Genomic DNA, 46,599 nt, shown 5'->3' on the forward strand with positions numbered 1-46,599 from the left:
CAGCCGCTCCTCCTTCGCCCGCTGCTCGGGCGTCTTCCGCTCGTCCTCCGAATCCTCGGAGTCCTCGTCCCGAACCTCCCGGGTCTCCTCCGTCTCCCGGGTCTCCTCCGTCTGGCGCGACTCCTCGGTCTGGCGCGACTCCTCCATCTGGTGCGGCTCCTCGGTCTCGTCGGCCCGGCGCTTACCCGCGCGCCTCTCCTCGGCCAGCCGCTCCTCCTTCGCCCGCTGCTCGGGCGTCTTCCGCTCGTCCTCCGAATCCTCGGAGTCCTCGTCCCGAACCTCCCGGGTCTCCTCCGTCTCGCGGGGCTCCTCGCTCTGGCGGGGCTCCTCGCTCTCGTCGGCCCTGCGCTTCCCCGCGACCGCCTCGCGTCGTCCCTGTTCTGCGTCCTCGTCGGCCTCGCGTCGTCCCTGTTCCGCGTCCTCGTCGGCCTCGCGTCGTCCCTGTTCCGCGTCCTCGTCGGCCTCGCGCCGTGCCTCGGTCTCCCGCCGGAGGCGCTCCTGCTCCTGCCGGCGCTCGGCGGCGACGACGGTCGAGTAACCCTCGCGCTCGTCGTGGTCGAGCCTGACGCGGCGACCGTTCTCCGGGCCGAACTCGGACACCGTCTCGTGGCCGTTCCGGACGTCCACGAGACCGACCCGCAGATCCAGTGCGGAGGCCGTGAGCACCGCGAAGGCGTCCCGTACGGAGAGCGGGTCGCTCACCGCGTCCCAGCCCTGTTCCCGCCAGGTGGCGATCTCCCGGTGCATGTCCTCCACGAAGACCGGCCAGTCCGCCACGTCGTTCCCCATGCGGCCGGCCCAGGCGGAGTAGAGCTCGTACGCCTCCCGCGCCAGCTCGGGGTTCTCCCGGAACCGCTCCTCGACCAGCCCGCGCAGCGCCCGCTCCGCGGCGGCCGGGTCGGCGGCCAACCGCCCGCCCTCGTCCTCTCCGAACAGCTGCCTCAGCAACTGCGGGTCGTCCTCGACGAGCGCGCGCAGCATCGGCGCGCCGGCCGGCTCGTCCTCCGGCCGTACGGCGTTCCGCGAGACGGGCGCGCCGTTGTCGGCCGGGGTGGAGTGCTGCCGGGAGCTCTCCTGGCCCGGCTCGCCCCGGACCTCGGCGATCAGGCCGCCCTCACGCCGGACGTGCACGGTGACGCCGCCCGCCGTGCCGTGCACGACGCCGTCGGCCGGCAGCGGCTGCCCGGCCCGCTGGGCGCGGTCGAGCACGACACCGGCCGCGTAGCGGATGTCGTCGGTCTGCCACTCACGCGGCAGACCGGGACCGCGCGGTTCCCTCCAGGCGTCCTCGGTGAAGCTCGGCCGGAGCGCGCGGACGTCGAACTGCGGGACGGTGGGCGGGAGCTGCTCGCCCGGCCGGAGCGGGCCGGGCTCGCGCAGCGCGTGGGGACCGCCGGTGGGCAGTACCCGGTCGGAGTAGGTGGTCACCGGCCCCGCCATGTCGAACAGCTGCCGCAGCGGGCTGCCGGGCTGGTTCCAGCCGAATCCGGGCAGCAGTTGGCCCACCAGCGTCGAGACGTTGGTCCCGGCGGCCTCGCGCGCCGTGAGGCTCCGGAAGGCGCCGGCGGGCTCGCCCACCGGCACGACGGTGACGTTGACCAGCAGCGGCTGCCGACCGCGGTTGCCCTGGGCCCAGACCTGCTGGACCTCCCGGTTCACCTGGTCGGTGAAGGCACGGATCTGCTGTTCCGTCACTCCGTCCTGCCGGCTCACGTGGAGCGGGACGACGACGTCGATGCCGTGCTGTCCCGAGTTGAAGAGCACCCGCTGGACCTGGAGCTGGCCGGTACCGACGGCGATCCGCCGGCCGGCACCGGTGGCGATCACCTGCTGCTGGTCCCAGCCCTCCGTGGTGGTGCCGGGCTGCAGGTCGGTGGGCCGGTAGGCGAGGTGCCGGCCGTCGCGGGTGAGGCCCTCGATGCGGACGCCGTTCGCCTCGCCGATCCAGCGGTAGGTCCGCTCGTCGATCCGGACGCGGTGGGACGCCGTGCCGTGCGCGGACTCGACGGCCTGGAGGACGCCCATGCGGCCCCACTCGCGCGGGAACATCGTCCGGACGGAGTTGTCCCGCGGCTCGAACCAGTGGTTGCGGAACTCCGAGAGCGGCGCGTCGGGGGCGACGGTCGCGTCGAGGAAGCGCACCCGGGCACGGTACGTGCCGTTGACGTGGGCGGCGCCGCGCTCGATCACCTCGACGCCGCGCAGGCGGTGCCAGGTCGCGGTGTCCACGTTCGAGCCCGGGGTGAACTCCTGGTGCAGTCCGGTGAAGAACTGCCGGTCGCCGTAGCGGGACACGTCCTGGGCCCGCTGCCCGTAGCGCAGGAGGCTCGCGGGCCGCGAGGGCGCGTAGTCGAGGTCCGGGTCGCGGGGCGGCAGCGGGCCCGGGTCGGACAGGCCGTTCCAGGGCGTGGCCGTCCGCCGGGGGCGGGTCGGCGGGGCCGGCGGGGCCGGTGACTCGTGCGGCTCCGGCTGGGTGTCGGCCGGCCGGAAGGACGAGAACCGGTCGCCGTGGATCTCGCCCTCGATCCGCACCCCGGCGTACGCGCCGGTCCAGCGGTAGCGGCTGCCGCCCGCCGGGACCACCGTGCCGTGGCGCAGCGCGTCGAGGTAGGACTGCTCGGCGGCGTAGACCGCCTCGTCCTCGGTCCAGTTCCGGGGGAACAGCCGCCGCCGTTCGGCGGTGTCGGTGGTGAGCAGGTCGCCGGCGGCGCTGTCGGTGCGGACGCCGACGGCGCGGCGCGAGCCGGCCGGTGCGGCCTCGTACTCGACGTGCAGCACGCCGTTCGCGTGCTGTTCGACGATCGCCGAGGGGCGTCGGCGGTCGGAGCCGGGCGTCGGCAGCAGGTGGCCGCCCTCGGTGCGGCGGTCGCCGTACAGCGAGGACTGCCGGGCGTCCAGGCCGAAGGAGGCGCGGGGCGGGAGCGGGTGGCCGTCGGGGGCGTGGTGGGTGGAGGTGAGCCGGGACGGCTGGGTGCCGAACGCCTCGTCGACGGCGGCGCCCAGCTCGCGCAGGTTGCGCGCGGCCAGGGTCACCGTGCCGTCGACCCGGCGCGGGCCGATGCCGGCGGGCTGGTCGGCGGAGATCCGGCCGTGCTCGACGTGGTCGGAGCCCATCATGCCGGCGTCGGTGTAGATGGTGTGCCGGTTCTGGGGGCGGCGGTACTCGTCGTCGAGGCCGAGCAGGTGGCCGATCTCGTGGGCCAGCGTGTCCGGGGTCGATTCGAGGGACCAGGTCTCGTTGTTCTCGTGGAGCTTCCGGGTGAACAGGTCGACGATGTGGATGTGGTGGTTGACGTCGGCCGAGTGGTCGACGAACTCGGGCCGGACCCGCAGCACGTCGCCGTTGGGCAGCCGGTGGCCGGTGTTGTACGCGTCGTTGACGCCGTCCCACACCCGGTCGATCACCTGTCCGATCTGGTCGTCGGTGAACTGCTCGACGGGGGCGTCGTAGCCGTAGCCCTCCTCGATGCCCGCCTCGGCCGGCTCGCGGCGGATGTGGATGCGCACCACGATCTCGGTGGCGGGGTCGCCGTTCTCCAGGAAGCCGCGCCGCACCTCGTAGCCGCGGAGGTAGGAGGCCGAGACGGACCGCCCGAAGGCGTCGAGGGGCGCCCGGACCTCGCGCGCCGCGAGGACCTGGGCCAGCGCGGTCTCGGCGGGGTCCACCAGCATGGTGAGGTCGTCGCCGTGGTCGGTCTGGGCCGGGGAGGACTCCCGCTCGGACTCAAGCTCGGACTCAGGCTCGGACTCCCGCTCGGACAGCATCTCGGTGTCGCGGTCCTGCGGGGCGTCCTCGCCGATCCTGACCACCGTCTCGCTGTCCTCCGGGCCGTACCGGGTGACGTTCCCGTGCCCGTCGGTCACCTCCAGCCGGACGTGCAGGGTGTGGGCGAGCAGCGGCGCGAGCGCGCCGCCGAGCCCGGCGTCGTGGGTGCCGTCCGAGGCTGCCAGGGCGTGCCGCAGGCCGTGGAGTTCCCGGGCGGTCTCCATGCTCGGGGGAAGGAGGGGGCGGAAGGCGGTCAGCGCCTCGACCGGGAGGTTCTCGGGCCGGGTCCGCTGGAGGTACTCGGCCACCTCGGTGGTCATCAGCCGGAGCACGTCCGGCCGTTCGGTGGTCGGCGGGAGGCCGTGGTGCCCCAGCAGGGCCTCGGTGAGCTCGGGCGACGCGTCCGCGACGGCGTCCAGCAGGGGGTGGCCGGCCGGCGGCGCGAGGTGCGGTACGGGGGCGGGGCCGGAGGTGTGGGACGGTCCGGAGTCCGCCGTGCGCGGCGGGACGTGCAGTTGCGGGAGGTCCCGCTGGTCGCCGATGCCCCGGTAGCGGTTGATCTGGCCGTCGACGACCTCGACCTCCAGGAGGACGCCGTGGAACTCGTCGTAGACGACGCCGGTCTCGGTCCGGCCGACCTGGTGCCGGTCGACGAGCTGGGTCACGGCCCAGCGCGCGTCGGAGGCGGTCCACTCGCGGGGCAGGCTCTGGTTCTCGGGCAGGCCGTGCGGGTCCAGCTCGATCCCCGTCCGGGTGAACCGGAAGTCCACGGCTCCCACGGCCCGCCGGCTCTGCCGGTCCGTGCCGGCGGTCACCGCAGGCCGGTGCTCGCCCGGCCGCAGCGGGCCGGGTTCGCGCAGGTCGGTGGGGACGTGCGGGGCGCCCTCCGCGGTGTGCAGGTCCGCCAGCACGTCCACGCGGGTGGGGGCGAGCTCCTCCAGACGGGAGACCGTCTCGTGGAACACGTCCCCGTGGTCCTGGTGGACCAGCGGGCCCAGGAGGAGCCGGAGGCTCTCCGCGGTGTCGACCACCGACAGGTCTGCGGGGTCCGGCAGGGAGTCGTGGTCGATGATCACCCGGGCGTAGGGGTCCTGGTGGTCGTCCCCGAAGTCGAGGCGGACGCTGACCAGCGTCTCCGGCGTCCCGTCCGCGTCCGCGGTCGCCCGCACCTGTTCCCGGACGTAGGCGTCCACCCTGCGCTGGAGTTCGCCCCTGGCGGCCTCCTGCTGCGGGCGCGTCAGACCGCCCTCGACGGACACGTCGACGGGGAGGGTGATCTCCACGCCCAGCTGCCCGGAGTCGAACAGGACACGGGAGACGGTCAGGGTGCGGCCGTCCAGGTCGACCTCGGTTCCCCGGAGGGTGTGCCGCGCACGGAGGTCGTCCCAGGCCCGCAGGGGGCTGGTGGGCTGGTCCTCGGTCGGGCGGTGGACCAGGTGGGCCCCGTCGCGCGAGAGTCCCTCGGTGCGGACCCCGTCGGCCTCCCCCACCCAGTAGTACGTCCGGCCGTCCTCCAGGTACACCCGGCGCTCGGCCGGGACGCCGTCGTGCGCGTCGTCGACGTGGTTCAGCAGGTCCGCGGACGACCAGGTCCGCGGGTACATGGTCCGCAGGCCGTCATCGTCGTCCCGGACCCGCCAGCGGGTCGGGAAGTCGGCGAGCGGGGAGTTCGGCGCGACGGTCGGGTCGAGGAAGGCCACCCGGGCCCGGTAGGTGCCGTTGTGGACCGGGGGCCGGGTCTCGACGACCTGGGCGCCGTGCGCCCGGAGCGCGTTCTCCCGACCGGGCAGCTGAAGGTCCAGTTCGTGGTGCAGGCCGGTGAGGTTCTGCCGGTCGCCGTAGCGGACGACGTCCTCGGCACGCTGGCCGAACGCCCCGAAGGCCCGGGCCGGGTCGTCGGGAGCGGGACGGTGCGGGGCGTTCAGCGGCGGATCCACGTCCGGCTGCACGTCCGCCGGACGGAACGACAGGAACTGCTCGCCCCGGACCTCGCCCCGGACCTCGCCCTCGATCCGCACCCCGGCGTACTCACCGGTCCAGCGGTGCCGGCTCCCACCGAGCGGGACGACGGCGTTGGTCCCCAGCGCGTGCAGGTACGCCTGCTCGGCCGCGTACACCGCGTCCTCGCTCGTCCAGTTGCGCGGGAACATCCGCCGGTGGGCGGGCCCGGTGGTCAGCAGGTCACCGGCCGCGGACAGCGTGTCCACCCGGCGGGCACGGGACGGACCGGCCGGGGGCTCCGCCGAGAAGTCGGCGACCACGACCCCGTTGCGCTCCACCCGGACCACCCGCTCGGGCGCCGTCCGGTCCGAGCCGACCGGCGGCAACAGGTGGCCGCCCGGACTGCGGGTGTCGCCGAACAGCGACGACTGCCGGGCGTCCAGGCCGAAGGCCGCCCGGCGCGGGAGCCCGTGGGCGGTCGGCCCGGCCGGCGCGGCGCCGAGCGCCTGCTCGATCACGGCGCCCAGCTCGCGCAGGTTCCGCGGGGCGAGCGCGAACCGGATGTCGGTGTCGTCCGTGATGATCCCGGCGTCCTGGTCGAAGCGGACCCGGTCGTTGCCCGCGTGGGTGCCGCCCATCAGCCCGGCGTCGGGGTACGAGGGCCGGGGGCGGATCTCGTGCTCGACGACCGTGCGGTCGCCGTTCACGTCGACGGTCTCCTCGTGGAGGCGTCGCTCCCGGTACTCGTCGGGCAGGCCGAGCAGGTGGCCGATCTCGTGGGCCAGGACGGTCCGGGTCGTGCCCAGGCCCCATGCCTCCTGGGTCTCACGGACCTCTCCCTCGAAGACCTCGACCCGGTGGTGCGCCCGGTCGGGGTCCGTGACGAACTCGGTCCGCACCACCAGGACGTCGCCGTCCGGCAGCCGGTGCCCGGTGTTGTAGTACTCGTCCACGCTCTGCCGGGCGCGGTTCCGCAGGTTCCGCAGGGCCGTGGTGTGGTCCTGACCGGCCGGCAGCCCCGAGGTGTCGAGGTGGATCCGCACCACGACCTCGACCGCCGGGGTGCCGTCCACGAGGACGGCACGGCCGGCCTGGAACCGCCGGTGACCGGTGGCGTCGCTGCTGTGCCGCGCCGGGTCGGCGGGCGCCTCGACCTCGACCGTCCTGAGGACCCGGGCGATCGTCAGGTCCGTCGCGGGTGCCTCGTACGCCGGGCGCACCGGGTGCGCCGCCCCGTCCCCGTCCGTGTCCGTGTCCGTGTCCGAGTCCATGTCCACGGAGCGGACGTCGGAGTCGGAGTCGGAGCCGTGGACCGACTCCATGTCGTCGTCGGAGGACAGGAAGTCGAGCGTGGAGTCGGTGGCGTAGTCCATCTCCTCGTCGGAGTCCCGGTACAGGTCCATGGCCTCGTCCTCGTCCCCGTCGGAGAGGAGACGGCCGTCCTGCGGACCGGGCCCGTGGTCGGAGCCCTCGTCCGAACGCGGGGGGTCCGGCGCGAACAGCTGCTCGACCGCGCCCGGGGCGGCCCGCCGGCCGGTGCCGCGCTCGGGCACCGGGATGGTGAGCTGGGGCGGCGGGGTGTGGCCGTCCGCGACCGCGAAGTCGACGATCCGGTACTCCGCGTCCCGCAGCACCGTGATCTCGACCTCGGCGAACCGCACCCGGACCTGGAACCCGTCCTCGACCAGCGTCTCCTCCTCGATCCGCCGGCCGTTGGCGGCCGCGAAGAGCCGCTCCTCCGGCGTCCACTCCCGCGGCAGGCCGCGGCCCGCCGCGGCGCTGAGGTCCGGGCTGACGTGGCCGGCGGGCACCGGGTTCAGGGACATCGCGACGACGGTGTCCGGGCGCCTGCCGGTACCGGAGGACCCCGGCTCGGCGAGCGGGGCGGAACGGGGCGCGTCCGCCGGCAGGCGCACACCGGGCTGCTCGTCCGCCGGACGGTGGATCAGGTGCCGACCGTCCCGGGTGATGCCCTCGATCCGGACACCGTCGTCGGTGACGCCGGTCCAGTGGACGGCGCCGTTCACGACGCGGTCGTCGGCCCGGTCCCGGCCGTGGTGGGCCTCCTCGACGGCGTCCAGGACGTGGTCGGCGTGCCAGTCCCGCGGGTAGAACATGTGGGACTGGTTGTCCGCGCGGGTGTGCCAGCGGGAGGGGAAGGCCTCCATCGGCGCCCTCGGGGCGACGACCGGGTCGAGGAACCAGACCTGGGCGCGGTAGGTCCCGTTGGGGTGGGCGGCGAAGGCCGTCCCGATCCGCACGCCCTTCCGCTGGCCGGCCTGGTCGACCCGGGGGCGGTCGCCGTCCCCGTACCCGATCCGCTCCGGCGGCTGGTGGTGGACGCCGGCGAGCGTCTGCCGGTCGCCGTAGCGCACGAGGTCCCCGACCCGCTGGTCGAAACCGGCCGGGAACGGGCGCCACGGCAGGTGCGAAGCCGCGCCCAGCCCGCTCTGGTCGTCGGACGGACGGAAGGAGACGATCTCCGGTACCTCGAACGGGCCGCCCGTCCGGCGCTCGATCCGGAGGACGACCCGGCCCTCGATCCGCACCCCGCCGTACTCACCGGTCCACGCCCAGGAGACCGGGCTGAGCTCGGTGAACGCCTCGTCGCCCCGGCGGAGCGCGTGCTGGTACGCCTGCTCCGCCGCGTAGACCGCGTCGTCGGACGTCCAGTGCTCCGGGAACATGGTGCGGCCGCGGTCCTGGACGGCCGGACCGGCCGCGAGGTCGCCGGCCAGCCGGTGGTGGCCGGTCGCCGCGCCGTCGGCCGGGCCGCCGAAGACCCGGAAGGTGCCGTTGCGGTTCTCCGAGCCCGGGATCCGGGTCGGCTCCGGCCGGTCGGAGCCGGGCTGCGGGAACAGGTGGCCGCCGCCGTCGCGCCCGCCGCTCGACACCCGCCGGCCGGTCCCGTTCAGGTCGCCGTACAGCGCGGTGCGCCGGGCGTCCTCGTTCACCCGGGGACGCGGCGGGTGGGTGCCGTCCGGCCCGGGCCCGCGGTCGGCGCCGAAGGCGAGGTCGATCACGGCGCCCAGCTGCCGCAGGTTGCGCGCGCGCAGCACGGGCCGCGCGTCGGGGACGCCCGGGGCGGCGGGCCGGTTGTTGGTGTCGGCCATGGGCCGGCCGAAGCGGTCACGGGTGTAGGAGCCCATCAGACCGCCGTCGAGGTGGACCGGCCGGCGGCGGTCCACGCGGGAGTGGCCCTCGCGGTACTCGTCCGGCAGCCCGAGCAGGTGGCCGACCTCGTGGACGAGGGTCGAGGCCGGGGTCTGGAGGTCCCAGTTCTCGTGGCTCGCCCGGATCGGGCCCGGGTGGACGGCCACGGTGCGGTGCGCGAGGGCGGGATCCTGGACGAACTCGACCCGCACCCGCAGCCGGTCGCCGCTGGGCAGCCGCTGGTCGCCGTTGTAGGTCTCCGCCAGCCCGGCGCGGGCCCGGCCGGCCAGGTCGTTGAGCAGGCGCACGGCGTGCGGGTCCGCCAGGTTCAGCCGGCTGACGTCCAGGTGCAGCCTGACGCTCACCAGCGACTCGGTGTCACCGTCGGCGAGCCTGATCCGGCTCACCGAGAACGCCTGGAGCTCGCGGGCCTCCAGGCTGCGGTCGAAGGGGTCCGTCGGTGGACGGACCTCGTGGGTGCCGAGCACCTGGTGCTGCTCGGGCCCGGGCCGGGTCAGCTGGTGCGGCACGCGCTGGTCCGGCTGGCCCCAGAAGTCGGTGATGCGGTCGTTCTCGATCCGCACCGTCAGCCGCACCCCGGCGAAGGTGCCGTGGACCTGCTCGGGCGCGGTCGTGCCCCCGCGCGGCACGGGGCCGGCCGGGACGCGGTGCGTCGAGCCCGCGACCACGCTCGCGGCGTACCGGGCCTCGTCGGCCGTCCACTCGCGCGGCAGGTTGCGGCCCTCGGTCGGGCGGTCCCACGCGGACGCCGCGAAGTACCGTCGCCGGCCGTCGAGCATCGACTCGCCGGACACGCTGCGCGGTGCCGGCGGCGCCTGCGGCTGGTCCTCCGAGGCCAGGACCTCGGCCAGCCGGTTCGCGCCCGCCGCCTCGTGCAGCCGCGGCAGGGCCTGCTCGATGGTGGGGTCCTGCCCGGGTTCGAGCCGGACCTCGGTGGCGTCGGCGTCCCCGGTGAACTCCAGCCGGAGGTCCATCGGGGTGTCGCTGCCGTCCCGGTGCCCGTCGACGTACGTCTCGGCGGCCTGCAGCAACGTCCCCTCGGCCTGCCGGAGGTCGGCCCCGGTGGTGTGCTCGCCGCCCACCAGCCTGACCCGGGCGGTGATCCGGACGACCTCCGAGCCGTCGAACATGAGGTCGCGGCGGACCCGGACCGGCCCGAGGCCGGTCAGCTGCACCTCGGTGCCCTGGCGGGCCGTCGTCGAGGCGGGGCCGCGGTAGTCGGGGTTGTCGAGCGTCTGGTGCGGGGACGGACGGTGGAAGTAGAGGGTGCCGTCCGGACCGAACCGGCCCTCGATCCACACGCCGTCCGCCCGGCCGACCACGAGACGGGAGCCGTCGTCCTCCTGGCGGGTGAGGAGCGGGTGGTCGAGCGCGGCGGTGACGTGCGCGGTGAGCTGGGGCCCGCTCCAGTGCTCCGGGTAGTACACCGTCCCGGGATCGAGCGCCGACCGGTGCCAGCGCGAGGGGAACTGCGTGGCCGGGGCGCCCTGGCCGACCGCCGGGTCCAGGTGCACCCCGACGACCCGGGTCGTGCCGTTGGGCAGGGTCACCCTCGTCTGGTCGCCCACCAGGGCGGGCGCGCGGCGCGGGGTCCCCGTCACCGTGCCGTCCAGGTCGACGGGTTGCCAGGCGGAGGCCGCGGACCGCTGCGTCGCGGAGACGAGGGTGGGAGCGGGCTGCGCCTCGGCGTCCGGCGGAATCGGCGAGCCGTGCAGTTGCGGAAGGTCCCGCTGGTCACCGACGCCGTTGACGCCGACGATCTGCCCGTCCTCCACGTGGACCTGGATCCGGACGTCGCCGATCCGGCCCTCGACGACCTCGGTCACGGTCGAGCCGTGCACGCTCTCCTGCTGGTTGAGGAGCTGGACCGCCGCCCAGCGCGTGTCGCGGGCGGTCCACTCGCGGGGCAGGCTCCGGTCGACGGGAAGGTCGCGCGGGTCGGCGACCGCGGCCGCGTGGCTGAACCGCGCGTCCAGGTCACGCAGCTGCCGCACGGTCTGCTGGTCCCACCCGGCCAGCACGGCGGGCGCGTGCTCGCCCGGCCGCAGCGGGCCGGGTTCGCGCAGGTCGGCGGGGACGCGGGGGGCGCCCTGCTGGGCGACCAGGTCCGCGAACGGGGTCGTGAAGTCGCTCAGTGCGGCGGTGATCCCGTTGAACACGTGGTCCTGGCCCTGGACGGCCAGCGGGCCGAGGACGCTCGACACGCCCGACATCCCGTCGGGGCGCACGACCATCTCGGAGAAGACGTCCGGACGTCCGGGGGCGAAGTCGAGGACGACGGCGACCAGCCTCGGCGGCACCCCGTTCGTGCCCGCGGTCTCCAGCGCCCGCTCCTGGACGTAGTCGTTCACCCTGCGCTGGATCTCGTCCTCGGCGAACGCGCGCAGCTCCGGCGTCACGGGGCCCTCGACGACCGTGCGCACGGGGACGGTGATCCGCAGGCCCTCCTGCCCGGAGTCGAACAGGACCCGGGCCGTGGAGAACGGTCGGTCGCCCATCCAGGTCCCGGTGGCGGGCGAGGTGCGGAGCACCCGCCGCTGGTCCCACGCCGTCATGGGCTGCGTGTCGGTCGGACGGTGGGCCAGGTGCGCCCCGTCGCGCGAGAGTCCCTCGATGCGGACCCCGTCGGCCTCCCCCACCCAGTAGTACGTCCGGCCGTCCTCCAGGTACACCCGCTGATCGTCCGGGACGCCGTCGTGCGCGTCGTCGACGACGGCCAGCAGGTCCTCGGCCACCCAGTCCCGCGGGTACATGGTGCGCCCGCTCCCGCCGTCGGCGTTGCCGCGGAACCGCCAGCGGGTCGCGAAGCGGGCGAGCGGGGAGGTCGGCGCGACGGTCGGGTCGAGGAAGGCCGCCCGGGTCCGGTACGTGCCGTTGTGGATCGGGGGGGTGGTCTCGACGATCCTGACGCCGTGCGCCCGGAGCGTGTTCGCCGGGTTCGCCACGTGCGCCGGGTTCAGCTCGTGGTGCAGGCCGGTGAGGTTCTGCCGGTCGCCGTAGCGGACGACGTCCTCGGCGCGCTGGCCGAACGCCCCGAAGGCCCGGGCCGGGTCGTCGGGAGCGGGACGGTGCGGGGCGTTCAGCGGCGGATCCACGTCCGGCTGCACGTCCGCCGGACGGAACGACAGGAACTGCTCGCCCCGGACCTCGCCCCGGACCTCGCCCTCGATCCGCACCCCGGCGTACTCGCCGGTCCAGCGGTGCCGGCTCCCCCCGAGCGGGACGACGGCGTTGGTCCCCAGCGCGTGCAGGTACGCCTGCTCGGCCGCGTACACCGCGTCCTCGCTCGTCCAGTTGCGCGGGAACATCCGCCGGTGGGCGGGCCCGGTGGTCAGCAGGTCACCGGCCGCGGACAGGGTGTCCACCCGGCGGGCACGGGACGGACCCGCGGGGGGCTCCACCGAGAAGTCGGCGACCACGACCCCGTTGCGCTCCACCCGGACCACCCGCTCGGGCGCCGTCCGGTCCGAGCCGATCGGCGGCAGCAGGTGGCCGCCCGGACTGCGGGTGTCGCCGAACAGCGACGACTGCCGGGCGTCCAGGCCGAAGGCCGCCCGGCGCGGGAGGTCGTGGCCGGTGGTGGGCAGGGTGTGCGTGGCGCCGAGGGCGTGCTCGATCGCCTGGCCCAGCTCGCGCAGGTTACGCGGGGCGAGCGTGAACCGCATCGGGGTGTCGTCCGCGTTGACCGCGGCGTCCATGTCGACCCGGGGGCGGCCGTGGCCGGCGAGGGTGCCGGCCATCAGGCCCGCGTCGGTGTGGACGGTCCGGGGGTGGACCTCCAGCGAGACGACCGCGGGGTTGCCGTTCTGGTCGGTCCCCTCCTCGTAGAGGCGCCGCTCCCGGTACTCGTCGGGCAGGCCGAACAGGTGGCCGATCTCGTGGCCCAGGATGGCCCGGCCCGTGTGCAGACCCCAGATGTCGGAGTGCTCGCGCACCTCCCCGTCCAGGACCCGCACCCGGTGGTGCGCCTGGCCCGCGTCCTCGACGAACTCGGTCCGCACCACCAGGACGTCGCCGTCCGGCAGCCGGTGCCCGGTGTTGTAGTACTCGTCCACGCTCTGCCGGGCGCGCTCCCGCAGGTTCCGCAGGGCCGTGGTGTGGTCCTGACCGGCCGGCAGCCCCGAAGTGTCGAGGTGGATCCGCACGACGGCCTCGACCGCCGGACTGCCGTCCAGCAGGAGGCCGCGGGCGGCCTGGAACCGCCGGAGACGGGTGGAGACGCTGCCGTGCAGCGCCGTGTTCGCGGGTGCGGTGACCTCGACCGGATCGAGGACCATGGCGAACCTCAGGTCCGGCGCGGGCGCCTCGTGCGCCGGCCGGACCCGGTTCGGCTGCTGCAGCGGTGCCTCGTCCAGGTCCATGTGCAGGTCCGAGTGCAGGTCCGACTCCGAGTCCCGGTCCTCGGAGCTGCGGTCGGAACCGGCGTCGGAACCGCCCTCCCACTCCATGCCCTCGTCGTCGGAGGACAGCATGAGGTCCAGCGAGTCCGCCTCGGACCTGTCGTCGACGTCCGAGTACTGGTCCATGGCCTCGTCCTGAGAGGAGTCCCAGGACGACTCGCTGCCCGCGTCCGAGTGGAGGTCCGTGTCCCCGTCCGCGTCCGGGCGCGAACTCGAAGAGGACGCCTCCGCCCTGCTGGTGGAATGCGGAAGGAGCGGCTCTGCTTCGGGGCCCGTCTGCCCGGGGTTCCGCTCGGGGACGATCTTGCGGCCCTGGGGGGCGAAAGCCTGGTCCGGGGAGCCGTAGATGTCGATGATGCGGTACGAGTCCCAGTCCCGGACGACCGTGATCCGGATCCCTTGGTGCTCGACCTCACCGGTCTCGGTCCGCAGGCCCGTGGCGGGGTCCACGCCCGTGCGGTCCGAGCCGATCCGCGAGCCCTGCACCGCCGCGTACCTGGCCTCCGCCAGGGTCCACTCGGGCGGCAGGTTCCGGCCCGGCCGGGGGGTGCCGGCGCCCCCGCCGGGAGGGTCGCCCGACCCGTCCCAGGCCGCGAGCCCGGCGGAGAAGGCGTCTCCGGAACCCATCCCCTCGTCCACCGCCCGGCTGACGGTCGCGGGACGCTCGCCGGTGCCCGGGGTCCCGGGCACGACCAGCGGCCCGTGCGGCGAGGCACCGGCCGGCGCGCCCGGCTGATCGGCCGTCGGACGGTGGATCAGGTGCCGTCCGTCCCGGGTGACGCCCTCGATCCGGACGCCGTCCGCCTCCCCGGTCCAGTGGACGGTGCCGTCGTTGCGGGTGTCTCCCCCGGTTCGGTTCGTGTAGGCACGGTCCACCGCGGAGAGCAGCTGCCCGGGCGTCCAGCCCGCCGGGTAGAAGGTCTGCGTCGGGCTGTCCTCGCGGCGGTGCCAGCGGGAGGGGAACTCCGACAGCGGCGTGCCCGGAGTGACACCGGGCTCCAGGAACCAGACGGCCGCGCGGTAGGTCCCGTTGGGGTTGGCCTCCGCCGCCGGTCCGACGGCGATCCCGCGCCGACGGCCGGCCTCCTCGGTCGGCCGGTGGTGCCCGCCCGACAGGGTGAGCCGGTCGCCGTAGCGGACGAGGTCCTCGACCCGGTGGTCGAGGGACCCGTCGGTACGGCGCCACGGCAGGTACGCCGGTGCGTCCAGGCCGCCCTGGTCGTCGGAGGGCCGGAAGTAGGTGATCTGCCCCGCCTCGGTCCGGCCCTCGACCCGGACGCCGCCGTACTCGCCGGTCCACCGGTACGAGGTCGGCCCGGTCTCCGTGGTCGCGCCGGTGCGCCGGGCGTGCTGGTACGCCTGCTCCGCGGCGTACACCGCGTCGTCCGCCGTCCAGTGCTCGGGGAACATCGTCCGGCTGCGCCTCGGCGCAGCCAGGTCGCCCGCCGGGGTGCCGGTCCGCGTCGCCGTCGCGTCGGCCGCTCCTTCGGACACCACCCTGAAGGTGCCGTTGCGGTTCTCGGAGCCGGCCGGCCTCGGCGGCCTCGGCCGCTCCGATCCCGCCGGCGGGTAGAGGTGGCCGCTCCCGTCCCGGCCGCCGTACAGCGCGATGCGGCGCGTGTCCTCCGTCACCAGGGGCCTCGCCGGGGCGCCGCCCGGCTCCGGGCCGCGGTCCCTGCCGAAGGCGATGTCGACCACCGCGCCCAGCTGGCGCAGGTTCCGCGTCGCGAGTGCCCGCGAGGGGTCGATGACGTTCGGCCCGATGGCCATGTGGTCCTGGTCCACCGGGTAGCGGCCGAAGCTGTCGACGTGGCGGCCGCCCATCAGGCCGCCGTCCACGTACACCGGCCGTGCGCCCCTGGACGCCTCCCGGTACTCGTCGGGCAGGCCCAGGAGGTGACCCACCTCGTGCGCGACCACCCCGCCGGTGGTGTCCAGACTCCACGTCCGGTGGTTCTCCCGGTCCGTCTCCGGGAGGACATTGACGGTGTGGTGGCTCTCCGCCTCGGTCTCGACGAACCGGAGCTCGACGCGCAGCCGGTCGCCGCTGGGCAGCCGCTGGCCGACGTCGTAGATCTCCCTGACACCCTCCCTGGCCGAGTCCCGCAGCGCGTCCAGTGCCCGGACGGTGGCGGGGTCGGCCAGGTCCAGCGTCGAGGTCTCCAGTCGCACCCGCACCGTCAGCACGGTCTCGGTGTCGCCGTCCGCCAGCCTGATGCGGGTGGCCTCGAAGCGCTGGACCACGCGGACGTCCAGGCTCCGGTCGAACGCGTTGCCCGGCGGGACGACCTCGTGGGTGCCGATCACCCGGTGCGGCTCGGGCTGCGGCGCGGTCAGCTGCGGGCCGAACCGCTGGTGCGGCTCGCCCCAGACGTCGGTGATGACCCCGTGCTCCACCCGCACGTTCACCCGCACACCGGCGAAGGTGCCCCGGTGGACCACCGGCGCGGGCGTGCCCGGGCCGGCGACGGCGGCCGGCCTGGTCCGCATGATCTCGCGCGCGGCGTACCTGGCCTCGTCCGCGGTCCACTCCCGGGGGAGGCCGCGACCCGGCCGGTCCCAGGCCTCGGCCGTGAAGTGCGGCCGGAGCCCGGTCGCCCAGTGGTGGCCGCCGTGCGCCTCCACCGGGTCCGGGATTCCGTCGAGGTGCCGCTCCAGGACGAACAGCAGGTCGTGCGCACCCGCCCCCTCGTACAGGCGGGGCAGGGCGGCCCGGAGGGTCGGCGCGTCGCCGAGACCGACCACGGTCGCCGGGACGTCCGGGTCGTCGGTGAACTCCAGCCGCAGGTCCAGCCGCCGCGAACCGTCCCGGTGACTCTCCAGGTACGGCTCGACCTGCGCCCGCAGGGCGTCCTGCGCGCGGTGCAGCTCGGTCTCACCGGCCAGGGCGCCCGGGGTCAGCCGGATCCTGGCGGTGACCTGGACGCCGGAGTCGGCGCCGTCCGCACCGTCGTCGTCGAAGCGCACCTTCCGGATCTCCACCGGCCCGAGGTCCGGAAGCGGGTGCGGCTCCCCGACAGCCGCCACCCCCGCCACGGGCCAGGGGTGGTCCCCGTGCTGGGGAGCCGGCTGCCAGTCGTACGGGCGGTGGAAGAGGAAGTCGCCGTTCGGACCGAACAGCCCGACGATCGAGACGCCGCCGGAGTCGCCGACGACCAGCGAGTGGCCGCCGTCCGCCGGGCCGCCGTACCAGGCGTTCGCCATCGCCTCCTGGACGTGGTGCGCGGTGACCGCCGCCGTCCAGCCCTCCGGGTAGTGCGCCTGCCCGGGCGCGCCCACCGGGCGCCTCCAGCGGGACGGGAACGCGGCGATCGGGGCGTCCGCGGCGATGCCGTCCGCGAGGTGCCAGGTGTCGTACGTCCGGACCACGCCGTTCGGCTCGGTCACCGGCTGCGGTCCGGACGCCGTCCGCTCCGCCCGCGGCGGGGGCGTGACCGCCCCGTCGGACGTGAACGTCTGCCAGCCGGGGTTCCGCAGGGCGGCCGGCAGCGCGTCCTGCGGGCCGACGGGCGCGGTCCCGGCAGGCGCGGTCTCGGGCGCGGTCCCGGCAGACGCGGTCTCGGGCGCGGTCTGCTGCCCCTCCGCTCCCTCGGTCGGTGCGGGCCCGGATCCGGGCTCGTCGGAGGCCCGGACGGTGTGCGGTATCTCGCCGAGGGTGCGCTCCGGCCGGGAGAGCTGGGACGGGAAGGTCTGGCCCGGGGCCCCGAAGAAGTCGACGATCAGGTCGTTCTCGGTCCGGACCCTGATCCGGATCCCGCCGACCGTCACCTCGTCGGCCGGAGCCGCCGGGGCGGGCCGCTCGTCCATCGCCTTCTGCACGGCGTGCATGGCGTCCAGGCGGGTCCATGCGGACGGCAGGCCGACGTTGACGCCGTCCTTGACCCCCGGGGCGAACCTCGGCCAGCCGTTCGGCGTGTCCGCTCCCAGCTGGGGCAGGGTCGCCGGACGCTCGCCCGTTCCGGGCGTGCCGGGCGCACGCAGCGGCGGCACCTCGGGGCGCGGGTCGCCGTGGGGCGTCCAGTCCGAATCCCCGGCGTGCCAGCCGGCCAGGCCGAGGAGCTCGGAGAGCGGCATCCGGTCCGGGTCGGCGAGGTCCGGCAGGTAGGTGCGCAGGTCGAGGTCCCGGGTGCCGGCGTCTGCAGCGAGGGGGACGCTCAGCCCGTCCCTGGCCGCGACCTTCGTGAACTCGATCTCGAACCGGGCCGGCGGATCGCCCTCGCCCGAGTGCAGGCGGACGTACGCCTCCGCGGCGTTGCGCACCGCCATCTGGTGGCGCACGACCGTGATCTGCGGCGTCCCGGGCGGGAAGTCCAGGTGCACCTTGGCGGTGAGGAGCAGGCCGGTCTGGCCGGCGGCGAAGCGGACGTGCTGGACGACCGCCCGGCGGCTCCCGAAACTCATCGAACCGGGGGAGGACTTCGCGGTCACCTCCTTCCAGTCCCACCGGGTGATCGGCTGCTCGGCCGTCGGGCGGTGGACGAGGTGGAGCCCGTCCCGGGTGATCCCCTCGATCCGGACGCCGCGCGCCTCGCCCACCCAGTGCTCGTCACCGTCGCCCCGGGGGCGGGGGTCGCGCCGGGCCGCGTACGCCGCCTCCACGGCGGAGAGGACCTCGTGCGGCGTCCAGCCCTTGGGGTACATCGTGTGCGGCGCCTCGTCCGCGCTGCGGTGCCAGCGGGTGTCGAAGGTCGACAGCGGCGATCCGGGGGCGACCTTCGGGTCGAGGAACCACGCGGTCGCCCGATACGTGCCGTTCTCGTTCTCGCGCTGCGGAGGGCCGATCATGAGGCCCTTGGCCATGGCGGCCGCCACGGGCGGCGCGTGGTGCGCACCGGTGAGGGTCTGCCGGTCGCCGTAGCGGGCGTGGTCCTCCGCGCCCAGCGCGAAGGTGCGCTCCACCGGGCGCATCGGCTGGAAACTCGGGGTCGCCAGGGCGCCCTGGTCCTCGGACGGCCGGAAGGAGGTGAACTCCCCGCCCGTCACCCGGCCCTCGATCCGCACCCCGCCGTACTCGCCCACCCAGCGGTACGAGCCGGGCCCCTGCTCGGTGACCAGCCCGGTGCGACGGGCGCTGTGGTAGGCCTGCTCGGCCGCGTACACGGCGTCGTCGGACGTCCAGTGCGCGGGGAACATGGTCCGCGTCCGACGGGGCGGCTCCTCGCCGTCCGGCTCCGGGCGGCGCGCGGGCACCGCGAGGTCGCCGGCCAGTCCGTGGCTGCGCACCCGCTCGGGGCCGGGATCGCGGTCGGCGACCTTGAACGTGCCGTTGCGGTGCTCCGAGTCCTGGATCCGTTCCGGCCGGGGGCGGTCGGAACCGGGCGCGGGGTACAGGTGTCCCCCGCTGCCGTCCGACGGGCCGTACAGGGCCGCACGGCGGACGTCCTCGCCGAAGGCCACCCTGGACGGCGGGCCGCCGCGGTCGGCCGGGCCGCCGGGGAGGTCGAACAGCGGGCCCACGACGGCACCGAGTTCCCGCAGGTAGCGGACCGGGAGCCCCGGGGCGGCCAGCTCGGCCGCGGCGGCCCCCCGGTGGTCCTGGTCGACGAGGGGCAGGCCGGACCGGTCCAGGTACGGGGTGCCCATGAGCGCGTTGTCCTGGTAGACGGGCCGCGGGCCGCCGGTCGCCTCGCGGTACTCGTCGGGGAGGCCGAGGGCGTGCCCGAGCTCGTGGGCGAGCACCCGCTCGGTGGTGCCGACGCTCCACTCCGTCAGGCTCTCCCGGGCGAGGACCGGGTGGACCGTGACGGTGTGGTGGGCGTCCTCCCGTCGGTCGGTGAACTCCACCTCGACCCGCAGCAGGTCCCCGCCGGGAAGCCGCTGCCCCCGGTTGAACTGCTCGTCGACACCGCGCCGGGCCCGGTCGCGCAGGCCGTCCAGCCGGGGGTCGTCCTGACCCGACGCGCCGAGCGGCGAGGTGTCGAGGTGCACCCGCAGCTTCAGCACCGTCTGGGTGTCGCCGTCGGCCAGCCGGATCCGGCCGGCCTCGAACGACTGCAGGGAGCGCTCCCCGACCCTCGCCAGGAACGCGTCGGAGGGCGGCCGAACCTCCGCCGTGGCGAGGACCTGGTGCGGCCGGTTCTCCCGGCCCGACGGCCGGAGCCCGTGGTCGCCGGGGACGCCCTCGATACTGCTGATCAACCCGTCCGTGATCCGGACCGCGATGCCGGCGCCGGCGAACTTGCCCTTCAGGCGCACCGCCCCCTTCGGGGGGAGGCCCCCGTCCGTCCTCGCCTCCGCCTGCCTGCGGACCTGGTCGGCCGCGAACAGCACGTCGTCGGCGGTCCAGTGCGACGGCAACCCGCGGTGCGGCCGGGTCCAGGCCTCGTCGGTGAAGTGCCCGCGCAGCGATTCCCGTTCCTGCCCCATCCGGTCCACGGTCCGGGGCGGCTGCTCGTCGGGGCGGGGCGGACCGGGCTCGCGCAGGCTGCCGGGCACGGGCTTCGGCAGGCTCTCCGCGCGGACCGGGTCCAGCACGGAGGCCGGCGCGTGCCGCTCCAGCAGGCCGCGCAGGCCGTCCGGCCCCGCCGCGTCCAGCAGCGGGCCCAGGTGCCGCGCCAGGTCGTGGTCCGTGTCGTCGTCGATCCTCGCGCTGCTGAACGCATCGTCCGGGTCGTCGGTGAACCGGAGCCGCAGGTCCAGGACCGTCCCGTCGCCGGCCTGCCGGGAGACGTACTGCTGGGCGAGGACCCGGAGGCGCTCGTGCGCGTAGTCCAGCTGCACGAACGACAGCGGCTCCGTCGGCTCCAGGTGGAGCCGGGCGGTGACCTGAAGGCCCTCCTGGCCGTTGTCGAACAGCACCCGCCGGACGGTGACCGGGCGGGTCCCGCCGTCCAGCGGGAGGGCGACCGGCTCGGAGCGCGTGGTGACGGCCGCGTCGTCCCAGCGGCGGTACCCGGTGTGCGGCTGAAGGTCGGCCGGCCGGTGGGTCAGGATCGCGCCGTCCCGACTGAGCCCCTCGATCCGGACGCCGTGCGCCTCGCCGATCCAGTGCTCCGTCCCGTCCTCGCCCACCGGCGTGCTACGGCGGACCGGGCTGTCGTAAGCCGTCCGCGCCGCCCGGTCCGCCCGGTCGGGCGACCACTTCCTCGGGTAGAGCACCGTCTCCGGCGCGTCCGCCGACGTGCGCCAGCGGCTCGGCAGGGCCGCCTCCGAGGAGCCCGGCAGCAGGTTCGGGTCCAGGAACCAGACCTTCGCCCGGCTGGTGCCGTTCGGGTGGTCGGAGCCCTTGACCGGCACGACCTGGATGCCGGAGGCCCTCTGCTCGGCCGTACCGAGCCGGTGGTGGACCCCGGTCAGCGCCCGTCGGTCGCCGGGCGCCACGGGCTTGCCGAGCGCGGCCGCGTGGTCGGGCACGGGCCGGTTCGGGGCGTAGGGCGGCGGGTTCAGCCCGCTCTGGTCGTCGGAGGGGCGGAACGAGGTGATCGCGCCGCCGGTCGCGTCCCCCTCGATCCGCACGCCGGCGTACTCGCCCGTCCAGTGGACGGGGCCCGGGCCCTCGAGCCCGGCTGTCAGATACGCCTGCTCGGCCGCGTACACGGCCTCGTCCGCGTTCCAGTGCGGAGGGAAGAGGGTGCGGGCGGCGGTACCGCCGCCCGACGGCGGCACCATGCGCAGTGATCCGTTGGGGTTCTCCTGGTACTTCGCGCCCGGGTGGGCCCGGTCGAAGCCCGGCGTCAGCAGGTGGCCGTCGTCGCCGCCCGGCCGTCCGTACAACGCGGCGTCGCGGACCTGCGGTCCGACCGCGGGACGCGGCGGAAGGCCCGTGGCGGCCCGGCTCTCGGGCCGGTGCTCGCCGGGCTGCCCGTCCCGGTCGCGGTCCGGGGTGAACGCGCCCTCGACGGCGGTGCCCACGGCGCGCAGGCCGTCCGGGAGCGGCCCCCGCGCGGCCCGGTCCGTGCCGGTCCCCTGGTAGACCTCCCGGTTGCCGTCGCGCAGACCGAGCACCCGTCCGATGTCGTGGCTGACCACCTCCCGGCTGACCCGCGTCCCCCAGTTGCCCTCGTCCTGACGGACGGTGCCGTCGTGCAGCCGCACCGTGTGGTGGGCGGTGCCGGGTGAGTCGACGAACTCGACCCGCACCCGCAGCACGCTGCCGTCGGGCAGCCGGTGGCCGTTGTTGTAGGCGTCGGCGACGCCGTCCAGGGCGCGGCGCTGCAGGGCGGCGACCCGCTCCGTCGGCTGCCGCAGGCTCGTGCTGTCAAGGTGCAGCCGCAGGACGAGTTCGGTGGCCCGCTCCCCGGTGGGCAGCGTGCCGCGCCGGGCCTCGTAGGGCCGCAGCGGGGAAGCCGCCTCGGTGGTGGGCCGGGGGCCGGCGGGCGGGTTGACCTGCGTCGCGGCGTAGCCCGGCCGGAGGTCCGAGCCGGCGACGGGCGGCGGCACGGGCGCCGTCACCTGCTGACCGGAGTCGGTCACCGGCTCGGCCTGGGGCTGGGCCTGGGGCTGGGGCTCGGGCTGGGACTGGGACTGGGTGTGGGTCTGGCTCTGACTCTGGGTCTGGGCCGTCTGGTCCTGCTGGGCGGTGTGCTCCTGCGGGAGTGACGCGAGCGACGCGTTCCGCTCCTGCGGATTCGGCTGGACGGACGCCCCGTCGAGACCGACGGAGGAGGTCGACGAGGTGACGACGCGGTCCCCGGCCAGACCGGCGGTCTGCTGCTCGACCGACGGCCCGCCCGGTGACAGGGGCGGCCCCTGGTGCGCGGCGGCGGACGCCGTGGCCGGGGCGGACGTCTCGGCCGGGGCGGTCGCCGCGATCGGGGCGGACCTCTCGGGCGCGGTGGACGTCGTGGACGCGGCGGACGGGGCCGCCGTCTCGGACGTCGTACGGACCGGCGCGGCCGGGGCGACCTCGCCGGCCCCCGGGTTCTGCGCCCCCGGCCCCTGGCTGACGGTCGGGCGGTTCGGGGACTGGCCCTGACCCGGGGTCTGGTTCGCGGCCTGGTTCGGAGTCTGGGTCTGGTTCTGCGAGGGGTTCGGGGACTGGTTCTGGCCCTGGGTCTGGGTCTGCCCCTGGGTCTGGGTCTGCCCCTGCGCCTGGCCCTGCTGCGGCCGGGCGGTCTCCCCGGTCCTCCCGGGCGCGTTCGGTGCGTCGCCCTGGTGCGACACGGTGGCGACCGGCGCGGGCGCCGGCATCCAGTCGTCGAAGACCTCCTCCAGCCGGGCGTGCCCGAACGCCTCCCGGAACAGTGCCGCGTACTCCTCCTGGGCGGACGTGTCGCTGTACGTGTCCTCGATCTGGCCCCGGCCGAAGGCCTCCCGGATCAGCGCCCGGTTGGCGTCGGCGTCGTTCCCGAAGATGTCCTCCAACTCGGCGTCGCCGTAGGCACGCCGGAAGGCCGAGGCGACGTCGCCGTCCGCCTCGCCGTGGGCGCCGCGCGAGAAGCCGAGCAGGTGCTCGCCCGCCCCTGACGACCCCTCTCCGCCCGAGCCGAGCTGCGGTCCGAGCCGGGGCACCAGGAGCGGGGCCGGGTTGCCGGAAAGGTTGCTCAGCACCGCCAGGATGGTCAGCGGGTGGTAGGGCGGGAAGTACTTGGACTGGCCTTCGCCGATCGCCTTGAACTGGGTGTCCTGCACCCAGGTCATGTACCGCTGCATCATCGGCGCCGCGGCGTGGTGCAGACCACGGGCCATCAGGCCCATCGCCATGCCCGAGCCGAAGGTGGCGAGCGTGGTGGTGAACTCGTGCTTGTCGGTGAAGAGCAGGTTGTAGAAGCCCTCGGTGAGGTTGCCCTGGACGCCCTCCTTGAGCTGCTCGCCGACCGCGTAGCCGAGGTGGAACATCCGGTTGCCCTGCGTCATGTGCTCGCCGACGTCCACCAGTCGGTCCGCGAGCGCGCCGACGCCGCGTTCGGCGAGGTTGTGGCCGCTCTTCTCCATGACCTCGCGCAGGCCCGCGCTCAGCGCGGCGTGGTCGACGCCGTTCTTGCCCCAGCCCTTGACGAAGGTCTCGCCGAACTCCTTGCCCAGGTTCCGGGCGGCGGTCTCGCCGATCTTCTCCTTGAGGTGCTTCTCGAAGGACTGGGTCATCCGCTCGACGAACTTGTCGGCCGCGGCCTTGCCGAAGCCGTGGCGCAGGAGGTTGTCCGAGGACTCCAGCAGCGTGCCGAGGTCGCGGGCGAAGGCCCGGGACGCCGACTTCTCCAGCCAGCTGCCGGTGCCCTCGGCCGCCGCCTTCTTCGCCGTGACGCCGGCGAGGTTCTCCAGTGTGCCGGTCCCGCTCTTGGCCGCTCCCTTGAGGCCGGCCTTCAGCGCCTCGTTCAGCGCGGCCCGGTCGCCGTGGATCATGAAGTCGGACAGCTTGTCGGCCGCCACCCGGCCGCCGGTCTTGCCGAGCAGCCGGCCGAGTAGCTTGCCGAGGCCCATCCCGATCAGGTTGAGCGGACCGGAGATCACACCGCCGATGACGCCGAACAGGACGGCCTGCTTGAGGGCGTCCTTGTCGATCTCCTTGCGGTTCCCCTGGCCGATCTGGATGCCCTGGATGATCAGGTCCATGGTCAGGCCGCTCATGATCCCCGCGAAGGTGTGCAGCAGGATCGTCTTGAACAGGAACTTCATCAACGTCGTCAGCACCGCGCGGGTGAAGATCGTCTTCAGGGTGATCCCGGCGAGGCTGGCGCCGAAGGTGAACGGCGCCCAGAGGATGGCCAGCGCGATCTCCAGCAGCAGCTGGACGAGCTGGGCGATGGCCATCCACTTGGTGTACTCGGCGGCCGTGGCCACGTCGTCGGCGCACTTCGCGAGCGCCGTGGCGGTCTTGGTCGCCGTGGCGATGTAGTCCGCCGCGCCCTTCTCGCCGATGAACTGGCTCATCTGCTCGGAGAACTCCCGGGCGGCCTGGCCCTCGAACTGCTGCCGCGCCTTGACCGCGACCTCGGCGATCAGCCGCCGCAGCTCCGGCAGGTCCCTCGCGAGCTTCTGGTAGGCGTCCCGGACCTCGCGCAGATCGCCTTCCCGGATCTCCGGCCAGGGCATGCCGGTGACCTTGGAGAAGAAGTCCGCCGTCGTCTTGTCGACGACGATCGACGAGTAGGGCACGTGGATCAGCCTGCCGTTTCCGGTCGTTCCAGGGGTGGTGCGAAGCCTGCCGGTACCTGACGGCTAGCCGTGGTTGGCGATCTCGGTGGCGAGGTCGTCGGCGCGGTCGAGCTTGTCGGCGAGCTTCTCGCCGTTCTCGCCGACCGTGCCGACCACCTCACGGACCTTCTTGATCAGCTCGGTCAGGTTGGTGGTCGGGTCGTCGATCTGCTCGTGGTACTGCTTGCCGATCTCGTCGCTGCCGCCGACCGTCTTGTTGACCCGGTTGATGATCTCGACCTCGGCCTCGATCTCCTTCAGGAGGTTCTTGAGCTCGGTGAACTCGGCGAAGGCCTTCTTCATGTACTCGGTCTTCGCGAGCACGTTGGCGTCAGCCACCGAATTCCTCCTGCTTGCGGGTCTTCTTCTTCTCGACGTCGTCCGCGTAGCCGGGGCGCATCGCCCACAGCGGCTCCAGCAGGTCGTCCAGGTCGCTGCCGCCGGTCATCGACAGGCGCAGGGTGTCGCCGATGCCCTCGAACTCCCGGATCCGGGCGGCGACCTGCTCCCCCACCTTGGCGCGGGCCTCGTTGAGGAGGTCGGTGAGCAGCGCGCCGAGTTCGGCCGGGGCCTTGTCCCGGTAGCCGGTGGTGTGGAAGGTCAGCGCGAGGACCTGGCCCTGGGGGCCGACCTTCACCGTCACCAGGCGGTCCTTGGAGGTGACGGAGGCGGTGAGCTTCTCCAGCTCCGCCTGCGTCTCCTCGGCCTTGGCGAGCTGGTCGCGCATCGCCTCCATGGTCTGGGCGATCTGGTCCGCGAAGGGATTGCTCATGTGTCGTGCTTCCTCGTCGTTTCGTTCCGGTCGGGGTGGTGCGCCGGCCCTGTCGGACCGGCGCACCGGCGTCGGTGGCCCCGGTCTCAGCGGCCGATGACGCCCTCGACGGCTCCGCTCTCGGTGCCCCAGACCTCTTCGTCCTCGGCCAGCCAGGTGGTGCGCTGGCGGTCCTTCTCGTTGCCGCCCGCACCGGCGCCGCCGCCCATGCCGGGCGGCATCATCGGCGGCATGGCGCCGCCGGAGCTGGTGGCCACCTGGCGGCCGGTCAGCGCCGCCTGTTCGGCCGCCGCGGCGCGGGCCGCGCGCTCGGCCGCCATGCGCTCGGTGGCCGCCTCGGCCGCGGCCTTCAGTCCGCTCGGGTCACCGCCGGCGGCGAGGCCCCGCGCGCTCGTCCCGCCGACGGCGCCGGTGATCGGGGAGATCCCGCCCGGTCCCGTGAGGAGGGACCCGCCCGAGCCGCCGCCGGCGGAGCCGAGCAGGCCGACACCGCCGAGGCCCGACGCGCCGAGGCCGAAGTCGTTGGGCGCGAGCAGGTCGTCCTCGGCGCTCAGGTAGCTGTGGCCGAGGTCGTCGATGATCTGCCGGCTCTCGGAGACGGGGTTGCCGCGGCCGTCCAGGAGGGTGCCGTCCGGAGCGATGGTGTAGTCCCGGCCGACCACCATCGGGTTGCCGCGGTTGTCCAGGACGGGCCGGCCCTCGCCGTCCACCACCCGGCCGTCCTCGGTGACCCGGGAGCCGGTCGGCACCACGACGTTCCGGCCGCCGGAGCCGCCGGTTCCGCCGCCGACGCCACCGGTCCAGCTGCCGCTCCCGGGGCCGCCGCTCCCGATGCCGCCGAGCAGGTCGGGGACGTGCACGCCCGGGCCGGAGCTGCCCGTCCCGCCGCCCGGCAGGGTCGTTCCGCCACCCGGGAGGATCGGGCCGCTGCCGCCGCTGCCGCCGCCGGTGACGATCTCGGGCGGCTTCACGCCGCCGGGAAGGCTGGTGGGCGGCTTGGTGCCCCCACCGCCACCGCCGCCGGTGTTCCCGCCGATGCCGCCGATCCCGCCGATGCCCCCGGTGCCACTGCCACCGGATCCGCTGCCGCCGGTGCCACCGCCCCCGGCGCCGCCGTCGAGCTTGAACTCCTTGTTGTCGGGGCCGCCGCCGAGGTCGTTCTTCAGGTTGAGGTCGTCCTTGCCGCCGGTGCCGCCCCCGCCGGCGCCGCTCCCGCCGGGCGGGGCGTCCACCTTCGGCGGGACGGGCGGCGGCATCCGCAGGGCGACCCGGGGGTGGTTGCTGTTCATCTGGTTCAGGAGTCTGGTGTAGGCCGATTCGAGGAAGATCAGCGCTCTACCCGCCTCGTTGTCCAGCGGCCGATCGAGGTTGGCCAGCCAGATCTCCTTGCCCCGGACGACGACCTTCTCCCAGAACTCCTTCGTCTGCGGGTCACCGAACGGGGACGCGGTCACCTTGAAGGTCAGGTCCCCGTGCCCGTCCGCGGACGCGATGTCGCTCGACTTGAGGTTCGCGTCGTAGGTGGCCTTGGCCACCGTGTCCTTCCGCCAGCGGACCTCGACCGTGGCGTCCTTGAAGGCGTCGGCCACGGCGTCCTGGAGGGCGTTGGCGGGGTGGGCCAGTCGCATCTGGCGCCACTGGTGGAAAGCCATCTCCAGGGTGGACAGGACGTCCAGCAGAGGATTGACCATCCCGCCCAGCGCATTCTTGACGCCGTTGTCCGCCAGTTGGCGCTGGAAGCTGGCGATCTCGCCGTGGAAGGCACCGAGCACCGTGTGGAACGCTCCTGCGGCACTGCCCTGCCAGTCCCCGTCCGGGGCGTCGACCTCCTCGACCCAGGTCTTGCTCCTGGTGACCCAGTCCTCGAGGAACTTGGAGGCGCGCTCGTGGGCCTCGGCCACGCGCCCGAAGGCGGCCACGTCGAACCGGTCGTTGGCGAACGGCGGATTCCGCAACGGGCTGATGATCTTGAGGAACTCGTGCTGCCACCGGTCGAACGGCGAGCCCGCGTTGAGGGTCGAGTAGTCGAAGTTGATCCCGTAGACGTAACTGCCGCGGTAGTCCTCCTTCTCGTACGTGAAGTGGTAGTTCCACCCCCACCAGGCGTCGTGCGGCATACCCTTGCTGTCGGACGTCTTCCACTCGTGGTAGACGGTCGCGTCCCCCATCCCGTCGCCGGGCGTCCACTTGACGTCCTTACCGGCGACCGCGCCGCGGTCGACGAGACTGGTCTGGGTCGACGACGCGAAGATCGCGACGGCGTCCTCGTACTTGCCCACGGTGAACCCCTTCGACTGGACCGGCGCGGTCGTATCGGATCGGATCGGCCCCGGAGGGTCGGTGGTGCGGGCCGGCCTGCGCCTGGACCGGCCCGCGTGAGGGCACTGCGGCCGGGGTCAGCGGCCCCCGGCGCCGGGAACGACGTTGTTGAGCAGGTACATCAGCTCGGCCACGCTGATGGCGTCCTCCTCGCCGTTCTGCAGGATGAGGTCGGCATCCTTGAGGTCCAGCTTCATGTCCGTGGCCTGCTTGTTGATGGTTCCGAAGCCGGCGTTGACCGCGCCGAAGTAGTTCTTGAACGCGGTGGCGAGGAGCCCGACGGACGGAGCGCTCGCGCTGGGGTTCCCCGCCAGCAGGTGCGACGGGCGTCCCGTGCTCGTCGTGCCGCCGTCGGTCGCGTAGAGACCGATGTCGAGGACGTACGAGTTCTGCGTGAACCCGTCGATGAGTGCCTGGAGCTTCTGGTTCGCGAAGTCCGCGACATAGCCTTCGGTGATCTTGGTGACGCCGTTTCCGTCACCGGACTCGTTGCCTGCCATGGCGTGTCAGTCCCGTCCGTCGGTCGTCAGCCGATGCCCCGGCCGGCCTCGAAGTCCGCGCTCCAGAGGATGTGGTGGATCTTCGCGAGGTCCTGGGTGGCGGAGTTGATGTCACCGATCATCACCCCGTCCTTCGTACGGAGGGCCTCGGAGAGGTTCTCCGCGGCGGTGGAGAAGACACCGAGGAGGGGACCGCCGTAGAAGCTGTCCAGCTTCTGCTTGGTGATGCGCATCGCGTCCTCCATCCGCTCGGCCGTGTCGCTGAGGTACTGGATGGCGGCCTCGACGCCCGCGTGCTCGACGAACACTTCGCTGACTCCCGTTTCGTTGGAGAGGGGGAACGGCCGGGCAGCGCGCCCGGACCGGTGGGACTTCGGTTTCGGTCGCCTACTTGGGCGGGTTCAGGGCGTCCTTGATCGGGTCGTACCCGTCGGGGCTCTTGTTGGCGACCGACAGGGCGTTCTCCTCGGCGGCGTTGAAGGTGTTCTCACCGGCCGCCAGCTTGCCCAGGAAGTCGTTGTAGAGGCCGATCACCTCCTGGTACTTCCGCTGCCAGTCCCCGATCTTCTGCACGAAGACGACACTCGACTTGGCCTGGAACTTGGTCTCCAGCTCCTGGATGCTCATGTCGATGTCCCGCTTGACGCCCTCCATGACCCCCATCTGCGACTCGATGGTGCTCTTCACGGCCTGGATGGAGGCCGGATCCGCCTTCGTGACGGCATTCGGGTTCGTGCTGTTGGCCATCGCGGTCCCTCTCGCGTCGGACGTCTCTCTGGTGGGCCCGCCGCACGGGCGGGCCCACCAGGCTGAACGGCCCCGGGGGTCCGGCCGGTTCAGCGCCCCCCGCGGACGGCGGCGGACCGCCTCAGCGCGCGCACTTGCCGTCCGTCGCGGGCGGCTGGACGAGCCCCGTCCCGGTGAGCGCCGCCGGGTCCAGGCTCGGTCCGGCCGGCAGCAGCGCCAGCAGCCGGCTCGGGACGGCCACCGGGGCGGCCCCGGCGTAGCCGAGGCGTTCGACGGCGTCCGGGGTCATCGGGAACCGCACCCCGTTGTCGGTGACCAGGTACAGCGTCGAGCCCTGACCGCCCCCGGACAGGGACCGCACCAGCGCGCCGCCGCCGGGCCGGACGACGATCCGGTCGGCGGGGGTGCAGCTGGGGACGACGCCCGGCTCGGCCACCGGCGGCAGGCCGAGGACGGCGGTGGCGTCCGGCATCCGCAGGTCGACCTCGCCCGCACCGGCGGCGGGCAGCCCGGCGCAGAGTGCCTGCCCGGGGCCGGGGGTGGCCAGCACCGGGGGCCGTTCGGGCAGGCCGGCCGGTGCGAGTTCGGCGGTGACGGCGGTGGGCGCGGAGTGGGCGGCGAGGTCGGCGGCGCCGACCGGGGCGGTGGCCACCGCGCCGCCGCCGTAGGCCTCCTTCTGGGTGCGCGGGTCGCCCTGGAGGAGGGCGAGCAGGGTGGCGCCGACCGGCACCAGCCCCTGGCCGGTGAGGACGAAGCGGTCCTCACCGCTGCCCGCGAACAGCTGGCCGACCCTGGTGGGCCGTCCGGAGAGGTCGGGCCCGGCCGTGCCCCGGCCCGGCAGGTCCGGGGAGCGCAGGTCGGGCCCGGCGGCGAAGGTCTGGAGGAAGGCCGCGGTCACGGGGACGGGCACGGCCGCCGTGTAGCCGAGCGCGCGCACGGCGCCGCCCTGGACGTCCAGCGCGTGGCGGCGGCCGTACCGGAGCAGCTGCGGGGCGCCGTCGGGGGCGGCCACCAGCACGGCCCGGTCACCGATGGAGCCGTTCCCCGGCCGGGAGCCGACGGCGAGCGAGAGCAGCGGCGCGGGCCTCCCCCCGGACGCGCCGACGGCCTGGACCGTGCAGGCGAGCCAGTCGGAGCGGTCCAGCGAGGCGGGCGCGGGCAGGCCGTCGGGGGCTCCGACGATCCCGACCGGGCCGCCCCGGTCGGTGCCCTCCAGGGAGCGGCGGGAGACCTCGTCGACCTTCAGCTGGTCGCCCGCCAGCAGCCGGGCACTGGCCTGGTTCAGGACGGGGTGCAGCAGCCCGCCGGCGTAGAGGTAACGGGTGCCGGTCTCCTTGACCACCACCACGGTGCCGGGTTTGCGCCAGCCGGTCGCGCCGCCGGGCTTGACCAGTCCGTAGACGCCCGCGCCGACGCCGACCAGCAGGGCGATCGCCAGACCGATGGCGATGCCCCGGTTGGTCCGGCCGACCGGGCTGTCGGGGGCGTCCGGCTCGGCCCGCAGCATGCCGGCGGAGACCCGGCCCGTCACGAAGAGGTGGGCCTGTACCTGGTCACGGCGGGACTGCATGCGGTGGTCCTCCTGCGGGGCGTGGCGGCCGGTACGGACGGCGGGCCCGGCCGTCGTCGGCCCGTGCGGTGGGCCCCGGCCGGGCGGGCCCCTGTCGGGGGCGGCTCAGCCGCCGAGCCCCCGCATGGTCCGGTAGAAGCCGAGGACCTGGAGGGCGAGGGGCAGCAGCGCGATGGCGGCCAGCGAGTGCGTCAGGTCGCCGGCCCGGCCCCAGTACGGCAGCAGGCGCCGCCCCGGGACGGTCCAGGCGACGACGGCCAGCCCGAGGGCGGCCAGCAGCAGTACGGCGAACAGCACGAGCCGCCCCGTGCGGTCGCTGTCCAGGCCGATCCGCGCGGCCAGCAGGGTCAGGCCCAGCACGCCGGGGAGCAGCACGGCGAGCCGCTGGCGGATGCTGCCGATGTCCCGGGCGTGCAGCAGGAGCAGCGCCGACAGGTCGGCGGCCATCACCGGTGTGCCCCAGCCGGTGTCCCCGACCCCGGCCAGGACGACGAGCGCCGCCGCGCAGACGGCGCCGACGGCCGTCAGGAAGGCGGACAGGTAGCCGTCGGCGACCGTGCTCCGGGCGAGCACGTCCTCGGCGGGGAAGGGCTCGATCTCCTCCTGGAGCTCGTCGGCGTTGCGGGGCAGCGCGGGCAGCCGCAGGCCGGAGAGCTTGAAGGCGAGGCCCGGCACGAAGGCGCCCAGCAGCACCGCGGCGGCGGCGACCAGCGCGGCGATGCCGGTGACGGCCATGCCGCAGGCGGCCAGCGCCCCCGCGCCGAGGACGAGCACGGCGGCCACCAGCAGGCCGGGGAAGAACGCGCCGCCGCCGACCGCGACCAGCGCCACCACCGCGCCGCCCACCGCCGCCGATCCGCCGGCGAGCAGCCGGGTCGGGCCGTCGAGTCCGGGCACCAGCGCGGCCGCGCTGGCCGCGTACGCGACGGCGGCGGTGCCCAGCGCGGTGCCGGCCAGCGCGTCGCCGACCGCGCGGGAGGCCGCGGCGGCGCCACCGAACAGCAGCAGGGCGGCGACGGCCGCGCAGACGCAGCGCACGCCCTCGGGTCCGGGCAGGGCCAGCAGCAGCAGGCCGCCGACGAGCGCGAGCAGGGTGAGGGCGAGGGCCAGGTGGTGGGTGACGGCGGGGCGCCAGGAGTCGCCGCGGGCGATCACACCGGTGCGGACGCCGTCCACCAGGTCGTCGAAGTGCACCTCCGGCAGGGCGTCCCGGCGCGGGCGCAGGAACAGCTCCTCGCCGTCGCGGACGGCGAGGGCCTCCAGGGTGAGCTCCTCGTCGAAGGGTTCGCCGCCGAGGCGCTGGAGCACCCAGCCGTCGTGCTCGACGCCGCTCTCCTCGACGGCCGTGCCCGCGTAGCCGACCACGGTCGGCATCAGGTCGGCGAGGACGACGTCCCCGGGCACGGCCAGTTCGAACGCGGCCTCGGGTGCGCGGAATCTCAGCCTGCACAGTCCGGTCGCCGCCACTGCACCGCTCACCTGTCGTGCCCCTCCTCCGCCGGGCCGGGCCTGGCCGGTCTCCCACAGGCCACTACGGGCGGCGGGGGCCCGGCGGTTCACCGGGCCGGACCCGGCCGTCCGCCGGGCCCGGATGAACCGCGCGCGGAGTGCGGGCCGTAGGCCAGGGTGCGGTCCCCGTGCCGCCGCCACCCGGTCCGGGCGGGTCCCGGCCGGGCCGCCCGGCGGTCCGCCCGCCCCGGGGAGGCGCAGTGAGAGGAGAGCCCCGTTGAGTGTGGTCGTGGTCGACCGTCCGCCCCGGCGTCCCGGACCGGAGATGCCGGACGGGGAGATCCAGCTGCAGGAGCCGCCCGGCCTGCCGGAGCCGCAGAGCGGGATCTCCCAGATGCTCACGATGGCCCCGATGGCGCTCAGCTCGCTCTCGATGGTGATGATCTTCCTCAACCCGAACGGCGGGGGCGGGCCGCTCCAGTACGTCGCGATGGGCATGATGGGCCTCTCCGCGGTCGGCATGCTGGTGACCCAGCTCATCCGCAGCTCCGGGGACCGCAAGCGGCAGCTGCGCGGGGAGCGCCGCGACTACCTGCGCTACCTCGCCCAGATGCGCCGCCAGGTCCGCCGGCACGTCGTCAACCAGCGGCTGGCACTGGCCTGGCGCAACCCCGGGCCCGGCACGCTCGCCTCGCTGGTGCGCACCTCCCGGCTCTGGGAGCGGCGCTCCTCCCACCCGGACTTCGGCGACGTGCGGATCGCGACCGGGCCGCAGCGGCTGGCGGTGCGGCTGGCCCCGCTGGCCACCAAGCCGATCGAGGACCTGGAGCCGCTCTGCGCGCACGCGCTGCGCCGCTTCATCCACGCGTACGGGTCGATCGCCGGGCAGCCGATCGCGGTGCACGTGCGCGGCTACGCCCAGGTGCTGGTGCGGTGCGCCGCCCCGGAGGACCAGGACGACGGCGGAGCCGACGAGCCCGATCGGGAGCCGGCCCGCGCGCTGGCCCGGGCGATGCTCGCCCAGCTCGCCTTCTTCCACGCCCCGGACGAGCTGCGGATCGCCGCCGCCGTCGCGCCCGAGCGACGCGCGGACTGGTCCTGGCTCAAGTGGCTGCCGCACGCCCTGCACCCGACCGAGACCGACGGTGCCGGGCCGGTCCGCCTGGTGGCCGGCTCGATGGTGGAGCTGGAGCAGCTGCTGGGGCCGGAGTTCGCCGAGCGCCCGCCGTACGAGCCGGAGGCGCAGCCCGCGCGCGACGAGCCGTTCACGGTGATCGTGCTCGACGGCGTCCGGCTGTCCTCCGGGAGCCGGGCCGCGCTGGCCGGCTACCGCAACGCCGTCCTGCTGGACGTCGGCGAGGCGCTGGAGTGGAAGCACAACCGGTTCCGGCTGCGGCTGCGGATCACCGACGGCGAGCTGGAACTGGTCGGCGCCGACCGCAACCGCAACGACGAGGTCACCCCGCTCGGGCGCCCGGACGCGCTGGAGGTGCCCGCCGTCCGCCGGTTCGCCACCACGCTGGCGCCCTTCCGGCTGGGCGACTCGGTGGACACCGCCGAGCCGCTGAACACCGACTTCGACCTGACCGCCCTGCTCGGCATCCGCGACCTCCACCAGCACGACGTCCGCCGGGCCTGGGCGGACCGCGGACGGACGAGCCGGCTGCGCGTCCCGCTCGGGCTCGGCGCCGACGGCTCCCCCGTCGACCTCGACCTCAAGGAGTCCGCGCAGGGCGGCATGGGCCCGCACGGCATGCTGATCGGCGCCACCGGCTCCGGCAAGTCCGAACTGCTGCGCACCCTCGTCCTCGCGCTCGCGCTGACCCACTCCTCGGAGACGCTCAACTTCGTCCTGGTCGACTTCAAGGGCGGCGCGACCTTCCTCGGCCTGGACCGGCTGCCGCACACCTCGGCGGTGATCACCAACCTCGCCGACGAGGCCGCCCTGGTCGACCGGATGCGCGACGCCCTGCACGGCGAGATGAACCGCCGCCAGGAGCTGCTGCGCGCCTCCGGCAACTACAGCTCGCTGCTGGACTACGAGGCCGCCCGGGCCGCCGGGACCCAGCTCGACCCGCTGCCGACGCTGTTCGTCGTCGTCGACGAGTTCAGCGAACTGCTCTCCGCGCACCGCGACTTCATGGACCTGTTCATCATGATCGGCCGCCTCGGCCGGTCCCTGGGCGTCCACCTGCTGCTCGCCTCGCAGCGCCTGGACGAGGGCCGGATGCACGCGCTGGAGTCCCACCTCTCCTACCGGATCGCGCTGCGGACCTTCTCCGCCATGGAGAGCCGCGGCGTGCTCGGCGTGCCGGACGCCTACCAGCTCCCCTCGCAGCCCGGCAACGGCATCCTGCGCAGCGACATCGCCACGCTCACCCGCTTCAAGGCGTCCTACGTGTCCGGCCCCTACCGCAGCCGGCGCGGCGCCGCCCAGCAGGCCGCGGCCGCCGGGCAGGTCGTCCCGTACGACACCGCGTACGTGACGCCCAACCGGCCCGCGCCGGAGCCGATCGAGCCGGAGGCGCGCGAGGAGGAGGCCACCGTCACCCTGCTGGAGCTGGCCGCCGAGCGGCTGCTCGACGCCGGACCGCCCGCCCACCAGGTCTGGCTGCCGCCGCTGGAGGTCCCGCCGACCCTGGACGAGCTGCTCCCGCCGCTCGCCCCGAGCGAGGCCCACGGCCTGACCCCGGACGGGTGGCCCGACCGGGGCCGGCTCACCGTCCCGGTCGGTGTGGTCGACCGCCCGTTCCAGCAGCTGCGCGAGATCTACACGGCCGACCTGTCCGGCGCCGGCGGCCACGTCGGCATCGCGGGCGGCCCGCAGAGCGGCAAGAGCACCCTGCTGCGGACGCTGGTCACCGCGCTGGCCCTGACCCACACGCCGCAGGAGGTGCAGTTCTACTGCCTCGACTTCGGCGGCGGCACGCTGGCCGCCCTGCGCGGCCTGCCGCACCTCGGCGGCGTCACCGGGCGGCACGACCCCGAGCGGATCGGCCGCACGCTCGCCGAGGTGGCCGGGGTGATCAGCCGCCGCGAGCAGAGCTTCGCCCGGCTGGGCATCGACTCGATGACGACGTTCCGCCGGCGGCGGGCCGCCGGGGACCCGGAGCTGGCCGACGAGCGGTACGGGGACGTGTTCCTGGTCGTCGACGGCTGGAACACCGTGCGCCAGGACTTCCCCGACTACGTCTCCGTCTTCAACCTGATCGCCGGACGCGGTCTGAACTACGGCGTCCACCTCGTCATCGCGGCGGCCCGCTGGGGCGAGATCCTCGGCGGCCTGCGCGACCAGCTCGGCACCCGCTTCGAGCTGCGGCTCGGTGACTCGATCGACTCGATGATCAACATGCGGGCCGCGGCGACCGTCCCCCGGATCCCCGGCCGGGGTCTCACCGAGGACCGCCTGCACTTCCTGACCGCGCTGCCCCGGATCGACGGCGTCGGGACGACCGAGGACCTCGCCGAGGGCGTCGCCGACCTGGTGGACGCCGTCAACGAGCACTGGACCGGCCCCCGCGCCCCCGAGGTCCGGATGCTGCCGCTGCTGCTCGACGCCGCCGACCTGCCCGCCCCCGAGGGGCGGCTGCGGGTCCCGCTCGGGCTGGAGGACACCGCCATCGCGCCGCTCTGGCACGACTTCGAGGAGAGCCCGCACCTGCTGGTGGTCGGCGACAGCGAGAGCGGCAAGACCAACCTGCTGCGGCTGATGATCAAGGCCATCACCACCGCGTACACCCCCGCCGAGGCCCGCATCATGCTGATCGACTTCCGGCGCGACCTCTACGACAGCCTGCCGGAGGAGTACCGGCTCGGTTACGCCGTCTCGGTGGACGTGGTCAAGCAGATCGTCTCCGGGGCCGCCCGGGCGATGGAGGCCCGCGTTCCGGGCGAGGACATCAGCCCGGCCCGGCTGCGGCTGCGCGACTGGTGGACGGGGCCCGAACTGTTCGTGATCGTCGACGACCTCGACCTCGTCCCGGCCTCCGGGCCGAACCCGTTCGAACCGCTGCTCGGACACCTCGCCCAGGGCTCCGAGCTGGGCCTGCACCTGGTGATCGCCCGCGCCGCCAACGGGATCGGGCGGGCCTACTCCGATCCGGTGCTGCGCCGGCTCCAGGACATCAACACCCCGGTGACGCTGCTCTCCTGCCCGCCCAGCGAGGGCACGATCTTCGGCAACGTCAAGCCGCGCCAGCTGCCGCCCGGCCGGGCCCTGCACATCACCCGGCGGCGGACGGTCCAGCTCCAGACCGCCCTGGTCGCGGAGCCGGACGCCGGGGCCGACGGGGCGGCCGGGTGACCGCCGCCGGGCGGCGGGCGGACCGCCCGCCCCGCGCGGCGGTGAACCGGCCGCCCGGCGGCGCCCGTAGTCCAAGGCGATGAGCCTCTCCCGCACCGGCACGCCCTCCGGCGACCCCGCGCCGCCGGCCGAACCCCGCCGCCGGTTCGCCCTCCGGCGCGGGCCGCGCCGTGCGCTGCCCGCGGGCGAGGCCGGCGCGCCCGCCCCGGCCGCCGGGACCGCCCCGCCGCCCTCCACGTCGGCACCGTCCACCGCGCTGTCGCCCTCGCCCTCGGCGTCGGCGGCCCCGGTGCCGGCGCCCTCCGTGCTCCGCCCGGTCGGCCCGCACTTCGTCATCGCCCCGGCCACCGCCCGCGACGACGAGCTGTCGGCCGCCATCGGCGCGCTCCGGCCCGTCCCGGACGCGGTCGTCGTGGTCGCCGCCGCCCCCGACTCGGCCAAGGTCCTGCGCGACCGGATGGCGGACCTCGGCGTGGTCGCCCGGGCCCGCGGCGCCGGCAGCCTGGTCCTCGCCGCCTCCGGGCTGGCCGCGCTCGCCCCCAACGGCCGCCGTCCGGCGGAGATCGTCGCCGAGCGGGCGGGCCTGCCGGTCGTCGCGCCGGACGGCCTGGTGGAGATCACCCCCGCCGGGAACCTCAAGGTCACCAGCCCCGAGGGCGCGACCGAAGCCGCCTCCTGGTGGCGGTGCGAGGCCGGGGCGCCGCCCCGCCGGGTCCGCGAGACCATCGGCGCCGCGACGGCGGTCGGAAGCCCGACGACCGCCTCCGGCGCCGCACCCGCCGTCCTGCACGGCCCGGCCGGACGCGCCGACGGTCTCACCGCCGGGTCCCGGGGCGACGCCGTCCGGATCCTCCGGCTCCCCACCGGCTTCTGGCTCACCGACCCGGCGTCCCGGACCGGCGGGCCGCTCCCCGACCTCGGGCTGGCCGCCGCGCCGCCCGGCCACACCGTCCTCCTGATCGGCACCCCGGACCGGCCCGTCCTGCTGCCGGACGACTTCGCGGACGCCGTGCTCTCGCTGCCGCTGGGCACCGACCGGCCGCTGGTCAGCGCCCCGTGGGCGGCCCCCGACCAGCTGGCCGCGCTCACCGGCGCGCTGGCGGCCAGGACGGCGCGTCCGGTGCAGGCCGCGATCGGCCTGCCCGTCCTCGGCCCGGGGGGCCCCACCTCCCGGATCCTGGACCGGCACGGCCGGGCCGGCTGGGAACCCTTCCTGCTGCGCCTCGCCACCGCCCCCGGCCGGCCCACCACCCCCGCCGCGTGGCGCAACGGCGGCGCCGACTGGAAGACCGCCGGTCCGGCGGTCTTCGAGGCGTTCCCCTTCTGGGTCCTGGAGGCCGTCCCGGCCGGTCTCTGGCTGCGCCCCGAACCGCCGCACGTCCTCACCCCCCGGTTCCGGCGGCCCGAGCCGGCCCGCCCGCTGCTGATCGTCGGGGAGCGCGACCGCCCGATCCCGCCCGACGTGTTCGAGGAGCTCGGCGCCCTGCTCGACCGGCTCCCGGCGGTCGGCGCCGAGGGGTTCGGGCTGCTGGCGCACGGTCTGCTGGAGCCGTCCGCCGAGCGGGTCGCCCGGTTCGTCGCCCGGATGCACGAGCTGGACTGGCTCGGGGCGGAGCAGCCCCTCACCGGGCCGCCCGCCGTGGCACCCGTGGCCTACGGGATCGGCGGCACGGGCCGCCCGCAGCGACCGGCCACGGCCGCCCGCCCGGAGTGGCTCGCCACCGGACCGGCCGGCACCCCGGCCGTTTCCGCCCCCACGGCGACGGCCGCCCTCGGGCCCGCCCCGGCGGCGGCGCAGGCCGGCCCCGAGCCGCTCACCGGCTCCGAGGCACCGGTGCGGCCGGAGGCGGCGGGACCGGCGCCCGCCGAGTCCGAGCCGGTGGCGCCCGCACCCGTCCCCCTGCCCACACCCGTCCGGGCCACCTCCGCTCCCGCCACCGGCACCTCCGCCGCGGTGGCCCCCTCCCGCCGGACCTCGTCCTCGACCGGCGACCCGGCCCGGGACCCGGCCGCCGGTCCGGTCGGCGACCCCGCCGGGTCGGCGGCCGGCGGGAGCGGCACCGCCGCTGCCGTGGCGGGATCGAACGCCGATCCGTGGCCCCGGCCGGCCGAACCGCTCACCCGCACCGCGACCAGCGGTGGCACCCCGGGTCTCTTCCGGGTGCCGGAGGTCCCTCCGGTCGAGCCGCCCACCGGGCCTGACGAGGACGGGCCTGACGAGGACGGAGCGGACGAGGAGGGGCCGGACACCACCGCCGTACCGGAGCCGGACGAGCCCCTGGGCCGGACCGAGGACCCGCCGACCACCGCGGAACCGGGCGAGGGGGCGTCCGCCGCCGAGTCGTCCGCCGGCGAGGCGGCCTCCCCGGTGGTGCCCGTCGGCGGACCGGAGGGCACCGAACCGCCCCGCGCCGGCCTGCCGGAGTCCGCCGCCGAGGCCGGACCCGAAGCCGCGCCCGAGGCCGGACCACCCGCCGTCCCGTCCCCCGGCAGCACGCCCGAAGGCACACCCGAAGGCACACCGCCCGGCGGCACGACGCCCGAGGCGCCCGTCGGCCCTCCGCCGGCCCGGCTCTTCCGCACCGACGAGTACCCGCCCCCGGTCACCGCCAGCTCCCCCGCCGACCGGGACGCCGTCCGCACGCTGCTCGGCGAGCACTACCACCGCTGCACCGGCCGCCTGGAGCAGCTCGCCACCCGGCTGCCCGGCCTGCGGTCCACCTCGAAGGACGACCTCAAGCCCGACCTGGCCGCCGTCCTGCTCCACCACGACGGCGCGGGCATCCCCGCGACACGCGCGGACCTGGTGACCGCCGCGCGCTCCGGCGACCCGGCGCTGAGGCCGTTCCTCCGATGCCTCGGCTCCGGCCTGCGGCGGCTCCCGAGCCACCACGGCGCGGTGCTGCTCGGCGCGGACCCCGCGCTGGACCCGAAGTCCGTCCTCGCCCTCTATCCGGCCGGCCTGGAGTTCCGGGAGCCCGCGCCGCTGGCCGGACTGGCCGCGGCCGGGGCGGAGCTGCCGGGTTGCTCCGTCGAGTTCCTCGTGTGGTCGGCCACCGGGCGGCGCACCTCCGTCTTCGACTCCGGCGACGGGCTGCCGCAGGCGGTGTTCGCGCCCGGTACGGCGTTCACCGTCGTCGGCACGGTGGCGGCCGAGGCCGACCGGCCGGCCGGCGTCCTCCTGCGCGAAACCGGCGGCGACCCGGCCGAGCGCGATCGCAGCGCCCTCACCAGGCTGCGGTCGTGGCTGGAGCGCCGTGCGGCGATGCCCCCGGCCGAGCGGCCCCGGGCGGAGTCCCCCGAGCGTTTCCTCCTCACCCCGGGGGTCGAGCCGGAGGCCGGTGCCCGCCGGCCGTCCGGGCACCCCGGCCCCGAGGACCCGGACGGCGAACTCCCCGACCCCGCCGAGCCCGTGGGCGCCGCCGGACCTCCGGAGGCCACCGCACCGCGGTGAACCCGGTGGCGCCCGGCACCCGTTCCCCAGGCGGACGCCACCCGCGCCCGCCCGACCCGCAGACGCCCGACCCGCCGAGACCCGACCCGCGCCCGCCCGACCAGCCGAGACCCGACCAGCCGACACGACGCCCGACCAGCCGACGCCCGCCCCGCCGACCCCGGAGCCCCGATGCCGACCCGGCCCACCCGAGCCGCAGTGCCGCCCGCCCTGACCGCTCTCCTCCTGGCCGCGGTGCTCCCCGCGCTCCCGGCCGCCGCCGCACCCGCACCGACGACCCCACCCAGCGCGTCCCCCTCCGCCGCGTCCCCGTCCGCCGCGACCGTCCCGCCGGCCGACGGCAGGGGCCGGCCCCACCGCACCACCCAACCCGCCGCCAAGCCCGGCGGCGACCCCACCGGCAGCCCCACCACCAAGCCGACCGGCCGCCCCTCCGGTCCCGCCACCGGCGACCTCACCGACCCGTCCCTCAAGGACCTCGCCCAGCAGATCGTCTCCAGCGCGGAGAACTCGTCGCTCGACTGGAAGGCCCAGTTCGGCTACATCGAGGACATCAAGGACGGCCGGGGCTACACCGCCGGCATCGTCGGCTTCTGCTCCGGAACCGGCGACATGCTCGAACTCGTCCGCCACTACCGCACGCTGAAGCCCGACAACGTGCTCGCCAAGTACCTCCCCGCCCTGGAGAAGCTCGACGGGTCCGGCTCCCACGCCGGGCTCGACCCGGACTTCACCGCCGACTGGAGGCGGGCCGTCCAGGACCCGACCTTCCGCAAGGCCCAGGAGGACGAACGCGACCGCGTCTACTTCGACCCGGCCGTCGCCCAGGCCAAGTCCGACGGCCTGCACGCCCTCGGCCAACTCGCCTACTACGACGCCATCGTCATGCACGGGCCGGGCAACAGCTCCGACAGCTTCGGCGGGATCCGGGCCGCCGCGCTGCGCAAGGCCAAGCCCCCGGCCCAGGGCGGTGACGAGAAGACCTACCTCGCCGCCTTCCTCGACGCCCGCGCCGCCGCCATGCGCACCGAGGCCGCCCACTCCGACACCAGCCGCGTCGACACCGCCCAGCGCGTCTTCCTGGAGGCGGGCAACCTCGACCTCCGCACCCCGCTGCGCTGGAAGGTGTACGGGCAGTCCTTCCACATCGACGGGTAGCGCCCGCCGGCCGGGGGGGGGGGGGGCGGGGCCCCCGCGGCCGGCCACCCCCGTCGTGGTGGGCGCGGCCGGGTCAGCCGCGCGACTGGAACGCGATCCGGGTCCAGCTGGAGCCCGGGCAGTTGCCCCAGACCGCCCACGGCTCGGTCCGGGCGCCGATCCAGAGGCCGGTGCTGGACGTGCCGTTGGCGCAGTACGTGATGGTGCGCAGCTCGCCGGAGTAGATCCGGCAGTTGCCCTCCCAGCGCCAGCCGAAGTCGGCGGTGATGACGCAGTGGTAGGAGGCGGTGATCGCGGCGGGCGACGCGACGCCCGATCCGGCCGTGATGGTCTGGTCGGCGGCGCGGGCCTGCTCGGCGGCCGGCGCGTGGGCGGTCGGCCCGGCGGTGGCCGGGAGGGTGGTGGTGCCGAGCACGCCGAGGGCGGCGGCGGCCACCATCCCGAGCCTGGCGATGTTCCGGGCGATACAACCGGTCATGGCGTTTGTCTCCTCGCTCATGTGATGTGGCCCCGGCCGGGCGGCGAGGAAAACCAATTCCCTTGCGCCGTCCGGACGGTGACGTATTGCACACGAATGACTGCGCACGGTGGGGTGACGAACTATGATGTGACCTGCGTCACAGTCCGGGTGGCCGGTGCGTGCCACCTGGTCTTTCGGGTGCCGATTTCCGAGGGGAGCGGCATGGAGTTCTCGTCAGGCTGTCGAGGTGAACCGGATCCGGACGCCGGTTCCGATGCCGACCGGGCCGATTTCAATCGGGTGTTCACGGAATTGCTGCCGAGGCTCCACCGGGCGGCCGTTCAGCTGACCGGAAATTCGTTCGGCGCGGGTGATGTCGTCCACGACGCCTATCTGCGAATAGCGCGCCGCCCCGACCGATTCCTCCGCCATCCGCAGCCGTACGCCTATGCGTTCACGACGATGGTCAACATCCTCCGCGACGAGTGGCGCCGCGACCGTCGCCGCACGGTGCTGTCGGAGGCGGCCGAGGACGCGTACGGCGGGCCGGGCCGGGCCGGACGGGCCGACGCGTCGGGCGGTGGCGTGGGGGAGCTCCAGGCGCACTGGGAGGTGGTCCGGCTGTTGGGCTGTCTGACGGTAAAGCAGGCGCGGGCGGTGCTCCTGATCGACCTCGACGGGTACAGCCTGGAGGAGGCCGCCCGCTTGCTCGGAGTGCACCGCTCCACCCTGGCCGTCACCCGGCGGCGGGCTCTCGCCCGGCTCCGCGCCGTCCTCGAACGGGAGAGCGGTCCGGGGGCGGGCGCGCCACCCCCGGGGCGGCTGCCGGCACCGCGGGACGGGGCGGGCGGTCCGGCCTCCGCCGGTTCCGACGCACCGAACTGACGACAAGTCAGCTCGTCTGGCGCATCGGCCCGTACGCTGAAAATCGTGATCACGTACGAGGAGCACCGGCTCCTTTCCCTGGCCGACGACGGCCGCTGGACCGAACTGCTGGGTGCCTACCGGCAGGCCCGGTCCGCCGCCATCGCGCTCGACGGCCGTGCCGGCTACGGCGGTCATGACGGCTACGACGGCTACGACGACCGCGGCGGCTGCGAGAGCTGCGGGAGCTGTGACGGGCCCGGCGGATACGGCGCCCACGCCGCTCCGGGCGCCGCTCCGGACGGGCCCGGCGGCCCCGGTGGCCCCGGCGGCGCCGGACGCGTGCTCGACGGCGCCGCCCGGACCCGGGCCGCCGTCGCGACCGCGCCCCTCGGCCACCTGATCGCCTACGCGGCGCCGCCCGAGGTGGCCGCCCGGCTGTTCGACGCGGACGGCGGCCCCGGAACCGCCGCCGGTGCGGACGACCACGACGCCGGGCCGCTCTGGGAGGTGCTGGCGACCCGGCACTCCTGGCGGCGGCTGGCCCCGCTGCTCGGCCCGGCGGAGGTGCGGCGGCTGGTCGCGCAGACCCGGGTGCTGCTCGGCGAGGACCTCTCCTACGGCGCCGAACCGGACCTGGAGGGCGTCCCGCTGCTCCTGGAGCCCTGGGAGTCCGCGGGCTGGGGCGAGGGGGTGCGCGTCCGGGAGTACCTGCCGGGCGGCGGTTCGCGCAGTGCGCTGCTGACCCTGCCCGCCAGCCGGGAGGGCCTCGGCCCGGTGGAGCTCCCCGGGCCGGGGACGCGCCTGCCCGGGCAGGCGGCCACCCGGGCGCTGGCCGAGCTGGCGGGCTGGGCGGTGGCGGTCTGCGTCCGGGGGACCGCGCAGTGCGCCGCCGCCCAGCTGGCGCCCGGGCGGCTGGTGACCGGCGGGTACCTGCCGTTCGCGCTCGCCTGCCCGGCGCTGGTCCAGGCGGGCGTCGCGGACCGGACGCGCGGTGCGGCCCACGGGCGGCTGGCGCTCTGGCGGGTGCTGGCCGCGATGACCGGCGCGGACCGCCCGGACCGGGGGGAGGTCAACGCCCTGGTCGCGCGGATGCGCTGCTTCACCTGGGACGACCCGGCGGACCGGCTGCGGCACCTGCACCTCGCGCTGGAGGACCCGGCGACCGGCCTGAGCTGGGCGGTCAGCGGGTCCGAGGAGATCTGAGAGCGCGTCCGTGGACGGGTCGGCCGACGTGGTCGGTCCGTCCGGGTTCCGGCGAGGGCGCCGCGGCCCGGTCGTGGGCCGGGCAAGGGGGGACCCCCGGCCCGGCGCCGTTCCGGGGGGTTGGGCGGGGCGCCGGGCCGGGGGAGTCTCATCGGGAGGGCGGGACCGGAGGTCAGGCGGCCGCCGCGCTCGGGGTGCCGTGGGCGGTCGGGGCGGGCTCGGGCGGGCCGACCGGAGCGGGAACCGCGCCGGGGGCCGTCGCGCCCGGGGCCGCGGCGTCGGCGGGGCCCGCGTGGGTGTCGACCAGGGTCCGCTCGTCGAACGGCACCGCGCCGGTCAGGACCTGCCGCGCCCGCTCGCGGTCGAACTCGCCGGTCCACTGCCCGACCAGGACGGTGGCCACGGCGTTGCCCGCGAAGTTGGTGAGCGCCCGGGCCTCGGACATGAACCGGTCGATGCCGACGATCAGCCCGACCCCGTCCACCAGCGCCGGCTTGTGCGACTGCAGCCCGCCGGCGAGCGTGGCCAGCCCGGCGCCGGTGACCCCGGCCGCGCCCTTGCTGGCGATCACCATGAAGACGAGCAGGGACAGCTGCTCACCCACCGACATCGGCTTGTCCAGCGCCTCGGAGATGAAGATCGAGGCCATCGTGAGGTAGATCGCGGTGCCGTCCAGGTTGAAGCTGTAGCCGGTCGGGACGGTGATGCCGACCACCGGACGGCTGACGCCCAGGTGCTCCATCTTGGCGATCAGCCGGGGCAGCGCGCTCTCCGAGGAGGAGGTGGAGAGGATGAGGAGGAACTCGCGGCCGAGGTAGCGCAGCAGGGTGAAGATGTTGACGCCCGCGACCAGCCGCAGCAGCGTGCCGAGCACCACGACCACGAACAGGGCGCAGGTCGCGTAGAAGCCGATCATGATGACGGCGAGGCTCTTCAGCGCGGCCGTGCCGGTCGCGCCGACCACCGCCGCCATCGCCCCGAAGGCGCCGATCGGCGCCACCCACATGATCATCGACATGACCCGGAAGACCAGCCGCTGCACGTGCTCGACGCCGCGCAGCACCGGCGCTCCGGCCGGGCCCATCGCCTGCAGCGCGAAGCCGGCCAGCAGGGCGACCAGCAGGGTCTGGAGCACCTTGCCCTCGGTCAGGGCGGAGAGCATGGTGGTCGGGATCATCCCGAGCAGGAAGTCGGCGGTGGACTGGGCGCCCCCGGCGGCGGCCTGGGCGTGGCCGGACTTGGCGAGCGCGGTGGTGAGGTGGAGGCCGCCGCCGGGCTCCAGGAGGTTGCCCACCAGCAGGCCGATGGCGAGTGCGACGGTCGACATGGTGAGGAAGTAGCCGAGCGCGAGTCCGCCGACCCTGCCGACCTTCGCGGCCTTGGTGACCGAGCCGATGCCCAGCACGATGGTGCAGAAGATGACCGGGCTGATCATCATCTTGATCAGGTTGACGAAGCCGGTCCCGATCGGCTTCAGCTCCACCGCGAAGCCGGGCGCGGTCAGTCCGACCACGACACCCGCGACCACCGCCACGATCACGGCGAGGTACAGGACGTGGGTGCGGTCCTTCCGTCTGACGGCCTCGGCCTGCGGCCCTGCTCCGGTGATCGACATCTGCGGCTCCTTCGCCCAGCTGTGCCCTGCGCTCCTGGCGGCCCCGGGTGGTGGGCCGCTCCGACTATGGGGTCGGGGCGTGACGCGGGTCACGTTTGCGTTCATAGAGTTCACGGGGCGGCGGTCGAGGTCCGGGGGCTGCGGGCGGAGGGCCGGGAGGCCCGGGAGGGCCGTGGCGCCGTTCCGGGGCGGTGCCCGGGTGCGGGCCGGCCCCCGCGGACCGTGGTGCACACTGACAGGCATGTCCGCGCGCACCCTCCCCTCGCCGCGCCGGCCGGTGCGCAGCCTGGCCGGACAGCTCTTCGTCGTCCAGGTCGTCATCGTCGCCGCCGTGGTGGCCGGCGGAGCCGTGCTCGCCTACCTGTTCACCGCCGACCGCACCGAGGACGCGGCCCGCCGCCAGGTCACCGCCGTCGCCCGTGCGGTCGCCGACTCGCCGGCCGTCCTGGCCGCCGTCTCCGGACCCGACCCGACCGCCGTCCTCCAGCCGTACGCCGAGCGGGTCCGCGTCGACACCGGGGTCTCCTTCGTCACCGTGATGGACACCGCGGGCGTCCGCTGGACCCACCCCCTCCCCGAGCAGATCGGCCGGACCTTCCTCGGCCACATCGACTGGGCGCTCGCCGGGGAGACCCGCAGCGAGACCTACACCGGCACGCTCGGTCCGTCGGTACGGGTGGTCACGCCGGTGCTGGACGACCGGGGCCGGGTGGTCGCGCTGGTGAGTGCGGGCATCACCGTGCAGTCCATCTCGGCCCGGCTGCGCGGCCCGCTGCTCGCCCTGGTCGGGGTCGCCGGGGCCGCGCTGGCGGTCGGCGGGGTCGGCACCTACCTCGCCAACTCCCGTCTGCGGCGGCATACTCACGGGATGGGTCCGGCCGAGCTCAGCCACCTCTACGAGTACCACCAGGCCACCCTGCGTGCGGTGCGCGAAGGGCTCGTGCTGCTCGACCGCCGCCACCGGGTGGTGCTCTGCAACGACGCGGCCCGCGAACTCCTCGGCCTGACCGGGAGCCTGGACGGCCGGCCGATCGGGGAACTCGGCCTGCCGGAGGCGCTCGTCGCCGCGGTGCTGGGGGACGTTGCGGTGCGGGACGAGGTCCACCTGACCGCGGAGCGGGTGGTGGTGCTCAACACCTCCACCATCGGTACCGGTCTCGGCCGCGTCCTCACCCTCCGGGATCACACCGAACTTCAGGCGCTGAGCGGCGAGTTGGATTCGGTGCGCGGGTTCACCGAGGCGCTCGGCGCGCAGGCGCACGAGGCCGCGAACCGGTTGCACGCCGTCGTCTCGCTGATCGAACTGGGCCGCCACCGCGAGGCGGTGGAGTTCGCCACCGCCGAACTCGCCCTCGCCCAGCGGCTCACCGACCGCGTGGTCGCCGCCGTCGGCGAGCCGGTGCTGGCCGCCCTGCTGCTCGGCAAGGCCGCCCAGGCCGCCGAACGGGGCGTGGAGTTGACGCTCACCGCGGACAGCTCGATCGACGACGGGGTGCTGCCGCCGGGGCTGTCCGCCCGCGACCTGATCACCGTCCTCGGCAACCTGGTCGACAACGCCGTCGACGCGGCGATCGCCGGCGCCGCCGAGAGCCCCGTCCAGCCCGAGGTCACCGTGACCGCGCGGATCGACGACGGCCACCTCCTGCTCCGGGTCGCCGACACCGGCGCCGGCATCGACCCGGCCGCCGTGGACGACGTGTTCCGGCGCGGCTGGAGCACCAAGCAGGACGTCCGCGGGCACGGACTCGGCCTCGCACTGGTGGCCCAGGCCGCTCGGCGCAACGGCGGCACCGTCGAGGTCGGCCGGGACCGGGGCGCGGTGCTCACC

18 protein-coding genes are annotated in these 46,599 nt (G+C 75.1%); 6 read left to right on the top strand and 12 right to left on the bottom strand.

Features of this window, described 5'->3' with window-relative positions; all coding sequences use genetic code 11:
* From ACFWOG_RS05265 to eccD, 9 genes are all read right to left on the bottom strand, one after another.
* A partial coding sequence (locus ACFWOG_RS05265; protein WP_380355013.1) for an EndoU domain-containing protein occupies positions 1-24,315 on the bottom strand: 24,315 nt, incomplete at its 3' end.
* Positions 24,316-24,378: 63 nt separating this feature from the next.
* On the bottom strand, positions 24,379-24,693 hold the full coding sequence (locus ACFWOG_RS05270; RefSeq protein ID WP_329884416.1) for a hypothetical protein: 315 nt from the start codon (positions 24,691-24,693) through the stop codon (positions 24,379-24,381).
* Complete coding sequence (locus ACFWOG_RS05275) at positions 24,686-25,126, bottom strand: YbaB/EbfC family nucleoid-associated protein (protein ID WP_329884414.1); 441 nt, start codon at positions 25,124-25,126, stop codon at positions 24,686-24,688. The genes ACFWOG_RS05270 and ACFWOG_RS05275 overlap by 8 nt, the downstream gene beginning before the upstream one ends.
* A gap of 86 nt (positions 25,127-25,212) precedes the next feature.
* The gene (locus tag ACFWOG_RS05280) at positions 25,213-27,405 is read right to left on the bottom strand and encodes a hypothetical protein (RefSeq protein WP_380355016.1); all 2,193 of its coding nucleotides are present in this window, start codon (positions 27,403-27,405) and stop codon (positions 25,213-25,215) included.
* 117 nt (positions 27,406-27,522) lie between these two features.
* On the bottom strand, positions 27,523-27,945 hold the full coding sequence (locus ACFWOG_RS05285; RefSeq protein WP_329952659.1) for a hypothetical protein: 423 nt from the start codon (positions 27,943-27,945) through the stop codon (positions 27,523-27,525).
* Positions 27,946-27,971: 26 nt separating this feature from the next.
* Complete coding sequence (locus ACFWOG_RS05290; protein ID WP_329884408.1) at positions 27,972-28,253, bottom strand: hypothetical protein; 282 nt, start codon at positions 28,251-28,253, stop codon at positions 27,972-27,974.
* A 79-nt stretch (positions 28,254-28,332) separates the two neighbouring features.
* Positions 28,333-28,692, bottom strand: a complete 360-nt coding sequence (locus ACFWOG_RS05295) for a WXG100 family type VII secretion target (protein WP_329884406.1) — start codon at positions 28,690-28,692, stop codon at positions 28,333-28,335.
* A gap of 121 nt (positions 28,693-28,813) precedes the next feature.
* Complete coding sequence (gene eccB / locus ACFWOG_RS05300; protein ID WP_355406725.1) at positions 28,814-30,262, bottom strand: type VII secretion protein EccB; 1,449 nt, start codon at positions 30,260-30,262, stop codon at positions 28,814-28,816.
* A 105-nt stretch (positions 30,263-30,367) separates the two neighbouring features.
* Positions 30,368-31,741 carry a type VII secretion integral membrane protein EccD gene (eccD, locus tag ACFWOG_RS05305; protein ID WP_380355021.1) on the bottom strand — a complete coding sequence of 458 codons (1,374 nt, stop codon included), beginning with the start codon at positions 31,739-31,741 and terminating at the stop codon, positions 30,368-30,370.
* Between the two features lie 295 nt (positions 31,742-32,036).
* Between eccD and eccCa the strand changes: the two genes are divergently transcribed.
* The 3 genes from eccCa to ACFWOG_RS05320 all read left to right on the top strand — a co-directional run bounded on the left by eccCa (position 32,037) and on the right by ACFWOG_RS05320 (position 40,626).
* Complete coding sequence (gene eccCa / locus ACFWOG_RS05310; protein ID WP_380355037.1) at positions 32,037-36,014, top strand: type VII secretion protein EccCa; 3,978 nt, start codon at positions 32,037-32,039, stop codon at positions 36,012-36,014.
* A gap of 79 nt (positions 36,015-36,093) precedes the next feature.
* Positions 36,094-39,468, top strand: coding sequence for a hypothetical protein (locus ACFWOG_RS05315; RefSeq protein ID WP_380355024.1), 3,375 nt, complete (start codon positions 36,094-36,096; stop codon positions 39,466-39,468).
* A 171-nt stretch (positions 39,469-39,639) separates the two neighbouring features.
* On the top strand, positions 39,640-40,626 hold the full coding sequence (locus ACFWOG_RS05320) for a chitosanase (protein ID WP_380355027.1): 987 nt from the start codon (positions 39,640-39,642) through the stop codon (positions 40,624-40,626).
* Positions 40,627-40,699: 73 nt separating this feature from the next.
* Here ACFWOG_RS05320 and ACFWOG_RS05325 read toward each other — a convergent pair whose 3' ends face one another.
* Complete coding sequence (locus tag ACFWOG_RS05325; RefSeq protein ID WP_329950473.1) at positions 40,700-41,104, bottom strand: hypothetical protein; 405 nt, start codon at positions 41,102-41,104, stop codon at positions 40,700-40,702.
* Positions 41,105-41,320: 216 nt separating this feature from the next.
* Complete coding sequence (locus tag ACFWOG_RS05330; RefSeq protein WP_380355043.1) at positions 41,321-41,470, bottom strand: hypothetical protein; 150 nt, start codon at positions 41,468-41,470, stop codon at positions 41,321-41,323.
* Between ACFWOG_RS05330 and ACFWOG_RS05335 the strand changes: the two genes are divergently transcribed.
* The gene (locus ACFWOG_RS05335) at positions 41,399-41,971 is read left to right on the top strand and encodes an RNA polymerase sigma factor (protein WP_380355040.1); all 573 of its coding nucleotides are present in this window, start codon (positions 41,399-41,401) and stop codon (positions 41,969-41,971) included. The genes ACFWOG_RS05330 and ACFWOG_RS05335 overlap by 72 nt on opposite strands.
* A 45-nt stretch (positions 41,972-42,016) precedes the next feature.
* Positions 42,017-43,156: a hypothetical protein gene (locus ACFWOG_RS05340; RefSeq protein ID WP_380355030.1), complete on the top strand. Its 1,140-nt coding sequence runs from the start codon at positions 42,017-42,019 to the stop codon at positions 43,154-43,156.
* A 172-nt stretch (positions 43,157-43,328) separates the two neighbouring features.
* Here ACFWOG_RS05340 and ACFWOG_RS05345 read toward each other — a convergent pair whose 3' ends face one another.
* Positions 43,329-44,771 (bottom strand): cation:dicarboxylate symporter family transporter, encoded by a 1,443-nt coding sequence (locus tag ACFWOG_RS05345; RefSeq protein ID WP_380355032.1) that lies wholly within the window; start codon positions 44,769-44,771, stop codon positions 43,329-43,331.
* A gap of 241 nt (positions 44,772-45,012) precedes the next feature.
* Between ACFWOG_RS05345 and ACFWOG_RS05350 the strand changes: the two genes are divergently transcribed.
* On the top strand, positions 45,013-46,599 hold a 1,587-nt coding region (locus ACFWOG_RS05350), incomplete at its 3' end, for an ATP-binding protein (protein WP_380355035.1).

The sequence above is a fragment of the Kitasatospora sp. NPDC058406 genome (genome assembly GCF_042722765.1).
Taxonomy (GTDB): Bacteria; Actinomycetota; Actinomycetes; order Streptomycetales; family Streptomycetaceae; genus Kitasatospora.

Excerpts from the sequence above, each read along its gene's own strand:
- ACFWOG_RS05315 (WP_380355024.1), top strand. The coding sequence starts at position 36,094 with ATGAGCCTCTCCCGCACCGGCACGCCCTCCGGCGACCCCGCGCCGCCG.
- ACFWOG_RS05285 (WP_329952659.1), bottom strand. The coding sequence starts at position 27,945 with ATGGCAGGCAACGAGTCCGGTGACGGAAACGGCGTCACCAAGATCACC.
- ACFWOG_RS05325 (WP_329950473.1), bottom strand. The coding sequence starts at position 41,104 with ATGACCGGTTGTATCGCCCGGAACATCGCCAGGCTCGGGATGGTGGCC.
- ACFWOG_RS05345 (WP_380355032.1), bottom strand. The coding sequence starts at position 44,771 with ATGTCGATCACCGGAGCAGGGCCGCAGGCCGAGGCCGTCAGACGGAAG.
- eccB (WP_355406725.1), bottom strand. The coding sequence starts at position 30,262 with ATGCAGTCCCGCCGTGACCAGGTACAGGCCCACCTCTTCGTGACGGGC.
- eccCa (WP_380355037.1), top strand. The coding sequence starts at position 32,037 with ATGCCGGACGGGGAGATCCAGCTGCAGGAGCCGCCCGGCCTGCCGGAG.
- ACFWOG_RS05295 (WP_329884406.1), bottom strand. The coding sequence starts at position 28,692 with ATGGCCAACAGCACGAACCCGAATGCCGTCACGAAGGCGGATCCGGCC.
- ACFWOG_RS05320 (WP_380355027.1), top strand. The coding sequence starts at position 39,640 with ATGCCGACCCGGCCCACCCGAGCCGCAGTGCCGCCCGCCCTGACCGCT.
- ACFWOG_RS05275 (WP_329884414.1), bottom strand. The coding sequence starts at position 25,126 with ATGAGCAATCCCTTCGCGGACCAGATCGCCCAGACCATGGAGGCGATG.